The organism is Vibrio furnissii CIP 102972, from assembly GCF_000176175.1.
In the GTDB taxonomy this organism is placed as follows: domain Bacteria; phylum Pseudomonadota; class Gammaproteobacteria; order Enterobacterales; family Vibrionaceae; genus Vibrio; species Vibrio furnissii.
Map to the genome: position 1 here is coordinate 1 of NZ_ACZP01000010.1, position 57,671 is coordinate 57,671.

Annotated in this window: 49 protein-coding genes, 1 tRNA gene and 2 pseudogenes (1 of these 52 running past the window's edge); 22 read left to right on the top strand and 30 right to left on the bottom strand. The window is 46.0% G+C overall.

Features of this window, described 5'->3' with window-relative positions:
• Positions 1 to 19: 19 nt before the first annotated feature.
• The 6 genes from rpsU to VFA_RS01560 all read left to right on the top strand — a co-directional run bounded on the left by rpsU (position 20) and on the right by VFA_RS01560 (position 6,179).
• A complete protein-coding gene (gene rpsU, locus VFA_RS01535) occupies positions 20 to 235 on the top strand; it encodes a 30S ribosomal protein S21 (protein WP_001145625.1) in 216 nt (71 codons plus the stop codon).
• A 28-nt stretch (positions 236 to 263) separates the two neighbouring features.
• A complete protein-coding gene (locus VFA_RS01540; RefSeq protein WP_004724205.1) occupies positions 264 to 707 on the top strand; it encodes a GatB/YqeY domain-containing protein in 444 nt (147 codons plus the stop codon).
• Between the two features lie 118 nt (positions 708 to 825).
• Complete coding sequence (gene dnaG / locus VFA_RS01545; protein WP_004724206.1) at positions 826 to 2,571, top strand: DNA primase; 1,746 nt, start codon at positions 826 to 828, stop codon at positions 2,569 to 2,571.
• 97 nt (positions 2,572 to 2,668) lie between these two features.
• Complete coding sequence (rpoD, locus tag VFA_RS01550) at positions 2,669 to 4,555, top strand: RNA polymerase sigma factor RpoD (RefSeq protein ID WP_004724207.1); 1,887 nt, start codon at positions 2,669 to 2,671, stop codon at positions 4,553 to 4,555.
• A 141-nt stretch (positions 4,556 to 4,696) separates the two neighbouring features.
• Positions 4,697 to 4,772: transfer RNA gene (locus tag VFA_RS01555), tRNA-Ile, on the top strand.
• 165 nt (positions 4,773 to 4,937) lie between these two features.
• Positions 4,938 to 6,179, top strand: a complete 1,242-nt coding sequence (locus tag VFA_RS01560) for an integrase domain-containing protein (RefSeq protein ID WP_004724208.1) — start codon at positions 4,938 to 4,940, stop codon at positions 6,177 to 6,179.
• 278 nt (positions 6,180 to 6,457) lie between these two features.
• Here VFA_RS01560 and VFA_RS01565 read toward each other — a convergent pair whose 3' ends face one another.
• A complete protein-coding gene (locus tag VFA_RS01565; protein WP_004724209.1) occupies positions 6,458 to 7,393 on the bottom strand; it encodes a hypothetical protein in 936 nt (311 codons plus the stop codon).
• A 413-nt stretch (positions 7,394 to 7,806) separates the two neighbouring features.
• Between VFA_RS01565 and VFA_RS01570 the strand changes: the two genes are divergently transcribed.
• Positions 7,807 to 8,445: an inovirus Gp2 family protein gene (locus tag VFA_RS01570; protein ID WP_038150677.1), complete on the top strand. Its 639-nt coding sequence runs from the start codon at positions 7,807 to 7,809 to the stop codon at positions 8,443 to 8,445.
• Between the two features lie 40 nt (positions 8,446 to 8,485).
• Here VFA_RS01570 and VFA_RS01575 read toward each other — a convergent pair whose 3' ends face one another.
• Together VFA_RS01575 and VFA_RS01580 are read right to left on the bottom strand one after the other, a co-directional pair.
• Positions 8,486 to 8,932 (bottom strand): hypothetical protein, encoded by a 447-nt coding sequence (locus VFA_RS01575; protein WP_004724210.1) that lies wholly within the window; start codon positions 8,930 to 8,932, stop codon positions 8,486 to 8,488.
• A 106-nt stretch (positions 8,933 to 9,038) separates the two neighbouring features.
• Positions 9,039 to 10,028 carry a GTPase family protein gene (locus VFA_RS01580; RefSeq protein WP_004724211.1) on the bottom strand — a complete coding sequence of 330 codons (990 nt, stop codon included), beginning with the start codon at positions 10,026 to 10,028 and terminating at the stop codon, positions 9,039 to 9,041.
• Positions 10,029 to 10,105: 77 nt separating this feature from the next.
• Here VFA_RS01580 and VFA_RS01585 point away from each other — a divergent pair, with 77 nt between their 5' ends.
• Complete coding sequence (locus tag VFA_RS01585; RefSeq protein ID WP_004724212.1) at positions 10,106 to 10,327, top strand: helix-turn-helix transcriptional regulator; 222 nt, start codon at positions 10,106 to 10,108, stop codon at positions 10,325 to 10,327.
• Here VFA_RS01585 and VFA_RS01590 read toward each other — a convergent pair.
• Both VFA_RS01590 and VFA_RS01595 read right to left on the bottom strand, forming a co-directional pair.
• Entirely contained in the window at positions 10,324 to 11,292 is a 969-nt protein-coding gene (locus VFA_RS01590) for a helix-turn-helix transcriptional regulator (RefSeq protein WP_038150679.1), read from the bottom strand. The two genes, VFA_RS01585 and VFA_RS01590, sit on opposite strands and share 4 nt — an antisense overlap.
• Positions 11,293 to 11,472: 180 nt before the next feature.
• Complete coding sequence (locus tag VFA_RS01595) at positions 11,473 to 11,664, bottom strand: hypothetical protein (protein ID WP_188047442.1); 192 nt, start codon at positions 11,662 to 11,664, stop codon at positions 11,473 to 11,475.
• Between the two features lie 199 nt (positions 11,665 to 11,863).
• Between VFA_RS01595 and VFA_RS01600 the strand changes: the two genes are divergently transcribed.
• Entirely contained in the window at positions 11,864 to 12,202 is a 339-nt protein-coding gene (locus VFA_RS01600; protein ID WP_004724215.1) for a YkvA family protein, read from the top strand.
• A gap of 7 nt (positions 12,203 to 12,209) precedes the next feature.
• Here the strand turns inward: VFA_RS01600 and VFA_RS01605 are convergent, their stop codons facing one another.
• Genes VFA_RS01605 through radC form a run of 3 tightly spaced genes read right to left on the bottom strand, consistent with a single transcriptional unit; the run spans position 12,210 to position 13,593 of the window.
• Positions 12,210 to 12,641 carry a DUF2787 domain-containing protein gene (locus tag VFA_RS01605; RefSeq protein WP_038150681.1) on the bottom strand — a complete coding sequence of 144 codons (432 nt, stop codon included), beginning with the start codon at positions 12,639 to 12,641 and terminating at the stop codon, positions 12,210 to 12,212.
• A gap of 38 nt (positions 12,642 to 12,679) precedes the next feature.
• A complete protein-coding gene (locus tag VFA_RS01610; protein WP_038150683.1) occupies positions 12,680 to 13,129 on the bottom strand; it encodes a DUF2787 family protein in 450 nt (149 codons plus the stop codon).
• A complete protein-coding gene (radC, locus tag VFA_RS01615) occupies positions 13,126 to 13,593 on the bottom strand; it encodes a RadC family protein (RefSeq protein WP_038150685.1) in 468 nt (155 codons plus the stop codon). The genes VFA_RS01610 and radC overlap by 4 nt, the downstream gene beginning before the upstream one ends.
• 148 nt (positions 13,594 to 13,741) lie before the next feature.
• Here radC and VFA_RS01620 point away from each other — a divergent pair, with 148 nt between their 5' ends.
• Positions 13,742 to 16,294 (top strand): hypothetical protein, encoded by a 2,553-nt coding sequence (locus VFA_RS01620; protein ID WP_004724218.1) that lies wholly within the window; start codon positions 13,742 to 13,744, stop codon positions 16,292 to 16,294.
• A 305-nt stretch (positions 16,295 to 16,599) separates the two neighbouring features.
• Here the strand turns inward: VFA_RS01620 and VFA_RS01625 are convergent, their stop codons facing one another.
• Genes VFA_RS01625 through VFA_RS01640 form a run of 4 tightly spaced genes read right to left on the bottom strand, consistent with a single transcriptional unit; the run spans position 16,600 to position 20,980 of the window.
• A complete protein-coding gene (locus VFA_RS01625) occupies positions 16,600 to 17,604 on the bottom strand; it encodes a hypothetical protein (RefSeq protein WP_004724219.1) in 1,005 nt (334 codons plus the stop codon).
• An 11-nt stretch (positions 17,605 to 17,615) separates the two neighbouring features.
• Positions 17,616 to 18,395: a hypothetical protein gene (locus tag VFA_RS01630; RefSeq protein ID WP_004724220.1), complete on the bottom strand. Its 780-nt coding sequence runs from the start codon at positions 18,393 to 18,395 to the stop codon at positions 17,616 to 17,618.
• A gap of 10 nt (positions 18,396 to 18,405) precedes the next feature.
• Entirely contained in the window at positions 18,406 to 19,941 is a 1,536-nt protein-coding gene (locus tag VFA_RS01635) for a hypothetical protein (RefSeq protein WP_004724221.1), read from the bottom strand.
• On the bottom strand, positions 19,931 to 20,980 hold the full coding sequence (locus tag VFA_RS01640; protein WP_004724222.1) for a helix-turn-helix transcriptional regulator: 1,050 nt from the start codon (positions 20,978 to 20,980) through the stop codon (positions 19,931 to 19,933). Before VFA_RS01640 ends, VFA_RS01635 begins: the two co-directional genes overlap by 11 nt.
• Before the next feature lie 549 nt (positions 20,981 to 21,529).
• On the opposite strand from VFA_RS01640, the gene VFA_RS01645 reads away from it, so the two are divergent.
• The 3 genes from VFA_RS01645 to VFA_RS01655 are packed head-to-tail and all read left to right on the top strand — an operon-like array spanning position 21,530 to position 25,139.
• Complete coding sequence (locus tag VFA_RS01645) at positions 21,530 to 22,657, top strand: hypothetical protein (protein WP_004724223.1); 1,128 nt, start codon at positions 21,530 to 21,532, stop codon at positions 22,655 to 22,657.
• On the top strand, positions 22,654 to 23,118 hold the full coding sequence (locus tag VFA_RS01650; RefSeq protein ID WP_038150688.1) for a three component ABC system middle component: 465 nt from the start codon (positions 22,654 to 22,656) through the stop codon (positions 23,116 to 23,118). The genes VFA_RS01645 and VFA_RS01650 overlap by 4 nt, the downstream gene beginning before the upstream one ends.
• A complete protein-coding gene (locus VFA_RS01655) occupies positions 23,115 to 25,139 on the top strand; it encodes a DUF3732 domain-containing protein (RefSeq protein WP_004724224.1) in 2,025 nt (674 codons plus the stop codon). Before VFA_RS01650 ends, VFA_RS01655 begins: the two co-directional genes overlap by 4 nt.
• 107 nt (positions 25,140 to 25,246) lie before the next feature.
• Here VFA_RS01655 and VFA_RS01660 read toward each other — a convergent pair.
• A pseudogene (locus tag VFA_RS01660) lies at positions 25,247 to 25,771 on the bottom strand (tyrosine-type recombinase/integrase); the annotation flags it as partial.
• Between the two features lie 1,071 nt (positions 25,772 to 26,842).
• Between VFA_RS01660 and VFA_RS01665 the strand changes: the two are divergent.
• Positions 26,843 to 28,849 (top strand): ATP-dependent nuclease, encoded by a 2,007-nt coding sequence (locus VFA_RS01665; protein ID WP_038150692.1) that lies wholly within the window; start codon positions 26,843 to 26,845, stop codon positions 28,847 to 28,849.
• Between the two features lie 86 nt (positions 28,850 to 28,935).
• Here the strand turns inward: VFA_RS01665 and VFA_RS23075 are convergent.
• The 4 genes and pseudogenes from VFA_RS23075 to VFA_RS01685 all read right to left on the bottom strand — a co-directional run.
• Positions 28,936 to 29,322: pseudogene (locus tag VFA_RS23075) on the bottom strand (tyrosine-type recombinase/integrase); the annotation flags it as partial.
• 16 nt (positions 29,323 to 29,338) lie between these two features.
• A complete protein-coding gene (locus VFA_RS23080) occupies positions 29,339 to 29,875 on the bottom strand; it encodes an acyloxyacyl hydrolase (RefSeq protein ID WP_157132494.1) in 537 nt (178 codons plus the stop codon).
• A 109-nt stretch (positions 29,876 to 29,984) separates the two neighbouring features.
• Positions 29,985 to 31,340, bottom strand: a complete 1,356-nt coding sequence (gene mgtE, locus VFA_RS01680; RefSeq protein WP_004724228.1) for a magnesium transporter — start codon at positions 31,338 to 31,340, stop codon at positions 29,985 to 29,987.
• Between the two features lie 17 nt (positions 31,341 to 31,357).
• Entirely contained in the window at positions 31,358 to 31,864 is a 507-nt protein-coding gene (locus tag VFA_RS01685) for a CBS domain-containing protein (RefSeq protein WP_004724229.1), read from the bottom strand.
• Between the two features lie 683 nt (positions 31,865 to 32,547).
• On the opposite strand from VFA_RS01685, the gene VFA_RS01690 reads away from it, so the two are divergent.
• Entirely contained in the window at positions 32,548 to 34,314 is a 1,767-nt protein-coding gene (locus tag VFA_RS01690) for a lysophospholipid acyltransferase family protein (protein ID WP_004724231.1), read from the top strand.
• A 68-nt stretch (positions 34,315 to 34,382) separates the two neighbouring features.
• Here the strand turns inward: VFA_RS01690 and VFA_RS24265 are convergent, their stop codons facing one another.
• Both VFA_RS24265 and VFA_RS01695 read right to left on the bottom strand, forming a co-directional pair.
• Positions 34,383 to 34,544, bottom strand: a complete 162-nt coding sequence (locus VFA_RS24265) for a DUF1427 family protein (RefSeq protein WP_198136101.1) — start codon at positions 34,542 to 34,544, stop codon at positions 34,383 to 34,385.
• A gap of 19 nt (positions 34,545 to 34,563) precedes the next feature.
• The gene (locus VFA_RS01695; protein WP_004724232.1) at positions 34,564 to 35,343 is read right to left on the bottom strand and encodes a DAPG hydrolase family protein; all 780 of its coding nucleotides are present in this window, start codon (positions 35,341 to 35,343) and stop codon (positions 34,564 to 34,566) included.
• 130 nt (positions 35,344 to 35,473) lie between these two features.
• On the opposite strand from VFA_RS01695, the gene VFA_RS01700 reads away from it, so the two are divergent.
• The gene (locus VFA_RS01700; RefSeq protein ID WP_004724233.1) at positions 35,474 to 36,370 is read left to right on the top strand and encodes a LysR family transcriptional regulator; all 897 of its coding nucleotides are present in this window, start codon (positions 35,474 to 35,476) and stop codon (positions 36,368 to 36,370) included.
• Positions 36,371 to 36,527: 157 nt separating this feature from the next.
• Here VFA_RS01700 and glmS read toward each other — a convergent pair whose 3' ends face one another.
• On the bottom strand, positions 36,528 to 38,360 hold the full coding sequence (glmS, locus tag VFA_RS01705; RefSeq protein WP_004724234.1) for a glutamine--fructose-6-phosphate transaminase (isomerizing): 1,833 nt from the start codon (positions 38,358 to 38,360) through the stop codon (positions 36,528 to 36,530).
• Positions 38,361 to 38,462: 102 nt separating this feature from the next.
• On the bottom strand, positions 38,463 to 39,224 hold the full coding sequence (locus VFA_RS01710; RefSeq protein WP_038150695.1) for a DeoR/GlpR family DNA-binding transcription regulator: 762 nt from the start codon (positions 39,222 to 39,224) through the stop codon (positions 38,463 to 38,465).
• 431 nt (positions 39,225 to 39,655) lie between these two features.
• On the opposite strand from VFA_RS01710, the gene pykF reads away from it, so the two are divergent.
• Positions 39,656 to 41,068, top strand: coding sequence for a pyruvate kinase PykF (gene pykF, locus VFA_RS01715; RefSeq protein ID WP_004724236.1), 1,413 nt, complete (start codon positions 39,656 to 39,658; stop codon positions 41,066 to 41,068).
• A 381-nt stretch (positions 41,069 to 41,449) separates the two neighbouring features.
• Here pykF and VFA_RS01725 read toward each other — a convergent pair whose 3' ends face one another.
• The gene (locus tag VFA_RS01725; RefSeq protein WP_004724237.1) at positions 41,450 to 43,270 is read right to left on the bottom strand and encodes a sensor domain-containing diguanylate cyclase; all 1,821 of its coding nucleotides are present in this window, start codon (positions 43,268 to 43,270) and stop codon (positions 41,450 to 41,452) included.
• A gap of 25 nt (positions 43,271 to 43,295) precedes the next feature.
• On the opposite strand from VFA_RS01725, the gene VFA_RS24130 reads away from it, so the two are divergent.
• Complete coding sequence (locus VFA_RS24130; protein WP_004724238.1) at positions 43,296 to 43,427, top strand: hypothetical protein; 132 nt, start codon at positions 43,296 to 43,298, stop codon at positions 43,425 to 43,427.
• Positions 43,428 to 43,477: 50 nt separating this feature from the next.
• Here VFA_RS24130 and VFA_RS01730 read toward each other — a convergent pair whose 3' ends face one another.
• Positions 43,478 to 44,176: an oxidative stress defense protein gene (locus tag VFA_RS01730; RefSeq protein ID WP_004724239.1), complete on the bottom strand. Its 699-nt coding sequence runs from the start codon at positions 44,174 to 44,176 to the stop codon at positions 43,478 to 43,480.
• 177 nt (positions 44,177 to 44,353) lie between these two features.
• Positions 44,354 to 45,250: a LysR family transcriptional regulator ArgP gene (locus VFA_RS01735; protein WP_004724240.1), complete on the bottom strand. Its 897-nt coding sequence runs from the start codon at positions 45,248 to 45,250 to the stop codon at positions 44,354 to 44,356.
• A 113-nt stretch (positions 45,251 to 45,363) separates the two neighbouring features.
• Between VFA_RS01735 and VFA_RS01740 the strand changes: the two genes are divergently transcribed.
• Together VFA_RS01740 and VFA_RS01745 are read left to right on the top strand one after the other, a co-directional pair.
• On the top strand, positions 45,364 to 45,990 hold the full coding sequence (locus VFA_RS01740) for a LysE/ArgO family amino acid transporter (RefSeq protein WP_004724241.1): 627 nt from the start codon (positions 45,364 to 45,366) through the stop codon (positions 45,988 to 45,990).
• Between the two features lie 9 nt (positions 45,991 to 45,999).
• Positions 46,000 to 46,485 carry a YbaK/EbsC family protein gene (locus VFA_RS01745; RefSeq protein WP_004724242.1) on the top strand — a complete coding sequence of 162 codons (486 nt, stop codon included), beginning with the start codon at positions 46,000 to 46,002 and terminating at the stop codon, positions 46,483 to 46,485.
• Between the two features lie 44 nt (positions 46,486 to 46,529).
• Here the strand turns inward: VFA_RS01745 and mscS are convergent, their stop codons facing one another.
• The 5 genes from mscS to VFA_RS01770 all read right to left on the bottom strand — a co-directional run bounded on the left by mscS (position 46,530) and on the right by VFA_RS01770 (position 53,404).
• Positions 46,530 to 47,393 (bottom strand): small-conductance mechanosensitive channel MscS, encoded by an 864-nt coding sequence (mscS, locus tag VFA_RS01750; protein WP_004724243.1) that lies wholly within the window; start codon positions 47,391 to 47,393, stop codon positions 46,530 to 46,532.
• Positions 47,394 to 47,692: 299 nt separating this feature from the next.
• A complete protein-coding gene (fbaA, locus tag VFA_RS01755) occupies positions 47,693 to 48,769 on the bottom strand; it encodes a class II fructose-bisphosphate aldolase (RefSeq protein ID WP_004724244.1) in 1,077 nt (358 codons plus the stop codon).
• Positions 48,770 to 48,922: 153 nt separating this feature from the next.
• Positions 48,923 to 50,086, bottom strand: a complete 1,164-nt coding sequence (locus tag VFA_RS01760) for a phosphoglycerate kinase (RefSeq protein WP_004724245.1) — start codon at positions 50,084 to 50,086, stop codon at positions 48,923 to 48,925.
• A 151-nt stretch (positions 50,087 to 50,237) separates the two neighbouring features.
• Positions 50,238 to 51,263 carry an erythrose-4-phosphate dehydrogenase gene (gene epd, locus VFA_RS01765; RefSeq protein ID WP_004724246.1) on the bottom strand — a complete coding sequence of 342 codons (1,026 nt, stop codon included), beginning with the start codon at positions 51,261 to 51,263 and terminating at the stop codon, positions 50,238 to 50,240.
• A 203-nt stretch (positions 51,264 to 51,466) separates the two neighbouring features.
• A complete protein-coding gene (locus VFA_RS01770) occupies positions 51,467 to 53,404 on the bottom strand; it encodes a TonB-dependent receptor domain-containing protein (RefSeq protein ID WP_004724247.1) in 1,938 nt (645 codons plus the stop codon).
• A 144-nt stretch (positions 53,405 to 53,548) separates the two neighbouring features.
• Between VFA_RS01770 and VFA_RS01775 the strand changes: the two genes are divergently transcribed.
• Positions 53,549 to 54,445 carry a LysR family transcriptional regulator gene (locus VFA_RS01775; protein WP_004724248.1) on the top strand — a complete coding sequence of 299 codons (897 nt, stop codon included), beginning with the start codon at positions 53,549 to 53,551 and terminating at the stop codon, positions 54,443 to 54,445.
• Between the two features lie 133 nt (positions 54,446 to 54,578).
• Here the strand turns inward: VFA_RS01775 and tkt are convergent, their stop codons facing one another.
• Positions 54,579 to 56,573: a transketolase gene (gene tkt / locus VFA_RS01780; RefSeq protein WP_004724249.1), complete on the bottom strand. Its 1,995-nt coding sequence runs from the start codon at positions 56,571 to 56,573 to the stop codon at positions 54,579 to 54,581.
• Between the two features lie 323 nt (positions 56,574 to 56,896).
• Between tkt and metK the strand changes: the two genes are divergently transcribed.
• Positions 56,897 to 57,671, top strand: the 5' portion of a protein-coding gene (gene metK, locus VFA_RS01785) for a methionine adenosyltransferase (RefSeq protein ID WP_004724250.1). 380 nt of this gene lie beyond the right edge of the window; only the first 775 of its 1,155 coding nucleotides appear in the window; the start codon lies at positions 56,897 to 56,899; its stop codon lies off the right edge, out of view.

Consider the following 57,671-nt stretch of genomic DNA (forward strand, 5'->3'; position numbering starts at 1 on the left):
CCCCTGAGGTGAAAGGCATATGCCAGTAGTTAAAGTACGTGAAAACGAACCGTTCGACGTTGCACTACGTCGTTTTAAGCGCTCTTGCGAAAAAGCAGGTATCCTTTCTGAAGTGCGTCGTCGTGAGCACTACGAAAAACCAACTACAGTTCGCAAACGCGCTAAAGCAGCAGCTCAAAAGCGTCACGCTAAGAAGCTTGCTCGCGAAAACGCTCGTCGCGTTCGCCTGTACTAATAACTAATTCCTAACTAAGGAATACGTTATGGCTCTAATTGACACTCTCAAAGAAGAGCAAAAATTAGCGATGAAAGCCAAGGACAAACCGCGCCTTGGCACAATTCGTTTAGCCCTTTCAGCCATTAAGCAACGTGAAGTTGACGAACAGATTACTCTGAGCGATGACGACATTCTTGCTGTGCTGACCAAAATGGTTAAACAACGTCGCGATTCTGTTACGCAGTACGAAGCAGCAAACCGTCAGGATCTTGCTGATGCGGAAAAAGCAGAAATCACGGTTCTTGAGGAATTTATGCCTCAACCACTGAGTGAAGACGAAGTAGCAGCGCTGATTGACAGCGCGATTGCGGAAGCTGAACCAGCGGGCATGCAAGACATGGGTAAAGTGATGGCGCTATTGAAACCGCAAATTCAAGGGCGTGCAGATATGGGTAAAGTTAGCGGTTTAGTTCGCACTAAACTCGCTTAACCCCACACCCAATTGCATCAAGCCGTGCTATCCTCTGGAACGCACGGCTTGTTTGTATCTGTACTCTGCCTGAACGCGAGTACGTTTCTTTGAATTTCAGTTCTTTCTTTTAGGTTTTATGGCAGGACAAATCCCTCGTAGTTTTATTGATGACCTCCTGGCTCGGCTTGATATCGTCGACATCATTGACGCACGTGTAAAACTTAAAAAAAAGGGTAAAAACTACAGCGCCTGTTGCCCGTTCCACAACGAAAAAACCCCCTCTTTCAGCGTCAGCCAAGAGAAACAGTTTTATCACTGTTTTGGGTGTGGAGTGCACGGTAACGCCATCGATTTCATGATGGAATATGAGCGTCTGGAGTTCCCTGAAGCCATTGAAGAGCTTGCGTCATTCCTTGGCCTTGATGTGCCTCGTGAAGAACGCAGCAACGGCGGTTTCAACAAAAATACACCGCGCGCCAACAGCGAAGAAAAACGTAACCTGTACGATTTAATGGGCAGCATCGCCCAGTTCTATCGCCAACAGTTGAAAGTGTCCTCGAACCGCGATGCGATTGAGTACCTCAAAAACCGTGGCTTATCGGGTGAAATCGTTCAGAAGTTCGGCATTGGTTACGTGGCTGACGAATGGGATTTGGTGCGTAAAAACTTTGGTCAGAGCCGCCACAATCAAGACATGTTGGTGTCCGGTGGCATGCTGATCGAAAACGACAACGGCAATCGCTACGATCGTTTTCGTGGCCGAGTGATGTTCCCAATTCGCGATCGTCGTGGCCGCGTGATTGGCTTTGGCGGCCGCGTGCTGGGTGACGGTACACCGAAGTACTTGAACTCGCCTGAAACCCCCATCTTCCACAAAGGTAAAGAGCTGTACGGCCTTTACGAAGTGTTGCAAGCCTACCGTGAACCACCCCAGATTTTGGTGGTCGAAGGCTATATGGATGTGGTGGCGCTGGCGCAATACGGCATTGACTACTCCGTGGCATCACTGGGAACATCAACCACAGGCGATCACCTGCAGTTGCTGTTTCGTCAAACCAACACCGTGGTGTGTTGTTACGATGGTGACCGCGCAGGTCGAGAAGCGGCTTGGCGCGCCTTAGAAAACGCGTTGAGCTACTTAAAAAGTGGCAACATCCTAAAATTCCTGTTTTTGCCCGATGGCGAAGACCCAGACAGCTACGTGCGCAAGTACGGAAAAGAAGCATTTGAACAGCAAATGCACGAGGCAGAGCCGTTATCAAAATACCTCTTCTCCAACCTGCTGTCGCAAGTTAACGTCGGCAATAACGAAGGGAAAGCGGCACTAGAAGCAATGGCATTGCCCCTGATCAACAAGATTCCAGACGAATCCTTACAAGATCAGTTGCTGAAAATCCTCGAACAGAAAACCGGTATTTACAAAAAACCGAGTTTACCGAGCGATGCCAAGAGTCGGCCACAGCCGCACAAAGAAATTAAACGCACACCAATGCGAGAAGTTATCGCTTTGCTTCTGCAGAATCCGAGCTATGCTGATATGGTACCTGACCTTACCAGCGTTAAGGGGTTGGCGATTCCGGGGCTGAGTTTGTTGGTCGAGGTCCTTGAAAATTGCCGACAATATCCCCATATCTCAACAGGCCAATTACTTGAACATTGGCGCAACAGTAAAAATGAGGCACTTCTGTCTCGTCTGGCAAGCTGGGAAATCCCCCTTGTCGAAGACAACCAAGAAGAACTATTTTTAGACTCATTGGACAAAATTCTTGCCCAGTGCGTAGAGAAACAAATTGAAAACTTGCAGGCTAAAGAAAGAAGCGTCGGTTTATCAGCCGAAGAAAAAAGGGAGCTAGTAGCGTTAATGCTAGAATTAAAAGCGTAACCCAGTTTAAATAGTCAGCAACGAATAAATTTGTTAATATACGTGGTTTGCATTTCGCATACTATTCCTTCACCAGATACGAAGTTGGATACCGTCTATGGATCAAAATCCGCAGTCACAGCTTAAACTACTTGTCATTAAAGGCAAGGAACAAGGCTATCTGACCTACGCCGAAGTAAATGACCACCTACCTGCTGAGATCGTCGATTCTGAACAGGTAGAAGATATTATTCAGATGATCAATGACATGGGTATCAAAGTAGTCGAAACTGCTCCTGATGCCGATGATCTCGCGTTAAACGACGACAACGCGATCACTGATGAAGATGCAGCAGAAGCCGCTGCCGCTGCGCTGTCAAGCGTAGAAAGCGAGATTGGTCGAACGACCGATCCAGTCCGCATGTACATGCGTGAAATGGGTACAGTTGAACTACTGACTCGTGAAGGTGAAATCGATATTGCTAAACGCATTGAAGATGGGATTAACCAAGTTCAAAGCGCCGTAGCAGAATACCCGGGCACCATCCCATACATTCTTGAACAGTTTGATAAAGTTCAGGCAGAAGAACTACGCCTGACCGATCTGATCTCTGGCTTTGTTGATCCAAACGAAGAAGAAACTTCTGCGCCAACAGCAACCCACATCGGTTCTGAACTGAGCGGTGCGGATCTGGAAGACGAAGAAGAAGAGAAAGACGTCGACAGCGATGACGACGAAGATGAAGACGAAGATGGTGATGACAACAGCGATGACGATAGCGAAGAAGAAGTCGGTATCGACCCTGAGCTAGCGCTGCAAAAATTCACTGAACTACGTAACAAGTTCCAGAACCTGCAATTGGCGATCAACGAGCACGGCAATGAAAGCTCAAAAGCGCAGCAAGCAACCGATCTGGTACTAGACGTCTTCCGTGAATTCCGTCTGACACCAAAACAGTTCGATCACCTCGTTGATACCCTTCGTACCTCGATGGATCGCGTTCGTACCCAAGAACGTCTGATCATGAAGTCTGTGGTTGAAGTGGCAAAAATGCCGAAGAAATCGTTCATCGCCGTCTTTACAGGCAACGAATCGAGCGAAGCATGGCTGGATCAAGTGCTGGCATCTGACAAACCGTACGTCGACAAAATTCGTCAGTACGAAGATGACATTCGCCGTTCTATCCAAAAACTGCAGATCATCGAACAAGAAACCTCTTTGACCGTCGAACGCATCAAAGACATCAGCCGTCGCATGTCTATCGGTGAAGCGAAAGCCCGCCGTGCGAAGAAAGAGATGGTTGAGGCGAACTTACGTCTGGTTATTTCTATCGCGAAGAAATACACCAACCGTGGCTTACAATTCTTGGATCTGATTCAGGAAGGTAACATCGGCCTGATGAAAGCGGTTGATAAGTTTGAATACCGTCGTGGTTACAAATTCTCGACGTACGCAACATGGTGGATCCGTCAGGCGATCACTCGCTCCATCGCAGACCAAGCGCGTACGATCCGTATTCCGGTTCACATGATCGAAACGATCAACAAACTGAACCGCATCTCTCGTCAGATGCTACAGGAAATGGGTCGTGAACCACTGCCGGAAGAGCTGGCTGAACGCATGCAAATGCCGGAAGACAAAATCCGCAAAGTACTGAAAATTGCCAAAGAGCCAATCTCAATGGAGACACCAATCGGTGACGACGAAGATTCGCATCTGGGTGATTTCATCGAGGACACCACACTGGAACTACCACTGGATTCTGCAACGGCGACAAGCCTAAAAGCAGCCACTCGTGACGTTCTAGCTGGCCTGACACCTCGTGAAGCCAAAGTACTGCGTATGCGTTTCGGTATCGACATGAACACGGACCACACGCTCGAAGAAGTGGGCAAACAGTTCGACGTAACTCGCGAACGTATCCGTCAGATCGAAGCAAAAGCTTTGCGTAAACTGCGTCACCCAAGCCGCTCAGAAACACTGCGCAGCTTCCTCGACGAGTAAGCATTTGTTGCAAAAGAAAAGGTGAGCTATGGCTCACCTTTTTTATTATTGATGGTGCTAAGTGAATAAAAACTAAGCGCTATTACCCTACTTTGCGGCTAGACACTCCACAGCCCATCCCCTATAATCGTTCCCCTATTCGGCCCCTTAGCTCAGTGGTTAGAGCAGTCGACTCATAATCGATTGGTCCCCAGTTCAAGTCTGGGAGGGGCCACCACTTTCTCTTCTACATATGTCTACCAACGTCTACCTACCCCAGTAAAATCAATACTTAGAAAGTAATCTTTGTCTGTAGCTGTCTATGCTCATCTTGTAACATCCACGTTTTAATGTACCATCGAATGTACCAACGGCTAAATATCGACTATTTTGGTGGTACATCATGGCAAAAAGAGTAGTCCCTTTAACTAACACCCAAGTTAAACAAGCTAAAGAATCCGACAAAGAATACACTCTCTCTGATGGTGATGGCCTTCAATTGCGTGTTAAAACGAATGGCACAAAGTTATGGATTCTGAAATACACTCATCCAATAACAAAAAAAAGAAACAACATAAGCTTTGGTAGTTTTCCTGATGTCTCTCTTGCCGAGGCAAGGAAAAGACGTTCTGAAGCAAAAACTCTTTTAGCTCTCAATATCGATCCAAAACAGCATAAAGATGAACAGCTTTTAAAAGAAAGAGCAGAGCTTGAAAATACCTTTGGTAAATTTTCTGATAGATGGTTGGCACTCAAGAGAGAGAGCGTAAAACCAGAAACAGCAGATAAAGCTTATCGTGCTCTTGAGAAACATATCCTACCTAAACTTGGGAATGTCCCCATTCAAGACATCAAACCCAGAACGGTGCTCAGTATTCTTGAGCCAGTAAAAGCACAAGGAACTTTAGAAACAGTTAAAAGACTGTGTCGTATAATCAATGAGGTTATGCGCCTTGCTGTAGCATCCGGTGACATTGAAGTAAACTACCTAGCAGACATCACTAAGCTCTTTCCGGCCCCTAAACACCAGCATATGGTAACTATCGAACCAGAAAGACTACCAGAGTTGATGCAAGCTATAGCTGGTGCAAACATTACACTATCTACTCGTTGCTTACTTGAGTGGCAACTACACACAATGACAAGACCAATTGAAAGCGCTACAGCTCGTTGGCAGGACATCGATTTTCAAAATAAAGTGTGGGTTGTTCCTGAAGAAAGAATGAAGATGAAGCGTCCCCACACAATCCCTCTTACAGAGCAAACTTTGGCACTTTTAGAAATAATGAAGCCAATCAGTGGTCATAGAGAATTCATTTTCCCAAGTAACAAAGATCCGAAAAGCCATGTAAATAGTCAGAGTGCTAATATGGCGCTGAAAAGGATGGGGTTTGAAGGACAGTTGGTTTCTCATGGACTAAGAGCATTAGCAAGTACCACTCTCAACGAACAAGGATTCAATCCTGACGTTATTGAAGCAGCGTTAGCTCATGTTGATAAGAATGAAGTTCGGAAAGCTTATAATCGAGCTGAATATCTTGAGCAACGCAGAAAGCTCATGTGCTGGTGGAGCGATCATATCACCGCTTCTGCTGAGGGGAATGTATCACTCGCAAGGCGAAAAGGGCTTAAATTGGCAGGGTGATACAGCCCTATACTGTGCCTAATACCCACCACATGGAAGCAGGTGTGATGCTAGAGCGCATTAAATAAGGGCCTTATATGTTTTTAACTTTAGCAAAAATCTATCTGGGTACGGCTTCGGGTACGGGGGCATCTAAAATGCTCGATTGCTATGATTGGATTTGATGTCAACGCCACGAGCAAAGCTGGTGGCGTTTTTGTTTCAGCTATCACTAAATCAGAAGTCAGTGCGCAATCATTTATCAGAAACAATCCGTTCTGAGTACTAAAACACCCAGGCTATTTTTTAGTTTGCTTGGTGTACTCCTGCTCTATGAGGTACTCAATAAGTCTGTTTTTCTTCATATCGAGAGCTCTAGACAGGTGGTCAATTTTCTTTTGCAGAGACTCCCCCATCTCAAAACTGTAGGCCTTCACCTTCTTAAGCTTGTTCTTCTCTCTATGCTTATATTGATTCCAAGAAAGGTTCAATTTATGAACGTACTCACTTTTGCTTATATTCATCTCTTCATGAAATATAGAAGCTTTAAAGGGGCTACTGCTGTTCCATAGATAGAGGGATATAGCTAAGGACAAGTTAGCCGAATTGTTTGAAGCAGGTATCTCAAATGGTAGAAAAGCACCATCGCTTTCTAGCTTGTTTTTTGTCCATTCAGCTCTATCTTCATTCTCTTCTTTTGTTAGCTTGAAGAAAGGAGAACGCTTAAAGTCCAGATATTTGTTTTTTATCTCGTTCATGGCCTCTTGTTGCTTTAACGCATCTTGGATACCAGTTTCTTTAAATAAGTAATGCAAGAATATAGTGGTATGCATTTTCCACTTTGAAGTATGAGGCGAAAACTTTGGTACATATCCAACAACCGCATCATTAGCACTTGTTGAAAAAACCACATCAAAATCTGAGATATTCTTCGCTTTAGTATCTTGCTTATTATTACGCCTAACCACTAGAAGAATGCAATACCATATAAAGTAGGAAGATACGTAGTCACGAGTATCAATCCAGTCATACTCACTGAGCGCAATATTTCTAATTACAAAGTTATCTTTCAGTCTTTGAAGGCAACCTTCCGAATCTTTCTTCACAGCATCTTTGGCAATCATGATTCGAGCATCAATATCATCCTGATTGCTATCTATCGTAATCTCAAAACTAACATCAAAAAGAAACCTAGGGTCATGTTCTACGTTAAATGTCTCTATTAAATTCATCATATATATTACTTAGTAATTTTTATGTAATTTTAAAGTATTTCTTATGTTTTTTTATAGTATTCTTTAAATAAAGAATATAAAACCAAAACCAAGCTCACATAGGGGAATTGATGTGAATTTTATGGTTTCCCAGTGGAGGAATGTCGAAGGTGCCCTTGTTATGTGACAACGTAAGCTGAATTCATACCCAAAAGCACGTCATAGCAGTATTCAAACTTTTAGAAAGTCGAAGTTTTTATCAGAGTAACTTTTGCAAGTATTGAAGCCACAAGAAGCCTTGTTGAACAAAGATGCGTGGCCGGGTGAAGGGAGTGAAAATCTGTCGGTAATAATATTATTTATATGAGTCTAATCTAATTAATTACAACAACCTATCTACCTATTGAGAACACTAACCAATAGGAATGATAGAAATGAACAACAACTGTACAGACATACGTTACATCAGCGGTATGCTGCTAAGCTGCAACTCGAATAACGGTCCTCTTGACAATAACTACTTAGCCTCAATAAAACGGACTTTCGATTATGCGCTAAGCCAATACCCTCGAACCCGGCTAATGCGATTTGATTTACATTACCCAGATGGTTATCCGGTTAACGGGGTAACTGGCAAACTGATTACTAAGTTCCAAGAGTCCTTCAAAGCAATCATGTGTGCTTATCTAAAACGCAAGAAGCACAACCGACACTCTAAGCCACGATTTATCTGGTGCAAAGAGGTCGTCACTTCAGTGTATCCTCACTATCACGTAGCCGTATTGCTAAATGGTGATGTTTTTCAAGGAATAGGACCGTACGATGACCTTACGGGTGAATACGTTTCAGGAATGATAGCTAAGGCTTGGGCTAGTGCAATCGGCCTTTCGGTTGAACAAGCAAGTTGTGCGATTTATTACCCCAACAACTGCACGTATGAAATAAATAAGCGACTAGATGAAGAAGCTTTTTACAATCAATACAACCAAGCCTTTTATCGCGTTAGTTACTTTGCAAAAGAAGATAGTAAACATCCTGGAATTGGACAATGCTTCGGTTCCAGTCGCAATTGAGAAGGCAAAAAAGAAAGGCCCGTAGGGGCCTTTCTTTCATTTAATCGACGGTAAATCGGTAGTCTCCCTCACTCGAATAGATATCAATTTCCAATACACGGCAACGAGTAGTAGTCAGGTAATCCGTAGCGGCGCCAAACGCTAAGTCTGCCGCAGGATAAGGATGCCACCGCACGGCATTGGATGACGTATTGACAGGTGGTTTCTTGTAATTGGGGTTGCTCAAGTTCGCGAGCAGTTCATCCGACTGACTGTATTTGTCTTTGTTGGTACTGACTTTCGGTGATTCCGGCCATGCTACTTCACAATTACCTCGGTTCACTTCGATTTTGTAGATAGTGGTGAAATCAAATAGCGAGGTAACAGAAATCTTGTTCTTGATTCCCCACATCGTCTTAATGTCATTCACTTCCACTTTATACCCTTCCGCAAATGCATTCACGGAAACCAATGCAGTAATGGCAGTGATGAAAACAATAGGTTTCATGTTGAGTGTCCTTTGAATCGAATAAATCAAATGATGTTAATTGAGAGCTGCGACAACTTATGCCGTAGGAATGTTGGATTTGAGACCTACAAGCGGGTGAAATGCTTTACCAGCCAAAGATATAACGCAAGCTACCCAAGCCAGCCCCAAGCGCACCACCCACTAGCTTGCCAATGACTTTCCCTGTAGTACCAAAGGCGCTACCGAGATCCTCCCCCATTCTCGCCCCCTGAGTTGTGGTGTCATATATCGATTCCCATAAACTCAGGCTCGTTTTTTTGTTGTAGTCATTGGCATCGTTATCTTTCCAATTCTCATGTCGAGGAGAAAGCGTACGGTTGACCAGTAAGAGTCGTTTATTTTTTGGTAAACGTTCAACAATTAGATAAAGCAATTTAGACAGGTTGTAAGGGCGCTGCTTACCTGAACCATCGCTATAACCCGCCACGTAATAAATTGGTTTTATATACACTCCTGTTGCAGCCAGGATTCGACGCCGTATGGAACGCACCATGTTTTCGAGATACTCTTTTGACTGTTCAGTAGGAGTATTCTCATCATAATTCCAAGCCTCATTTCCCTTTAAAGCATTGTCAGATTGGTTGATGGCGACAACTAGCCGGAGCTGAGCGTCCTTTCCTAATTCAGGGATTAGGATGTCATTAATCAGAGTAAGCGGCGTACCTAAATCACGTGAGCTCCCATCAATGATGACAAGCACCAAATCAATGACAAAACGATTATTGTCATCCTTTTCTCGCAACTTACGCCTGAGAGCACAGGCGTGTCGCTCGTCTTCTTCAGGCCCCTCACCTAACCCAGGGCTATCCCAAAGAACAAGATTGTTAAATCGGTATTCACTGACAACTTGAGTGTGCGGTTCACAACTAACACCTACTTCTGCAACGCTCATGTCAAAGAGAGCGTTAATCGTAGAGCTTTTCCCTGCTCCGGTGGCTCCCGTAATGAGAATGTTGAGCTCGGTGGCTCTAATTTGTTTGAGGTTATCGAGTAACTTGGTGCGAGTACGCTCATTGATTGATGCCTGGCGTATCTCGCTTTCAAGCGTATTGAAGAGATCGTGCTGTTCGGACATAAGCGCTCCTTAGTTAGCGTCCGGAAAAATTACAACTAGCTACCTCCTTATGACGAACAAATCATGAGGACAGAAAAATGCGACTAATTCGACTAAAAGAAGTGTTGGATATGACAGGGTTGAGCCGTGCGTATATGTACAAGCTCATGGCAGAGGATAAGTTCCCTAAATCGGTATCACTGGGTTTTCGCAGCGTGGCTTGGGTAGAAAGCGAAGTACAAGACTGGATATTAGAAAGAGTGGCAGAGCGAGATGAGCGATTGGGTTTGCCGATGCCAGAACAAGAGGCAGTAGCTTAAGCAATTTTAGGTGAGCATTCCTCTTTGGTAATGTTCCAGACCTCATCACCAAACCCGCGTAGCCATCGATCAAGCTGAAGTGAGTCAATCACCGTTGCCGTCACTTGATATCCTCCATCAATTAATTCCACGTGCTGATCGATCGACAGCGGCGTTTCGAGTAAGTGATAACCGCTTTCTCTGCCAATACAAAACGACAGTCGTATTTCCTCCCCTTCACCAAAGTAAAAACGCCCATCTAAGTCATACCGTTCCAAGTCAAAATCACTTGGATAAGCAAAATCAAACGTAGACATGTTTGCTTTATGGATACGATGCAACGCCAAAGAACGTTCGTTGGTGTGACCGCGAAAACGGCACACGAGATAAAGACGGCTTCCTTGTTGCGCTAACCCCAATGGCATCACCTCTTTGCTTTTCTGCTCTAGATTGGCATTGGTATAACAAAGGGACAAATAACGATTGTGGAAGAGAGCGTAACTGACCTTCTCAAAAATCTCATTGTCGATGTGGGGAGGAAGCAACGGTACGCCCTCGCTAACAAAGCGCACTTTCTTTAACCATTGACGTTCTTTCACATTGCTGGTGGTGGGAAATAGGTGTTGCTTGGCGTCATTGAAAACCGTATCGAGAGTTTTCATCAAGTTCACAGGGAGAAGATAACGCAGATAATTTTCCGCCAAGCTCAATAAAACCGCCTCTTGTGGACCGTGTGAGAGCAAATGGCGCGAGCGACGACTATAGCCAAAAGGCTTGTCGCGCATATCCACGTCGACATCATCAAAGAACTGAGCGATATCGGTGAGATTGCGCTGAATGGTTCGCTCTGAACGCACAATGCCCACTTCACTCAGTTGCTGCTGGATCTCCTTGGCTGTGATTTTGCGACTGTTCGGAATGCGCTTATAAATCTCAAGAACCAGCTGGATGTAATGCTGAGAGCGATTAAGCTTAGTATCGTTCATAGATGGCTTTATTTTTAAGCGCACGAACCCTCACCCACACAAGAGTTGAGTAAAGACAATGAGCTAACGAATTGATTAAAGAGAGTTTACGAGGCGCTGCGTTGACTTATGTCGCAGCAGTTTTGCGAGGAAATAAAGAAAGCAGCGGACACGGCAAAGCGCCGTGTCCCCTTACCATCATTAACGGTGACGGTTCACCAAGCTTTGAATGGCATCGTCACTATAGCCACGACTTTTAAGCTCCTGGCGAGCAGCCCCAATGGCCCATGTACCGCCTGAACGATTGGCAATAGTACGCGCTAACTGATCATCACTCTTACGAGCAGCATCCGCTTGCGCTTCTTTCATATCACCGTACGTATCAGAAGCCATCTTCGCTCCCGCTTGTGCACCTGCTTTAGCAAGCTTTCCAACGTTGTCCCAAAATCCCATTTGGTTATCCTTATTATTAAGTGGTCAATTCCCATGCATAGTACGAATTGGTGCGTTAACTTATGTCGTACCGGATAAGGTTTGTCTTAAAAATGAGCGAGCTAGCCAGTATCCTGAAACCTCAACAGAGGGGCCTCTCATGCAAGACACTCAACACCAAGAACATTACAGTGAGCAATCCTTTTGGGATAAGCTCAAACTCTACGCCAAGAAAGCTGGTCGTGAGGTTATTGAAACGGCCTTGATCCTTTACTACTGTGCGAAAGATAGCGATACGCCACGTTGGGCGAAAACCGCAATACTGAGTGCGCTGGGTTACTTTGTCTTACCTATTGATGCCATACCCGATGTATTGATAGGGGTTGGCTATAGTGATGACATTGGTGTGTTGATGGCGGCTTTGGCTTCGGTAGGGGCGCATGTAAAACAAGAACATAAGCAAGAAGCAAAGCAACAAGTGGAAGTCTGGCTAGAGTGATAAAAAGTTAATGAGAAATCTGAATGTCGTCGTAACACTCCCATTCGACGTACTGAAGAAAGTTTTGCTCCCACATTTGATACAGCTCATCGAAACCTGGAGAGCGAATGCTTTGCCATCCTGTGGCGACGGTAAAAGCGACTTGATTGCCAAAATCAAAATCAATGCATCGCTCTAACTCCGGATAATGGTTCCCCATATACGCAAAATCGGTAATGTAGAGAATATCAACCGTTTTACCATTCACAATGTTGAGGCCAATCTCAACCGGATGATATCCCCCTTCTTCCGCACTATAGCTTTTGTCTCGAAAATTGATAGAAAGGGCATGGCTGTTGGACTGTGTTGATTCCATCGAGGCATGACAATGTTGGTTTAATAACGCCAGAAGCTTATTAGAAACAGGCAGCACTGACGGCGTAAAATTCAGTATAGACATGGCTAGATCTCCTAAAAGTGGCCGAGGTTAAAATGTGATCATGAGTGGTGTTCATCGAAGGTTTGAATCATCGATAACTGAATGTCATCAAAGAGGGACTGAGTAAGGTGTCGAGAGAGCGCGTTCAGCCAAGTATCTAACAGCGCTTTCACTTGCGGGTGTGCGAGACTTGCAGCACCGCTATCTGATTGATAACACCAAAGATTGAAGAGATGAAAGTAGAGTTCAGGCTCCATCTCACTCGGTTTATTTTCCGAATAAGAAAAACTCGCTAAACAGACAACCTGCCAATCTTCACTGGTCGATGTCCGACGAAATTGTATTTCAATGGGATGAAGCCCCTTCCCCGTCTGGTAATAGCGTTTTTGTCGACAGTTCAGGACTATACGTTGAGCTTGTGGCGGAATCGAATAGCGTTGGATTACCAAAAGCAATGCTCGATGAAAGCCATCAAGCAATTCCAGTTCACCCGATGTTTTCTGGATCATAGTAGCCCCCTCTCTGCAAAAGAGATGGCGCTATCGCCAACCACAATATGATCGAGCACTCGAATATCCACCAACGCTAAAGCCTCTTTAAGCCTTTGTGTAATTTGCTTATCAGCGTGGGAAGGAGTGGCATCACCAGAAGGATGGTTGTGGGCAAAAATAACCGCAGCAGCATTGGCTTTTAGAGCCGATTTCACAACCTCTCTAGGATAAACACTGGCAGCGTCAATAGTGCCGTAAAAGAGCTCTTCAAAAGCGATAAGCTGGTGTTGATTATTGAGTAACATCACCGCAAACACTTCTCTTTCATGGTGTTTTAATTTGCAAGATAAATAGGTTTTTGTTACGTCGGGATTGCAATATTGATCGCCTCGGAGGGCGCGTGCAGCAAGGATTTCTGCGGCCGCGTCGAGCACCCTGTCCGCCGTAACAGGACCATCAAAATAGTAGTTATTTTCGCGCATAAAAAGCTCCTAAAAATGAAACCGTTGAGGTATGCACGAAGATGATATCTATCTGAAATTGTTTTGATTGCTATGGGTCAAATCATGGTATTTTTATCACTAGTATTCTCAAAGTATTTATTGATGTCGTTAAATAGGTCTGATCTTTATGGGTAAGTTGAGTATTCCAAGTCGTAATGTAAACCAATTTGTGTATGACTTTTCTCGTTATAATTACAGTAATGACAAGGAGGAGACGACTACAATTGAACGCGTAAAAAGGATTACTCAAAATGATCGCTCTGATGATGGAATAAAAGAAATTCAGTTAGAGCTTCTTTGGAATGAACTAACCAAAGAAAAGCGCCAAAAGCCCGCAACACCTACCCAAAGAACTAACAATAACGATAAGCACAAAAATAAAAGTGAGCAGAAAAAGGAACGCAGAGCTCAAAGGAAAAAAGATACTGATGCCAGAAAGCTGCAAAAAAAGGCCAACAACCTAGATAGATCCACTTCACGCACACCGAAAACATTCCAGAGAAAGCCTGAGTCGGCTCAAAAGAGCATGAATAGTTGGTCCAATGCACCATCTTGGAATGAAGTAAAAAAGCGTTCACCGCAGAATCTAGATCCCACGGTTAAAACGAGCCCTACCGACAAGCTTCCTAGTGGTCAGGAAAATCGATTAAAGCAAAGTATTTCTCTATTAAGCGTTACCGACAAACTACTTTCTGAGCTTCAGGCAAAACTTGCCATCTATCAGTTGCAATGCGTTTGGAACTGGTCAGATGGAAGTCGGAAATTGGTTTTACGGCAAACTGGTACCTCTTTGCCTTATGAGACGGTTCAAGGTAAGGATGACAAAGAAAAATTAGAGATACTAAAACGGGCATATAGGCTTTTCACTTTCAAGAGCAACTATACTGGTGAGCAAGAACAAAGGGTCTCTCTGGAGAAACTCGTTAACTTTATGTGGTCTACTCAAATACTGAGATATTCGAGAGACAAGAAGGTATCTCTTCCAAAGAGCATTAAGAAAAAATCTTTTGCATTCACCTCAACGACTTCGCTGCTGCATAAACAACTAAGCTGGAAAAACCTTTCAGCCTTAGAAAAAGCAAATCTGATAATTATGATTCGTTCAAGGATCGGTTTTGCTAAAACAAAAGAACCTCTAGAGGCTGCGTTAGTGCAACCTGACATCTATGAGCAGTTGTTAAAAGAGCGCCCCGAGCTCGCTCCATCGCTTTTATCTTCAGACAATCAAAGTCAATCAGATAAAACGGCAAAGCCAACGAAAGAAACCAGCTCAAGTACAGACAACCAACAAACCTCTAATGTTGGAGATCCCAATAACACATTGAGTACCGACAATGAGTTACCATCGAAAGATCCCTATGGTCCTCATGGACAAACGAAATCGTTAGAGTTACCCAGTGATACAGTCCTCAAAACCAGTGATTCATCAATAGATAACATGTCGGTAAAAGCAAACGCCGAAATCAACGCAACAAAAACAGTTCAGAGCACATTTCGTTGGCCCTCTACAATTGCAAACGAAGCAGATGGTTCACTGCCTGAAAGTCAGTGGCCTCAAATGGGGATGCTCAAAGCAGTGGGATACACAGTAGGTGTATCTGGTTTGGCAGTCTCTTCTCGACTCAAGTTGCTAAAAAACATTTATTGTGAAGAGTTACCATACGTCGACTCAAAGGCATATGTCGCTGAGTGGGGATCCCCAGAAACGGCTACACGACTAAAAAAAATGGCAGAAACACTGGCTGCTCTTGCAAGAAATGCAAAGCGCAAGAGTGCAAACATGGAAGTGGCGATTCGAGATTGGGAGCATGATCTAACTTGGCTTAAAGATGAATACTACTTGAAACACAAATATAGCTGGGTCTGGCCAACTTCAACAAATCAAGATGAGAAACCTCACGTCAAAATTATCAAAAAGGAACCAGTTAAGATCTATCGTTCTTCCCGAGAGTTTTTAACTGAACAGTACACGAATAAAGCGGGTGAGCTTTGCTGTCAGGTTTGCCAGTCGGCCCTACCTTTTAAACTAACTAACGGTGAGTATTTTTGGGAAGAAACATCTATTTCAAAACAACTGGACTCATCACCCTTCTCTGATTTAGTGCTCTGCCCGAACCATAGGGCGATGTATGAGCACGCGAATGAGAGCGAAGCACAGTTGATCGAACAAATAACAGCAGGGAAAGTAAAAGAGCTCTCATTGAAGCTGGCAGGGAAATCAGAAAAGCTTTTCATAACCAGTGATCACTTAAAACAATTACTGCCTGCTGCAGTAAAACTCCAATCAGAGGTTTCTCCATATTCTCAGGTTAGCAAAGGGCTAATGAATGTCAGAAATCTGTACCTATATGAAAGTGATGGGTATTGGCACTTAACGTCTAAGAAACGCGCAATTTTGATATCGCGACCGTCAAAAAATGAAGTAATTGAATGGCTAGAAGGCTTTGATAAATTACGAAAATTCTCTCAACCCTCAAATGTCAAAGAGCAAGAGCCACCTGCAAAAAAGATAAAGATTAAACCTCTAGCTAAGGGGCCTTCAACGATACGCTTTGGTACAACAAAAAAGGTTACGCAAACCAGTTCCTATAAAACGGGCTATAAACTTTGTTCCGTCTGCAATGGAGATGGTGGTGTCAATGGAGGCTGTTGGAAATGCGAAGGATCTGGTTGGATGTAGGATAATAGTCCGCTTGTATGAAAAAGAACAAGAAAACACTTAAAATGAAAATATTACGTCAAGAAGCTGTCGTTTAAACTGCGCTGCTTAGTCTCTCTGATCAAGTCAAATTTTAACATTTTACTCCTTGATAAAAAAAGCAGCAGCCTACAGCTCAACTGAAATTATTACATTACTTACTTTTATCGTCGTAAATATATGGAAAGAGAAGTAATCTAAACATTCGTACTTAAGAGTGATTTAATCATCATTTTAGCTAGTATTAGGGGGATTATCCATGATGCCCCCTATTAAAAATACTACTGTTAAACCAGTTCAGAACTGATCATATAGGTGCTGTTAATATTTGAACAAGCATCGTTTAACAAATTACCTTCCTCATCAAGAATAGCCGTATCTACAAGTACTTTAATTAATTGGGCAAGTTTCACTGTTTTGAAAACTAAAGCTCTCTCACTCTCGCTGAAAACAGAATAATCTGTACCTTTAGATTTGATGATATTTTTTAACGCTGAGCAAGATCTTCGACACTGTGTACGCAAATTAGATAGCGTATCACTGGCTAATTTAGAAACTTCGGATATCCCTTCCAGCTTAGTAATTACAACTCCGCATTCCACCTCAAAGGCATTAGCTTTTTCTAAATTGGATTTGGCATCATTAAGCTTGCTTTCTGCTTTCGCGCTAAGTACCGATCCAAAGATAAGTAGCGCAGGTCCTGCAGCAAGTGTACCCAAGACAACAACTCCACCGGCCATCCCGAATCCACCTGATGCTAACGACCCCCCACCTAGCCAAGCCATCGTAGCATTGGTTGCAGCCGCTCCACTGAGAGACCCAATAGCAGTACCAGTACTAGCAGAGGCTAGCATCATTGTGCCGCTATAAGCGCCAAAAGCTGCCATTCCACCACCTAAAGCACCAGAGCCAATTCCCAAGGCGGCGCCAGATAACATTGAGACTTCATTTCTCATTTCATCCAGTGCATGCTCATCAAAGTCAGAAAGCATCAAGTCTCCTAGCTCTTTATCCGTCGTTAAAGAGACATTCTTCAACTTGCTATATACCTCGACAAAATTACCTAATGTTTTCGTGATTGCATCAAACTTCTTTTGTCCAAGCTCTTCGAGCGAAGAATTACAACAAACTCTTTTCACCTCAACGCTATCTTGGCAGAATGAAACTAAGTCTTCTGCTTTTTCATTCAACTTATTTGCCGAATTGCTATCTGAGGTAGCTTTAACTGCTTTTCCAGCACCATAAAGTCCCGCTAAGCCTGCAACAATAGGTACTATCAATGGTAATGCCATGTGGAAATCTCCTATTCTTTTATCAAATCCAACGCTTCAGACGAAACTCTATTTAACTCGACAACTAGTTCCGTTATCTCGTGTAATGTTTCTTCATCAATCTCGAAGCAAGCCGCGATACTTTTAACTATCATCAGCTCAACTTCAGAAAGTTCGTTGTCTGAATAGGCAATGCCAATTAGCTCAAAAATGATAGATTTCTTTTCGCTAGAAGTAAGGACTAGCCCACTGTTTTTAATAAATTTATTTGAGATACAACTAAAGATGACAGACCTTAGTTCACTGATTTTTAGCGACTCTGATTCTATAGCTTTTTGATCTATAGCTGCTAGGTCGACATCACTTTCTGCCAATGAGAGCATGATTTTTTTCTTTGCATCGGGATCTTGGTATATATGTGTAAAAGCATCGGTCAGATATTTTTCAAAATCACGGATGAAGTACCGTTCTTGCCAATCGGAAAGGCTACTTAACGAATTAGAAAGTAGCCCCATCTCTGCTGCAAACAACTCTAGCATGTACGTTTCTGGTTCACCGATTTGGCACTTCAGGCTTTTCCAGATATCTGCGTTATATCTAGTCGTCATTTGTTCCAATATTTCAGAGTTACTCGGTTTTGAAGAGAACAAACCAGATAGCGAGAATAGACCTGAAGCTACCATTGCATGACCTAAGATTGTTTCACTTTGTTCCGAAGCATAAGCTACAACACCATCAGAGAGAGCCATAACACTAGCGAGCTGCATAAATAGTCGCTTTTGTTCATCTTGCTTTAATAAATTTAAAAACACTTAATTTTCCTTATAATTCAAGAGTATCGTCACCTGACATAAAATCATCGAACTCTGCTTGAGTTTGGAACTGAAGTTCTTTTTCAAGGAGAAGAGCAAACAAATTGATGTCATTACATAGTTGATTTACAGACACATTTGGTTGATTTAACGCTGAAAAGAGCTGCTCTTTTGCATCATTCAATTGAGAAATCTTCTTGCTAAAGATCTCATCTAACCTGTTTTGGTAAACTCCAACCATCTGTTTCGCTGCCAAACACTTGTTTCTAATCAACTCTAATTGTTCCCGTGATTTTTTTGCATCATCCAACGAAGAAAGAAATCCTTGATAAAATAGGTTAGATAAGGTGTAACCTACCATTCCACCTACTAGCCCCCCTAGAATAGGGATTGGTATAGCTAGTTGACCGATAGATGCAAACATGGAGGACGAAAGCATTCCACCCACACTTCCACCTATATTTTGAAGTAATTCAGCTTCCTCAATATCTCCGGACGTATATGACAGTACTGAACTGCCACAAGCTATACATACCGATACAACCAATGCAGGAAGCGCTGTGGCACTAAGTGCCCGTGTATATTCTGAAGATGATTGTTGCAACATGCCCTTCAGAGCTGAACCGGAAAAAGCGCTTACGTAACCAACACCTGCTGATAATGTTGTGTCAATAACGGTATCGATAGCCGCTTCCGATAGCTCTTTATTGCCACTACTTACAGCAATTAAGTTGGTAATCAGCGAAATGGAGCCTCCGATAGCAACACCAAACTTTGCTCCTTCAACACCAGCTTTATGACTAGTACGAACTATATCCTTTGCTGTCATCTTGTTGGGTTCTAAACGATACTGCATCGCTTCGTCTGACGTTAGTTTCGAATCGGAAATCTTCTTCTCTAATTCATTGTAGTTATTAGCTACTTGTTCTTTTTGATCGGCTAGTTGAATATTCCCATTTTCTCTTAACCTATTAGCCTGTTCTCTTAATTTAGTTGCTCGCTCTCTGCAGATATCTTTTGCTCTTTCTACTTGATTCGTTGGTAACTGTAATTCATCTACTTCCAAGTATCTTGAAAGATCATTTTTACCAGACTTGTTGCTACCATCCGCAATTTTATTGAGTAGTGTTCCGAGTTTGTCGTCTCCAACGAACTTCATTTGTGCTGTGGACTCAACTGAGCCGTCTAACAGCTCAACAATATCAACTACAGGATCATTTTTTCCGAAAGAAGGTACATCCTCAGACCTTGAATATCTTGCTTTACTGCCCTCAATAATACTTTGAGCATTCTTTCGGCTAGTTGATGCAATTTCAGCCGAATATCCCGCTTGTTGTTTGAGGTTTTGTTCAACAAATTCGCAGTTAACTTTGGATTGTGAGACCTTTATCAGTGAACGATCAGAAAAAACTCCCGATTCATGATCAACTCCACGAAGTCCTTTAAGAAACTCAGCAGTGGCCGAACCAAACTTAGACACAGTGTCTACGTTACTTAGTCCGATAGCTGTGTTTACTTGATTGCGACGATCCCTTTTATAAGTCATCAGAAATCCCTATATTTTGATTTTCAATGGCGTGATACCTTGAGAGTTGAGATTCAAGACAAGAGACTATTTGATTTTTCAATTCAATCGGGCTTAAAACGGTGATTTCATTGTTCAAACTAAATATCCACCATAGTGTTTCTTTATTATTGGGAACCTTAACCCTCAATCGATATTGCTCAGAGGTACCTTCTATTGTGGTAATTTCTTGGCTATCGTTAATTATATTTTCCTGAAGACTAAAGGCTAGATCGCTAGAAATGTTAGCGACAAGCTCTTGCTGAACTTCATTAGGCTGACTCCAAGACAATGCACCAGATTGAATATAATCATCTAAATTAAAACCATCTGGAATGACCGCAGGAGATTGCAATACAATTGCTTGACGAAATCGACGCAAAGCATAAATAGTTGGGGCGGTGTACCCATGCGCCACAGCAACTAAGTACGAATGCCTTGATTTATTAACAATGCCTAATGGACTTAAAACTAACTCTCTCTCTTCTGATTTTTTTCTACTGTAATATTTAACCGAAACTTGTGTATCCTTCAGTAGAGAGGTAGTTAATGCTTCCCAAATGTCAGCATTAATATATTGAGGGGCATATTGCAGACCATCAGGTACAACCCTAATTTTATCCTGCCATCTGCTGAGTTCGTTTTGTTGCAAAGCACTCAATAGCTTCTTAGACCTATTCGTCTCTCTAGATATTAAGGAAAATGCAGAACTGGGAAGCTGTTGCATCAAAACAGGCTCTGCTAGAGTAAGCGCTAAAGCAGTAACCGTTTCGGTCGACGGTGTAGAGCAAACAAAACCGACATCAAGACTCCATCGATATGGCTTATATGTATCATCAACAACGATAGGAAATAATGATGAGAGCTTATTTAGATCTCGTTGTATCGTTCGTTCTGACGCTTCATAGCCACTTTCTAACAATCTTTCAATTAATGTAGAAGTCGCGATCCTCCCTGGTAGCTTAGGAAGAAGCTGAATTATTTTCAGTTGTCTCAACAAAGGATCTTTAGCTAGTGCCATACGCATACCGCAATTGACTTAAGGATTAATCACACTCTACCACCTAGATGCGACAAATCATGTCGCATCTAGGTGCCAATAGAGATTACTAAAATACGAGCTTGCAGTAAGTTACTGTCTTCACAGTATGCAACAGATGTATTAGGATAGTTTTAGTTGACCGCTGCTGTTACCTATAAACGTTTAATGAAGGCTTAGAGCTCGACACTTAGCTAAAAAACATTGAAGCGCTGGCTTAACCGAGGTTAAGCCAGCTTTGAATTAATTCACCTCTACTTAATTCACTTGAACGCATAATACGATATACATCATTGCTCAGATGACACTTTTCTCATATCCTTCGTAAAGTTTTCATTTTGAATCAACAACAAACACTTCAACCAACAACAAAAAGTGTTAGCTAATCTATCGGAACCAGTTGAAGTGGTTAAACAGATACAGAAAATTGAAGCGGTACATGGGATATTCAAATATAACTCCATAATTTTTATATCTATGAAATACCCACTCTGAACCCGCCCTTCCAAGACCAGCTCTTAAGGAGGAAATATGAGTGACGGTCAAACCAAAAATGCAGCGTTAACAACCGCATTAGCCTTCCACTACCAAGTAATGATTGGCTTGGATAAGTGCTTCTCACTTGATGAGGGACAATCGGTTTGGTTCGAAAAGGACGGTGACGTTAGTCTGATTTCAATAGATGCCTTGACATCTATACAAACCGAAGTGAAAGACTACTCAGCCCCACTCACTGACCACCACGAGAATCTTTGGAAAACAATCAAAAACTGGCTGGCACCAGACTTTGATCATACACAATATGGTGTGTTAATGCTCCATACTACCCAAGCATTTGGCGCATCAACTCGCCTAAAGAACTGGAATGCTGAACCAGTAGAAAAGCGGCTGGAGATTCTAAAAGACATTTTTTCAGAACGCTCCCAAGAACAGCTGAATGCAAAACAACCCTCAGAAATAGTCAAGTTACAAAAAGCAGTAATGACATCTGACAAGACGCTGTTAGAAAACGTGCTCAGTAAAGTCACTTTATATACAGAAGCTGATAATGAGCAAGCTTTAAAGAAGCGGATATTGTCTAAACCGGTAGGTATTCCTAAAAATAACTTGAATAGTTACCTTCATGGGCTTGTCGGTTTTGTATATGCGCAGTCAACGCAGAAATCTTGGAGAATTAAATACGAAGAATTTTCAGCGAAATGCGAAGAGTTAACATCTCTTCTTTGTAAAAAGGAATTCACCTTTCCTGTTTTTTCAGGCTATGAAGCCTCTGACCTAGATGTTGAATCGTACAAAGATAAAGCATTCGTACAAAAAATTTCTGAGATCGAGCATCATGAAATGATACCTGAAGCCGTCGGTAATTGGATTGAATTTCAAAATTCACTACTTGAAGAACTTGATGAATCAGCACTCTATAAAGACAAAACTGTTACTTATCAAAACCAATTGGTTAAAAAATATAAGCTCGCCTACTCAAGTGCACAATTAGAAGCAACGGATGCAATTAGAAGCTCAAAATTGCTTTACAACAGAACCATAGGTGAACACCCGTTAAACATGGGCAATGATATTCCACCAATTGAGTATAAGAATGGTTTATTACATGACGCAATGGATGATGAGAAGCGAAACTTAAAGTGGAAGGTTGAGCCATGAGCAGTATTATCGATGCACTGTACGAATTAAAATACAACCCGTTTGAATATGGGGCCTTCCTCGCTTCGTTTTACACAACTATAGATGAATGTGAAAATAATCTTCTACTCGCCCCTCTGGTAATCCCTCTGTGCAGTCATCCTGTTTTTGGTGAAAAAATTTCACGTGCTGTATTTGGTATTAGAAAGCAAAGCTCTATTTGGTCTATTTTTGATGACAGAACTCAACTCTATGATCTACAAGAACGTATAGACGGATTTCAAGAACTAACTGAGCAATCTATTCACTACTGCTTAATCAATGATTGGCTGTCAATAGATGCACAAAATTTATCCCTCCGCACATGCGATAATTTTGATGTAGCCTTCACCAACAAGAAAAATGCAGAAAAACTAGGGCGGCTATTTAGCGGTCAATCAGTACTCGATATTTACGCGTTTTTGGGAGTAAAACCGCGATGAAAACATTAATTCATGAAATTGGCGTTATTGATAAGCAAGGAAATAAACATCCGGTTAATTTTAAAAAGGGGCTAAATGTCGTTACTGGTAAGTCATCTACAGGTAAAAGTGCCTTAATTGAAATTTTTGACTATTGCTTTGGTAGTGATGAAAATACTATCCCCAAAGGCGTCATTACCACTAGCGCTGCAATTTATTATGTTGTGTTTGCTGTGAACGAACAAAATCTAGTGCTCGCACGAGATCCTGAGATCACAACGAAAGCCTTCTTTCGTCGCATAGAGTCATTCGACTCTAATGATATTAATCACGATTATTTTAATAGTCGCTACTTTCGCCCGTTAGCCGAGTTTAAAAAATATCTAACGAGTTTGTTCTTAGATGTCGATGATGTCGATGAGTCATTAGAAGCCAGGAGCATGCGTGGCAAAAAAGCTGCCACTCCATCTATACGCAGCTTTTCATCGTTTATGCTTCAGCATCAGAACCTTGTTGCCAATAAACATGCTTTGTTTTATCGATTTGATGAAAAAGAAAAACGAGATCAAGCAATTGAACATACAAAAATCTTCTTAGGACTCGTCGACCAAAGGTTTTTTCACTTATCACAAGAAAAAGAACGATTAAACACGGAAGTTAGGCGTTTAGAACGCCAGAAAGAGACAAACAAGCGAACTTCCGAACGCTATGCACAAAACATTGGTCCAGTATTGAGCCTATTGTACGCGTCAATGGGCTTTAAAGAACAACCGCTACCACTGGAAAAAATACTCTTACACCCACAAGATGCCAAAGATCAGCTTGATCGCATCATTGTACCAGAAAGAATTAATCATAATTCAGATGCAGCAACCCTACACTACAACAATCTCAAACAAACTCGTAACAACACAACAGCAGAGCTAAGAAAATTACATCGCCAAGCAGCCTCAATTAAAAAGCATATCCAAGAAGAAGAACGTTTTGTTGAAAACGTGAAGAAGTTTAGCTCACCTAAACACGTTCACATATCCGCTTCTGTCTGTCCATTTTGTCATACGGAACATAACACTCTTCAACAAAGTGCAGAAAAGTTGCAGCAAGCGATAACCAAGGTATCAGGTAACCTTGCACAAGCCCGTCCTATGAAAGCAAAGTTTGAATCGTCATTAGTCGATGTGAAACGTAATATTGAAACTGTAGGTAAGACATTAACCGAATTAAACCAGCAAATAGATAAAATTGAAAAATCAGAAAAGCAGCTTGCTGAACAGAAAAGCCTTTATGAAAATATTCTGATGCAGAAAGCTACGTTATTTTCTCATCTTGATTCCCTCAACATGGCTGATGACTTGAACCTTGAAAAAGAAATTAAAGAGATACGTAAGCAGCTACTAACTATCACTAGTGATCTAAAAAAATACAACGTTCAACGAGGATTAGAAAACGCCTCAGCTAAAGTAAACGAATATATGGCTGATATTGGCCGTCATTTCGAGTTTGAATCGAGCTATAAACCGATCAATCTTCATTTTTCATTCGAAACGTTCGACCTGTATCATTTGACGCCTAAAAAAGAAAGAATCTACTTGAGATCAATGGGAAGTGGTGCAAACTGGCTGTACTGTCATGTAACGCTATTTTTAGCACTGCATAAATATTTTGTTGAACTAGGTAATAAATGTGCTATCCCGTCAATACTGTTTTTTGACCAACCAACTCAAGTCTACTTTCCTAACTTCAGTCGTGACAACTCAGAATCTTTTGAGGAGCAAAAAGAACAGGAAACGAGACAGAGGACCAAAAAAGAAAGACCTGTCGACGAAGATATCAAAGCAGTTGAAAACCTGTTCAGTCAAATATCCATTTATTGCAATGAACTTGAGTTGAAATATGGGTTTAGCCCACAGATCATCTTAACGGATCACGCAGATAATTTAACGCTGTCTAACGGTGTTTCATTTAACTCTTTAGTAAACAGCAACAGATGGCGCTCTAGAGGATTGATTGAGCCAGTGCCAACAACAGCGGAAATTATCTAACGGGCCACTTTACCAATTGGTGTGTACTCACTTCTGTAAACAATTAGCATCTACAAAGTGACGGGAACCTTGTGGTTCCCGTCACTTTATTTTTTTATTCAAAATAGCTAAGCATATTTCGACGCAGACAACGGCACTACATTGGCAACCGTCAGAGATTGCAACTTCTCGCCCCAAGCTTGCAGTACCACTAACTGCTCTTCAAGGTAATCGTGATGGTTGTATACCTGCAACATGCCTGGTAGCTGGTGGCCAACAGTCTTTTCAATCGCCACAATATCTAACCCCATTTCACTGCAACGACTGATAAAGGTGCGGCGCAGATCGTGTGGTGAGAAACACTCAAAATCATCCGGTAAATTACGTTTGATTAGCGCGCGTACTGCTGCGGGTTCTTGAACCTTATCAACCAAAAGCTGAGGCCAAACAAGCTTCCATTTGCTTGGTACGCTCTCATGTTGATCTTTAAGAGGTCGCTGCAGGTAATCGCTTAATGATACTTTCCGACTTTCCTGGCTCTTGGTGCGGTATACCTCTGAACTGGCAGGTAGCAACCATATCTTCTCTTGCAAATCTACTTCACTCCAGCGCATTTCAAGCACGGCACTAATACGTTGCCTAAACCCAATCATTAGGTAACGCCCCCTCTTACACCGAGTTTTGCCTAAAAAACATAAAGCCTCTTATCAAAGAGTAAGACGAGATGGTATTGGCTGTTGGACTCACACGCCTAACCCAAACATAGCGAATGACCGTTTGATGATATTGGAGAGGTCTGTGCTTAAACACAACTCATTGGGTCTCATGACTTTAAGGAATGAAAGAAATGATGGAACACTTCAGAGCAATCGCCATCGAAATTGCTTTGGAAGTGTAAATCTAGGTGCGCGACAGTAAGTCTGGAGTATTGTAATGTGATCTAGCCGAGATTTTTCTTAAATCACTCTGATTTTGAAAGAACAACTCTATTGGTTTTATCCTGATGTACCACCAAATGTACCAATAGATAATATTCAAACCATTTAATTAATTACTTAACAATAAGTTACAGGATAAAGTTGAGTCTGGGAGGGCCACCAAATTCTAGAAGGCTCGTAGAGAAATCTACGGGCCTTTGTCTTTTCTGACCCGGTCGATATTCAGTCCCTTTTCTCTAAACAATGGCTACTTCCGGTAAGCTCTAGTTCATTCAGTCAGTAGAAACACGCATGTCTTCACCACAGCGATGTATTTCCTAATTCAGAGTGATATCTACCATCAACCCCCCTTTCTCATCTGTACAGCGCGAATCTGGCATGAATCTGAGTTAAGAGTTGAGTCAGTCGAATGGGATGGAATGACCATCGACGACGACGGCAAACCGGACGGAAAACCTAAATAGGAAATTTATATTAGGGTTCGTGTCCAGCTCGGTATCTAGCCAAAATCAAAGCTAAAGACCGGACCGACGACGCCGTCGCGATAATTACAGAAACGACATCATGCAGGAAGTTAGGCAAGATAAGCCTTAGAGAGAGATTTCCGAGCCAGTCTGGTGTGACCGACTCTGCGATCTAGGATTTTGATTGGGGTTGGTGTACGGGGAAGTGAGTGGATTGTTGAAAAGTGACTGTTCTCTTTATCTAAATGGTAATTTGAGCGATAAATAAACTGTACTTTGTGATAACATCTTACCAAATTAGATGAAGTGCAATTTGATCAGCATGGTTACAATAGAAAAAATCGAGATAAAAAACTTTCGTTCTTTTGGTAATAGGAAGGGAGACACAACAAACTTAGATAAGTTAAGCTCGTTAAACATTCTTTCTGGCTCAAACGATTCTGGAAAATCCAATATTATTAGAGCATTAAATCTTTTCTTTAATGGTCATACAGATATAGATAATTTTTTTGATTTCCAGAGGGATTTCTTCAAGAAAGAAATGTCCGATGACGAAAATGATATAAATGAGAAAGTTGTTACGGTAAAAATTTTTTTCAGAAATGAGAAAAACCAAAATAAAAATAAACAACATCCTACAAAAGTATTCTTACCAGAAAGGTTCTTTGTCAGTAAACGGTGGACGAAAGCATCTTCTTATAGCCTATCAGACTTGCGATCAAATATAGAAACATCGTTCAGGCATGAAAAAGGAGATATATTCGAGCACTTCAAGGATGGTACCACTAATGCTATAAAGTCTACGACCAAAGCTAGTTTACAAAAGCAACTTACAGAATTTCTCGCACAAATACAGTTTCATTATGTACCAGCAATTAAAGATAAACAGTATTTTTCTAAGCTTTATGGTGAACTCCAGCATACTCTTTGGAAAACAAAAACATCTAAAATAGACCGAAAAAAGAATGATTTCCAAAAAGAAATACAAAGTGAAACTGCTAAAATAATGCAGGATTTTCAATCCACTCTTGGAAATATGCACTCAAATTACCAGCCAGTATTCCAGCTACCTTCTGATTTAGTCGATTTATTTAAAACATTACAAGTTCAAACTGGAAATGTTGAGTTATCACAGCGAGGAGATGGTGTACAAGCGAAGCTAATACCAGAAATTTTGCACTATATAGCTCTAAAAGAGCGTAGTTACACAAGCCGAACTGTTAGAAGTGATGTTCAGTCGAAGAAATACTTTATATGGGGATTTGAAGAGCCTGAAAACTCATATGAATATAAAAATGCGCAAATACTAGCTGATAGGTTTAAAGATATTTTTTCTCAAAGTGCTCAGATATTTATCACTACTCACTCTTTTAATTTTTTAGCAATGAAAGGGGATAATATTTCAAAGTATAGAGTTTGGCACAATCCTGAATTGTCTTCATCAAAAATAAATAGAATCGAGCCTTCAAGAGAAAATAATTCAGAAAAAGAGACGTTAGAACTTTCAGACATCTATAAACTAAATGATGACTTGGGTGTTTTTACATTAAATGAGAAACTTCTTCAAATATACAAGGACATTGAAAAAGTAAAGAGCATTCTAGAAGAAAAAGCATCAAGAATTAAACAGCATAAATCATACCTACTTGTTGAAGATCAACTTGATCAAATATATAAAGTCGCATGGCTTATACTTAACGACATCCCTATTAATATTGACACCTTAGATGAAGACTTTGAAACGAACTGTTCTTTCGAAATACATGGTCTAGGTGGAGCAGGGGCTCTAGGTGGGTTTCTTAGAAGTAAAAACACAGCGATTCATAAAGATGCTAGAGTTGTTGGATTATTTGATTTTGACAAAGAAGGTTCAGAAAACTTCCATAATCTTAAAAAGGACAGTTTTTGGCCTAAAGAAGTCTTAGGTTCCAAAGAATCAGGCATTTATAGGAAACGTAGCGACCATCCATACTTTTATGCGATGCTTTTACCTATACCAAACAGATTAAATCAACTAGCAGATTTACAGCATGCAAATTTTTCTAGTTACATCGAGATAGAAAATTTACTACCAAATGAATTCTTGCTTCAAGGAAATTTTGTCGATGAAAAAATAATTGTAGGAGTCAAATACCAAAAAATAAAGGATACTGTTAAGTCAAAACTATGGAAAAAAGCAGCAATCTTAAGTAAGGAAGATTTTAAAGACTTCGAACCTCTATTTAATACCTTTAATCAATTAGTTAGTAGTGATGAAGTTAATAAAGAACTCAACTTAATAACGGAAGAAAATGTCAGAAATCATGAAGATAATAAAGTTTCTCTCTAAATAAGTAGTCAGTTAACTGCTGGTGTATAATGAATAACTTGAATACTGATGTACAAAAAATCAGCGAATATGAAACCCACTGTTTTCTATTTATTGATGATTACTAACGTCCCGACTAGCTCAGCCACATTAGCGCTTACCTCCCTCAGCCTACTCGAAGCCAAATGAGCATACCTCGAGCTGGTCTGTGGCGACTGATGTCCCAACAAATGCTGAACATCATAGAGCGTCGCATTACCTGAGTTGATCAGAATCGATGCGACGCTGTGCCTCAAATCATGAATACGGAAGTTGTCTGTCATCCCGGCAGCTTTCTTGATTCGAGCAAATGCCTCCTTTGGATAAGCGAGAGGTCTATCGGGTGCATCTCCGGCAAAGATATAGGGGTTCTTCGGTTGTTGAAATCTTCATTGAGCTTGGATGACATATTTCTCTAGATAGTTGAGTCGCAGCGTTTTCGATTTTCCCGATTTAAATCGCCCACTTTCCTCACCAAAAATAACGGAAGTTGAGCAGCAGCGAATTCATGCCTGCGTTTTTCGAGTAAATACCACCGTTAGAATAGTGAAGATAGGTGAGCATCAGTGCGCCGACATCATAGCGCAGGCCGAGGGTTAGCCGATCTTCGAACTGGATGTTGCCTCCCATATCGCGATCGCTGAACACAGACTTGCTGATGTAACTCAGCCCAATGCCAGCTTCTAGCAGCGGCTTGCCACCAGCAAACTGCGATGAAAACTGGTAAGAAAACACGGGCGAAAGCGCGACCATGCGCAGGTCCTCATCCTCATCGAGCGACCACTGATTCAACGATAAGTCCAAGTAGGCAGAGAGGTGCCCCGCCTCACTCTCCCACCATTGTGCATCGAGATGGCGTTGAATCCCGATCCGCACCAGCAACTCATCATCAAAAGACGTTCCAACGCCCAGAGTTGCACTGTCGAACCCAAATTGGCAGTCAGCGGCAGCCGAAAAGCAAAGCGAGACACCCACAATCAATGGCTTCCAAAAGCAGACATTCATCATGTATATCTTCATTGTTATTGATAAATACAATTTTAGTTCGCAATGTCGATTTTGGCATGCCTGCCGACAATCACTTGAAAAAATACCCGCATCACTGCGGGCATCATGGTTAAACCACCGGCGGAAAATCCAACACCATGGTGGCGACACTGAAATAAACAATGACGCCAATGGAGTCGGCAATGGTGGTGATCAGCGGTGCACTGGCCGATGCCGGATCAAGGTTCATTTTATTGAGCACAAACGGCAACAACATCCCAACCACCGACCCGATGATCACCACGATTTGCATTGTCAGCGCTACGACTAATGCAATGTCGCCCCCGCTACGCCACCAACCCAGCAAGGAGACCGCAGCCGCCATGGTTGCACCAAGCAGCGCCGAGATCGCCAGTTCCTTACCGACCATCTTGGCCCAATCTTTGGCGACCACTTCACCCGTCGCCAGTGCACGCACCATCAACGTGGCCGACTGCGATCCCGCGTTACCACCACTGTCGATCAACAATGGCAGAAAGAACACCAGCGCCACGTAGGTTTGAATCGTATCTTCGAAATAGGCAATCCCCGCGCCGGAAAAGAGGTTCCCAAACACCAGCAGCACCAACCAAAACACCCGTTTGCGATACATCAAGCCGATGCTGGCATCTTTAAGGCTGCCGGTAAAATTCACCGCCGCCGTTTTATGAAAGCTGCGATCCGCCTGCGCTTCTGCCACATCCATCGCGTCGTCATACGTCACGATCCCCACCAACCGATTGCGGTTGTCCAATACCGGCAACGCCAACAGATCGTATTTACTGATCGCCTGCGCCGCGAGCGCTTCTTCATCATGCGCGCGCACAAAGATCATCACCTTGGTCATGATCGTCGCCACTTTGATGCTCGGTTCGGCTAGTACCAACTCTCGCAAAGAGATGATGCCGAGCAGCCCTTGCTCCTCATCTAGCACGTACGCTTGATAGATGGTTTCACTCTCATGTGCGCACAGTTTGAGGTGAGCCAACGCCTCTTCGACAGTCAGATCACGTGTTAAGGTGGCAAAATCTGTGGTCATCACAGCGCCAATTGTGCCTTGCGGATAGGCCGACAGAATCTCGATGTTTTCGCGATCCGCCGCGTTCATCAAGCGCAGCACCTGCTGCTGAATGTCTTGTGGCAACAACGCCAACAGATCAACCCGCTCATCAGGGGCCATTTGATGCGCCATGGCCGCCAATTCTGCCATCGTCATACGTTGTGCGATATCCACCTGCATGGTCAGCGGCAGATAGCTGAACAATTCGGCTCGGGAATCTGGCGTCAGTAACTGTAAAATGTCTTTCAGTTCGGCCTGCGAAACGTGTTGCGTGTCTAACAGATGGACCAATGTTTCTGCACAGTCGGCCTTGGGATTGCGCGCAATGAATTGATTCAATTGCATTTTGTCGGCATGGCGCAGCAGCGCCATCATTTCATGAATCATGCTGAGTTCTCCTAGCCTTAGCGCCAAAAATGAGTCAAACGAAACCAGTGAGAACGGACTTTGCCTGCCAGTTCATAGGGCGAGAGTTGCAAACGCTGGCGAATGATGCCGATAGCCGCGCGGCTTTCCAGCACACCAATAACGCGGCGCTCGTCATCCAGCACCGGCAGCATGGACCATGGGCTTTGGCGCAAACGCAACGCAGCCTGATAGGCGGGCGCAAAGGGGGAAACCCAGTGCTGCGCGCCTTGGGCCAGCGCAACAATAGGCAATGTCGGCTCCGCTACCGCCAACGCCGACAGCGGAACCAGCCCCAAATAAGTGCCCTCGTCCGAGGTGACGATCACGGCATCGATCAATTGACCGACAATGTGCAAACTGCGCAGCATGTGAATGACATGATGCACTTTCAGATCGTCCCCGACGCAAAAGCAGTCTTGGGTGAGATGATCGCGAACCCGGTTAAAACCGGACATACGCAGCACCACGCGGTGCTGACGCTCAAAGATGGGTGTAACAGTCATAGCTCTCTCCTGAGATTTGCTCAGGACAAAGAAACCTTAACGCACCGCAGCGCCCACGCGAGATGACGTGCGAGTTTGCTGCGTGATCCCAACAGTTCTTCTCGGCATGCAAGCCGTCGCGCCCGATAACACGCGCGCAAACAACGTTGCCAAACCCGAGATGGTTTGGTCAGGACACTGGAATGTTCGAAAACGGATGAGAGAATCTGCATCTGCCAGCGGTGATGATCACCAGGCACATGCATAAGCAGAAGGCTGGTGAACTAGAAACCGCGTGGCATTTTCGTTAAACCGAAAAGACCATACTGTGATATTCGACTACTCGATGAGTCCATAGGTTTCTGTTGTTCCTCGAAAAATTAAACGATGGTCAGCGCAAAACGCGCTGTGCTCAATAAGCGAGCGGGATGCTAAATCTGGCGTAAAATCTTGTCAACGATTGCACAACATGCGTGAACATTTTTAACCCTGCGCTGACAAACCGTCGCAAACGCTGACACACCTCATCCAGCATTCATTCAGCCGCGAAATATTAGCCTAAAGCAAACGCCTCAAGCCTGCTGCCGCTTTTACCCATCGTCACCAAATTGCAATCGAAACGCCATCAAAGCCTCATCCAATCGCAGCGGTTCTGACACACTCGCGTTCTAGCATGACGATAAAACACGGATCGTGAGGACGTTATGCTTTCCACCAGCCCTTTTAAATTGCCGCGCAAAACCCCGTTTGGCCTGGGTGAACACATCGCCGAATGGGCGACCGGTTTACACCAACTGAATAAATTTTACGCTCAGCGCCCAGCCGGGTGCGATACGGCGCAGTTTCTGCGTTTCACGCTCGAAGTGTTGGGCATTGATTACCAAGTGGTCAAAGGCGCACTCGGCCAAGTGCCGCAAACAGGCGCGACCGTGGTGGTGGCAAACCATCCTCTGGGTTGCGTGGAAGGGGTGATTTTGGCTGAACTGCTGCTGACTCGCCGCACCGACATCAAGATCCTCGCCAATCACTACCTTAAAACCGTCCCCGAGCTCGATGAACTGTTTATCGGCGTCGATGTATTTGAAACCCGTCAAGCGCACAAAGCCAATTTGCTGGCGCTGCGTCAGGCGCATAAACATCTGGAACAAGGCGGTTTATTGCTGATGTTCCCCGCAGGCGAAGTGTCGCAATTGGTCGACAGCAAACAGCGCCGTTTAGAAGACAAAGAGTGGAGCCAGTCGGTCAGCCGCTTGATCAAAAAACATAAGGCCAAATCGGTGCCGGTGTATATTGATGGTCAGAATTCCAAACGCTTTTACATGGCCGGGAAAATCCACCCGCTGCTGCGCACGCTGATGCTGGGGCGCGAACTGCTGAATAAAAAACAGCACTGTATCGACATCGCGATCGGCGAAACCATTCACTACAAAGAAGTAAACGATCTGTGCGATCAGCAACTGGTCAACTACCTGCGCCTAAACACCTATTTGCTGCACAACCCTGCCACCATTACGCGTAACAAAACCGCGCAAGACAGCTCGCTGGTACCGATTGAGGCGCGCCTGCCGCTAGACGATCTGCGCCAAGACATCGCGCGTCTGTCATTTTCGGATCACCTGCTGCGTCACAACGAATTGGATGTCTACTGCACGCGTGCCGAGAACATTCCCGCTATCTTGCATGAAATTGGCCGCGTGCGAGAACGCAACTTTCGCCAAGTCGGCGAAGGCACCGGCTTATCGCTGGATATTGATGAGTTCGACCGCGACTATCTGCACCTGTTTATCTGGGATCGTGACCAAGAGCTGCTGGTCGGCGCGTATCGCTTAGGGTTGGTTGATGAACTGCTGGCAAGTCGCGGCCTTGATGGCCTCTACTCCAGCACTCTGTTTCAATACGACCCGCGCTTTTTGCATAACATGGGCAAAGCGATTGAGATGGGTCGCTCGGTGATTGATGAGGCGTACCAAAAAAGCATGGCGCCCCTGCTGCTGCTGTGGAAAGGCATCGCCACTTATGTACAACGTCATCCGGACTACACGCACCTGTTTGGCCCGGTGAGTATCAGCAGCGACTACAGCGATCAAGCGCGTCGCCTGCTGGCCGACACCATGACGCTGCATTATTACGACCAAGCACAGGCCGAACTGGTGGAGGCAACCAATCCGCTCCCAGTCGGCCAAAACCTGTGGAATGCCAGCCTGCTGACGTCGCTCGCCGACCTGCAACTGCTGTCGCGCGTGATTGCGCGCATTGATGAGGGCAAAGGCATTCCGGTGCTGCTGCGCCAATACCTTGGCCTCAATGGCAAACTGGTCAGCTTCAACATCGACCCCGATTTTAACGACGCGCTCGATGGGTTAATTGTGGTCGATTTACGTCACGTGCCACAGCGTACGCTCGCCCGATATATGGGCAGTGACGAAGCGCAGCACTACCTTGATCATCACGCCCAGTCACCGGACGTTTAACGACATAAATCCCCCTGCCTTGTATCGGCGGGGGGATTTATAATTTTACGGACAGTAAAATATGATGATTAAAAATAAGTACTTTTGATATAAATAAATACCTGTTCTCCTATCACCATCCCTAGGAGACCAATTAATGCGATCACGGGAGGAGCGGGTGATTTTACGTGAATCACACCATAGATTACGCCAACCAATAATCCAGCCAGCAATGACATAAAATACATCATCGTTCACCCCATATCACAATTAATTAAATTTATCTTTTTCTTCTAAATAAACCAGCGGTAATATTTTTGCCAGATTGCTGTATTCTTTCACATTATGAAATGTTAATCCTTTGGCGGCATCGAGCGGAATAACGACATCCTGCGGTATTTTTCTGACCACTTTTTTATTTTCGATATTATAGCCAAACCAAAATCGAGAACGTAATTCGATGCCAGTTCCTTTATTGCGAAAGGTATGACACATCATGGTGTCATTGAGGTTCGCACAGATGATCGACACACCATGCTGTTCCATCAAAGCCACATCAAAGCCCATCTCTTCGGGCGATTGGAAATGAATCGCCAGCTCTTCCGCGCCCAAACCGATGTCTTCATTCACACGATGCGTCACGCCCCAAATGCGTTCTTTGATGGGAATGTCTGGATTGGTCAATTGCTCGACTTTATCGGTCACCAAACCAAAGTGGTCATCAGGATCCCAAATTTTATAACGCAGCGGATTCAACCCATGCCACACAAACCACCATTGAAACATCTCTTTACTCACATTTGGCATGAGCGTGATGTTCGACGCATACGCGGTGCCATCTGGCATTGAGCAATAGCCGACTTCAGATGCGAGATAGCCCGGTTTGCACAGCTCATTTCTCGCTTCAATCGGTAATGCATTGCGGCTATCCATCGGCCCTTTCTTTATTTCATCAAGCAGATCTTGTGGCTGCTCAGCCATCGTCATGAAAAAATATTTAGAATAGGATTCTTGCATTTCTTCTGGTGAAAGTTCTTTTAATTGACTCATACTGACTCCTAATAAAATACATCAGTGCATCTGATGGAAGTAAGATTAATCAGCCGAAGACTCAATGTACAATAACCATTCACAATGGTATTATTGGAAAAACTTATGCACCCCGGGAAATAAAATTGTTATGAACATTAAACAGCTTGAGTATTTTCTTTCCGTCGCTCAATTAAAGAGTTTCACCAAAACTGCTGAACAATTTTTTATTTCCCAAACCGCAATCAGTCAGCAAATTAAAGCACTTGAACATGAATTAGGGGTCACGTTACTTCATCGAAATAATAGAATCGTCGAACTGACTGCAGCGGGAGAGGTGTTTTATTCCGATGCAAAGAACATCATCAATAATATTCATGCCAGCAAAGAACGCGTGGCAAATGCTGCCATGGGGATTCAAGGCTCACTCAATGTCGGATTTTTGCCGATGCATGGGGATACCCTGTTGGCGGACATTCTCGGTGATTTTTATAAAAAGAACCCGTTAATCGAAATCAACATTGCCGACGACAACATCACCCAGCTCTACAAGGCGTTATTTGATGGGCAGTTGGATGTCATCTTCACCATCGACTATGAGTTAGAAAACTATCCCAGCATTGATTATCTCAATCTGCCGCCAATCCCGCTGTATGCAGTGGTCAATAAAACGCATCGCCTCTCTAATCTCAAAAGCTTACCGATCGACTTGTTGTCAGAGGAAGCGTTCATTGTGATCAGCTACAGCAATAATCTACCTTATGGCGTCGATCGGCTGATCAAGATCTGTGATTCCGGCCAGTTTGTGCCCAAAATCAAGCACAAAGTGCCCTCGTTTGAAGCCGCGTTGGTCATGGTCGAAGCCGGGTTGGGCGTCGCCGTATTGCCCAACTACAACCGCCATCATCACACCAACGTGGTTTATATCCCCATCGAGCAGTGCCAAGAGCATGTGAAGCCCATCGTGGCGTGGAATACCGAGTCACTCAATCCGACCTTGAACCTCTTTTTACGCCAGCTCAAATCAACGATCTCGATGTTGGCATAGACCGCCATGTCCTCGCCGTTTGGCGCGTGCAAAACAAAAAGCCGTTTGGAGCGAACACAACAAAAAAAAAGCAGCGCCGGAGAAACCAGCACTGCTTTTTCGTTCACATCATGAGCCTCAACAACAGACCCATGGGAGTGATGATTGACGATGAGCGTTATTCAACCGTCACCGCTTTGGCCAAGTTGCGCGGTTGGTCAACGTCCGTGCCTTTGATCAGAGCCACATGGTATGACAACAACTGCATCGGAATGGTGTAGTAGATTGGCGCAGTGATGTCGCTGACGTGCGGCATGGTGACGATCTTCATTGTGGCATCGGCTTCAAAGCCAGCCGCTTGATCGGCAAACACATACAGCAGGCCGCCACGAGCGCGCACTTCTTCAATGTTGGATTTGAGTTTTTCCAACAATTCATTGCTTGGCGCCACCACCACCACTGGCATGTCGGCATCAATGAGCGCCAACGGGCCGTGTTTCAGTTCACCCGCCGCATACGCTTCTGCGTGAATGTACGAGATCTCTTTTAGTTTGAGCGACGCTTCCAGCGCAATCGGGAAATATTCGCCACGACCAAGGAACAGCGTGTGTTGCTTGTCGGCAAAGTCTTCGGCAATGGTTTCGATCTCTTTCTCACATGCCAGCGCCGCTTCAATTTGTTGTGGCAACGCATGCAGCGCTTCGACGATCTCTTTTTCCTGCGCTTTGTCGATCACGTGTTTCTGTTTGCCCAGCGCCGTCACCAACATCAGCAATGCGGCCAGTTGCGTGGTGAACGCTTTGGTCGATGCCACGCCGATTTCAGTGCCCGCGCGCGTCATGAATGCGAAGTCGGATTCACGCACCAGTGAAGAGCCGGCCACGTTACAGATGGTCATCGCGGCCATGTAACCTTTTTCTTTCGCCAGACGCAATGCCGCCAATGTATCGGCCGTTTCGCCAGATTGCGACAGGGTGATTAGCAAGCTGTTTGGACGCGTCACAAATTTGCGGTAACGGAATTCCGATGCAATTTCGACATCGCAGCTCACGCCGGCCAGTGCTTCAAACCAATAGCGCGCCGTCATCCCCGCGTTGTAAGACGTGCCGCACGCGACGATTTGGACGTGTTCCACGTTATTCAGAATGTCTGCAGCGTGCACGCCAATGCTTTCAGTCACCACAGAATCTTTGGTCAGGCGACCTTCCATGGTGTTGATCAGCGCTTTCGGCTGCTCAAAAATCTCTTTTTGCATGAAGTGGCGGAACTGACCTTTATCACCCGCATCGTGTTCGGCATTCGATTCGACGATGTCACGCGTCACGGCTTCACCGAACGTGTTGAATACGTTCACTTCGCGACGCGTCACTTCGGCCACGTCCCCTTCTTCCAGGTACATAAAACGACGCGTTACGCTCAGCAGGGCCAGTTGATCTGACGCCAGGAAGTTTTCCCCCACACCAAAACCAATCACGATCGGGCTCCCCGAGCGCGCCACCACGAGACGAGACGGATCTTTGCGATCCACCACCACGGTGCCATACGCGCCTTCGAGCTGTTTCACGGTTTTTTGCACCGCTTCGAGCAGTGAACTTGCCGTGCGACGTTCCCATTCCACCAAGTGCGCGATCACTTCGGTGTCGGTTTGTGAGGTAAACACGTAACCGCGCTCACGCAACTGTTCGCGCAGCACTTCGTAGTTCTCAATGATGCCGTTGTGAACCACGGCAATGTCGCCCGACATGTGTGGGTGAGCGTTGACTTCAGAAGGCTCACCGTGTGTCGCCCAGCGCGTGTGCGCAATCCCCGTGCCGCCCGCCACGTGCTGCGCATCGACAGCATCCGCCAGCTCTTGCACTTTGCCCAAACGGCGAACGCGCGTGAGCTGACATTCACTGTCAACCACCGCCAGACCCGCTGAGTCGTAACCGCGGTATTCCAGACGGCGTAGGCCTTCGACCAAGATTTCAGCGACATCACGTTGTGCTACTGCACCAACAATTCCACACATGGTATTAACTCCGTAACTATTTTTTGTTTCAGCTTCTCTGTGGCATTCCAAGCCGGGGCAGCAAGCAAAAGGCCCGTCAGAGAAGGAGGGTATTCGTTGTGCTCAGGCGCGAATCACACGCACCTGATGAGATTCAATTTGTGCCACGTCAGCGTCGGGCAATTCTTTATCGGTCACCAGCACATCAATCGTGTCCCAGGACAATTCGAGATTGGGGATTCTGCGCCCCACTTTGTCGGATTCCACCATGACGATCACTTCACGCGAGACTTCCGCCATCACCTTGCTCAGGCCAACCAACTCATTGAACGTGGTCGTGCCGCGCTCCAAATCAATGCCATCGGCACCAATAAACAGTTGGTCAAAATCGTACGAACGCAGCACCGATTCCGCGACTTTGCCTTGAAAGGATTCAGAATTCGTATCCCACGTCCCGCCAGTCATCAGCAGCGTCGGTTCACTTTCTAACTCGTTGAGTGCGTTGGCAACATGCAAGGCGTTGGTCATCACCACCAAGCCACGCTTGTCGTTCAGTTGCTCAATCAACGCGCCGGTGGTGCTGCCGCTGTCGATCACAATGCGATTGTGGTCGCGAATTAATTTCGCCGCGGCTTTGGCAAGCGCTAACTTTCGAACCGAAACTTTTGGACTCATTTCATCGGCGACTACCTCTTTGGGAAGCGCAATGGCGCCGCCATAACGTCTGAGCAGCAGACCGTTACTTTCTAACGAGGCGAGATCCTTTCTAATGGTCACTTCGGAGGTTTCAAACTGGCTGGAGAGCGCTTCAACGCTGACTTCACCTTGCTCATTCACGAGGTTGGCAATGGCGTGACGTCTGAGCTGTGTATTTCGTTTCGACATGGTTTATTTTTTATCAAGTTTCGAATCGAAACGAAGTATAATCAAAACGAAACATTTATGTCCATTTATTTTGATCCAAAAAATTAATATTTCGCGCTAAAACCTTGTCCTAAGACAAATCTTAAACAGTGATATTGACGCCGTTCAGTGGTAGAATTCGCACCCTAAAAGAAAAAAAATTACAGAATACGGCGTGATATTTTTGTAACTTTGGCCGTTTACCCTGACTAAGTCGCGGATTTCTGAAATTTTAACCCCAACAAATGGTCATAAAATGACTAAACTTGTTGAAAGACTTTCAGCTTTGGAGTGAGCGAAACTCGTGAACTACACTTGGCAATTGAAGACGACATGTTGCCACCACCGAGATCACTTTGGGGCGATGCACCAAACTTCTATTTCTTAATTTCTATTACCGGAGAGACCCTTCCATGAAAAAGACCAAAATCGTTTGTACGATTGGCCCTAAAACTGAATCTGTAGAGAAGCTAACTGAACTAGTTAACGCAGGCATGAACGTGATGCGCCTGAACTTCTCTCACGGTGACTACGTAGAGCACGGTACTCGTATTGCGAACTTCCGTCAGGTCATGGAAAACACAGGTAAGCAACTGGCTATCCTGCTGGACACCAAAGGTCCAGAAATCCGTACAATCAAACTGGAAAACGGCGATGACGTTGATCTAGTTGCTGGTCAAGAATTCACATTCACCACTGACACTTCAGTTGTTGGCAACAAAAACATCGTTGCTGTGACTTACGCTGGTTTCGCACAAGACCTGAACGTAGGCAACACCATTCTGGTTGACGATGGTCTGATCGAAATGGAAGTGACTGCGAAAACTGATTCAGAAGTAAAATGTAAAGTGCTGAACAACGGCGCACTGGGCGAAAACAAAGGTGTGAACCTACCAGGCGTATCTGTGAACCTGCCAGCACTGTCTGAAAAAGACAAAAACGACCTGAAATTTGGTTGTGAGCAAGGCGTTGACTTCGTTGCGGCTTCTTTCATCCGTAAAGGTTCTGACGTGAAAGAGATTCGTGAAGTTTTGGCTGCAAACGGCGGCGAAAACATTCAAATCATCTCTAAAATTGAAAACCAAGAAGGCGTAGACAACTTCGACGAAATCCTAGAATTGTCTGACGGCATCATGGTTGCACGTGGCGACCTGGGTGTAGAAATCCCAGCAGAAGAAGTTATCTTCGCGCAAAAAATGATGATCGAAAAATGTAACCGCGCACGTAAAGTGGTTATCACTGCAACGCAAATGCTAGATTCAATGATCAAAAACCCACGTCCAACTCGCGCAGAAGCGGGCGACGTTGCGAACGCGATCATGGACGGTACTGATGCAGTCATGCTGTCTGGTGAAACTGCGAAAGGTAAATACCCTGTTGAAGCCGTAACCATCATGGCTCAAATCGCAAACCGTACAGATTCAGCGCTGAAAGCGGAACTGGGTTCTCGTCTGGACAGCCCACGCCTACGCATCACTGAAGCCGTATGTAAAGGTGCAGTCGACACTGCTGAGAAACTAGCAGCGCCACTGATCGTCGTTGCAACTGAAGCGGGTAAATCTGCACGTTCAGTACGTAAGTACTTCCCAACAGCAAACATCATCGCGGTTACCACCAACAAGAAAACTGCTGCACAGTTGGTTCTGAGCAAAGGTGTTTCTCCAGTGGTTGTGGATTCTATCGACAGCACTGATGATTTCTACCGTCTGGGTAAAGAAATCGCACTAGAATCTGGCCTGGGTAAAAAAGGCGACATCGTGGTGATGGTTTCTGGTGCACTTGTGGCATCTGGCACAACCAACACAACGTCTGTACACGTACTGTAATTCAGTCGGTTCAGCACATAAAAAAAATCGGGGCATGGCCCCGATTTTTTATTTCTGTCTCTTACCAACCAAAAAACTCTTTGTGGTGGGTGTTAAGCAATAACACCATCGGCAGGAAATAAAGCGCACTGAGCTTAAATCCTAATACCAACAAAAAGCCAATCGTGAGCCTCACGAGAAAATGATTAACCATACTCTGCCTCGTCTTGCCCAGAGTGTGCGATTTCCGTTCCCTTTCCCCGCCCCACTGCGGAAAAAGTGACTGCTCCATTCAAATTTGGGCGACTATCGATGAAAAGATCGACAGTTTACTTATTAATCAGTTTAGCTCAAGCGGGAATAAAAATTAGACTTTAGTCGCATTGTCAGAAAAGTGTGACACTAGGCGATATCATCACTGCTATGGCAGACCGATACGCGGTTTCGGCCCAATGTTTTCGACTCATACAACGCAATGTCCGCACATTTATACGAGCGATTGCTGTCGAACGTCAGGTCGGTTACGCCCGCGCTGATGGTCACGGTTAGACTTTGGTCGATAGCCACGGCAGCACGCAAACGATCCACCACGCGGTGCGCTTCGTCAATGGCAGTGTGAGGCATGATCACCGCAAACTCTTCGCCACCAATACGCGCAATAAAATCGGTGCTGCGTAGCTGGTGCGTGAGGATCTGCGCGACCTGAATGATCACACGATCGCCCTGATCGTGTCCCTGTTCATCATTGATGCGTTTAAAGAAATCAATATCGATCAACACCAAGCAGGCGTCATGATTGTGGGCATAGCGTTCGACCAGTTGCGTCTGCGTTTGCAGCTCTTGTTCGAACTTGCGCCGGTTCCAAAGGTGTGTCAGGGAATCTTTTTCACTCAGCTCGCGCAGTTGGTTTTCCAACGCTTTGCGCTCGCTGATATCAATAATCGAGGTGATGTAGTAACTCACGCGACCCGCTTCGAAAATGGCCTGAATGCGCACAATGGTCGTGAGCATTTGCTGATCCTCGGTGACCAACTCCACTTCCCCTTCCCAGCTATGCTGTTCCGACACTTTTTCAAGTACGTCGAGCACCTGATCCATGCCGTGGTGACTCAGCAACACTTTGAGCGCGTTCCGTCCCAGCACCCAATGACTGCTCAGCCCGGTCATCGTTTCAAACTCTTCGTTGACCATGATCACTTGGTGCGACTTATCAGAGATCATCACCGCCGACATGCCACTGAGCGCCGCACGCGCGAGTTTGCTTTCAATCGTCCGTCGATGGTAATGCAGCGCCATGGAAATGGTCGGCAGTGCAAAAATCAGCACGATCAAAAAGACAAACACGCCCTCTTTCACCAGATCGTTCAGATCGCGCGCGACGCGATGCGTGAGTTGGGCTTGGGTCAGTTTGATCACCAAATGCAGTTGCTGCTTGTCAGCAAACGCCATGGTGGTGAACACCAACAGATGGTCGGCTTCTTGGCGGTAGCCACGTGCCTGCTGCTGCATCTGTGCCCACGTGAACGGGTATTCACGCGCAAAGTGATGCGGTGAATAGGCGCTGTCTTGGTTGTGCATGAACGGCGTTTCCGGCGTCAGGTAAACACCTGTATTCGAAATCAGTTTTGGCCGCAGGGTGGCATCCAGCGCGTAGCTGAGACGATTCGACAGATTGAGAATGTCCACATCAATCATCACATACCCGACCCGCTGGCCAGCCATATTGATGGGCGTCACCACACAGACAGAAGGAATCGTCTCCATCGTCTCGCCCCGCTTCACACGGCGTGTGCCACTCCAAGCGCCCACTTGGTCATCCCCCAATGATTGCGCGTAGCGCAGCAATGTGCTCTGTTGGTAGTGCTCCTCAGTCTCAACCGCTTTGGCCTGATGCGCAGCCGCCGAGTAATCGACGCGAATCAACACCTGCCCCTGCACATCCATGAAGCGAATATGGTCGTACCATTTCTGGCTTTTGGCGACCGACATAAACACGCCCGCCAAACGAGATTGATGCTGTGGGGTTGGCGCCTGAGCGAAGTCGTACGTGCTTTGGCTATGACCTAACAGGTCAACGACCGAAAATAGCTGTTCTTGAATCCGGGAGAATTCGCGCTCACTGTAGGTGAGCTGATTGAGCGCTTCGCGCGCGGTTTGGATGATGTTGCTCTGCTTGAGCTGCTGATAGCGTTGCACGTAATACGCGGTAATCGCGGTGGTCATCAGCGTACAGGCGATGAGAAGAAATATGACGACTCTCGAAAACCTCATGACCCTGCACTATCATCCCTGCGAAAAAGAAGGTGGGTACTATATCACCATTTCAGGCGCACTGAATAAAAAAGCGACCGCAGACTCGGTTTTGATTGTGTCGAAATAAAACAGCCAGAATCGAGCATGATCCTGGCTGTTTACCGCATGATGGGGTGTTTATTCTGCCAGTTTATAAATCACATCCACGCGATCGCGAATCACCAACGTGGCATCCTGATAAGTATCGCTCGCGCTGACTTTTTCATTCATGCTCATCGCACGCATCATCACGGGCTGCGGATTCATGGTGTTGTAATCAATTCGCCACACGCCGCCCAAGTTGCGTTTGAACCCTTTGGCAATCGAGCGCGCTTTCAGTTTCGCGTCTTCAATCGCCGCCATGCGGGCTTGCTGTTGGTATTTCGCTTCATCACGCACTTTCAGCTGCACGTTATCAACTTGATTGATGCCGTTGGCCAGCGCCACATCCAAATACTGGTTCAGGTTGGCCACATCATCCACTTCCACCGTTACACTGCGTGACGCGCGGTAGCCGACCAGTTCCGGTTGGCCGGATTTCGGGTAATGGTATTGCGGTGCCAAATAGAGGTTGGAGCTGGATATGTGCTGCGCATTGACGCCCGTCGCTTTCAGCTGCGCGGTAAATGCCGTCACCACTTTATCGACCGCAGCCTTAGCTTGCTCGGCATTCATGGTGGTTTCCGTCACTTTCACAGAGAACTGCGCCATGTCTGGTTTTGCGACGACTTCACCGTACCCAGTGGTCACCAAATGCGGAAAGTTAGGGTCTTGCGCCTGAACGCTGGCTGCGCCAAATAAGCACGCCACAATCGCAAGCTGAGGGATCAATTTCATGCCGTTTACCTTATCGGTTTACGCTAGGTGACCTAGCCAAAATCCGGTCGTCTGCATGACGATCCGGTCAAAATCATTGGCTCTATCATAGGTGAAATAATGCGCGTTCGAAGCGTATGGCGGTGAAAATCACACAACTTTGACTTTGCTCGCAAGCGCTCCCCACAGGGGTGTCATCTATTGCGGTAACGCTTGTCGGGCATAACTGACAATCGACTCCGAGATGGTTTTCAGTAGGCCGCTTTCCAGTTGCCAATGGTGCCAATAGAGCTTTTGATCGACGAAATACTCCGGCAACATATCCACCAACAGCCCTTGCTGTAACTCCTCTCGAATCTGCACTTTGGGGATCAACGCAAACCCAAAGCCATGCAGCGCCGCTTTGACACACGCTTCCGAACTGCCGACCGAATGTTTGATCTCACTTTGCATGTCGTGCCCCAAACAGGCATGGACAAAACGTTCATTGATAAAATCCTGTTGATCAAACGCCACCGAAGGCGCCACATCCAGCGCCGCGCCAGTCACGCCATGTGCAAAATAACGCTGATAAAATTGCGGCGAGCACACCGCCAAGTACGGCATGTTGCCCAGCAGCACCGCCTGGCACCCCGGAATAGTTTTCGCAGATTGACTAATCGCCCCCACCACTTCGCCGTTTTTGAGTTTCTCAATCGTGCGGTGCTCATCATCCACCAGCAGATTGATTTCCACTTTGCCGGGCGTGATCAAGGGGGCCAACGCGGGCAACAGCCACGTGGCGAGGCTGTCGGCGTTGGTGGCAATCGACACCGATACCGCCTTGTCTGCGCCATCATTATTTAATTGCGGCAGAATGTCTTGCTCCAGCACGCACACTTGGCGATACAGGCCCAAGAGCTTTTGCCCTGCCGGAGTGACTTTGGGCGGAGACTGACGCACCAACACCGGTTGTGCCAACCATTTCTCCAATTGTTTAATTCGCTGAGACACAGCGGACTGAGAGATGCACAGCGTTTCCGCCGCTTTTTCAAAGCTGCCTTGGGCGATAATTTCGTCCAACGCTTCTATCCAACGGTAATCTAATCCACGCATGCTTTCACCATAAGTAATCCTAATGACTTATTAATATTATTAGTTTTATTTATTTTTAACTATCCCTTATTTTTGCTCTCAGGTAACTATTTAATCACTTTTGGAATATAACTATGAACTTGTGGATCTTGCTTCAGGGCTTTGGATTCGGTGCCACCATGATCATTCCGATTGGCGCGCAAAATGCGTATGTACTCAATCAAGGCATCAAACGGAATCATCACCTGACCACCGCGACCATTTGCAGTTTCCTCGACATCTTTTTTATTTCGCTGGGTATTTTTGGTGGAGGAGCCATTCTGTCGCAAAGCGAATGGCTGCTGACGTTCGTCACCCTTGGCGGCATTGCGTTTCTGACCTTTTATGGCCTGCAATCGTGGAAAAGTGCTTTTGCCAAACCGAGCGACGAAAACACCACCACCACAACCGCACGCGGTCGCCGAGCGGTGATTCTCGGCACGCTGGCCGTCACGGTGTTAAACCCGCATTTGTATTTGGATACGGTGGTGATTTTAGGTTCGATTGGTGGCCAGTTTGAGGGTAACGATCGCCTGTCATTTGCCATCGGCACCATCATGGCATCGTTTGTGTGGTTTTATTCGTTGTCGATTGGCGCGGCAAAATTAGCGCCAACCCTCTCCAAACCCAAAGTGAAACAAGCGATTGATATCGGTGTGGCGCTGATGATGTTTGGGATTGCCCTCGCCCTGACCAACAACCTGTATCAGTTATGGCACTAAGGAGTCACGATGTCGGCATTAGAAACTTTGTATCAAGCCAATGTGGCGTTGCTTCATCAAGCTGGAGTGCCATTTCAACAATGGCAACATGAACCGATTTTGGACTTCGCCACCGATGAAAAGGTGGCTCAAGAGCTGGGCTGGACCGGCACGCACACCAAAAGCCTGTTTCTGAAACTCAAAGGTGGTGGCTACGCCCTGCTGTTTACCGAGAAAGATGCACGTTTGGATGCCAAAGCCATCAAAGCGTTAATCGGCAAGCGGCCGTCGATTTGCAGTGATGAGGAGATGACCGAAGTGACCCGCTGTCTCCCCGGCGCAGTTGGCCCGTTTGTGTTGCCCCAAGCCATTCCAGTGATTGTTGATCCAGCGCTGCTGCACAAACAAGAGCTGCTGTTTACCCCCGGCCATCCTCATCTCACGCTCGGCTTTTCGGGCGCTGATCTGGATAAATTGCTCGCCAACATCGCGAATCCAATCATCATGCTGGCATAAAAAAACGGAGGCTTTCGCCTCCGTTATCGTGATTCGCTGCAAGCTTAGTCGAGCTTGTTGAGATGCACATCCATTTGTGGGAATGGAATCTCGATACCGTTTTCATCCAGCGCTTCTTTCATCGCTTGAGTCAGATCCCAGTAAACAGCCCAGTAATCGGCACTGTTCACCCAAGGACGCACGATCAGGTTCACGGATGAGTCAGCCAAAGCATGTACCGATACGTTCACGGCTGGCTCTTTCAGCACGCGAGGATCGCGTTCAACAACTTCACGCAGCACTTGTTTGGTCTTTTTCAGATCCGCCTTGTAAGAGACGCCAATCAGGAAGTCCACACGACGCGTGTCGTAGCGAGAGTAGTTGGTAATCGCACCACCAATCACAGCCGAGTTTGGCAGAACGATCATCTTGTTGTCTGGTGTTTTCAAAATAGTTTGGAAGATTTGAATCGAATCCACCGAACCCGCCACACCGGCCACTTCAACGTAGTCACCCGATTTAAATGGACGGAACGCAACAATCAGGACACCCGCCGCAAAGTTCGACAGTGAGCCTTGCAGTGCCAAACCAACTGCTAAACCCGCGGCACCAATCACGGCAACCACAGACGCAGTTTGAACACCGATACGACCCAACGCCGCGATCAGAACAATCACAAATAGCAGGTAACGCACCAAACCATGAACGAATTCGACGACTGCCGGATCCATGTCTTTTTTCTTCAGGACTTTCGAAACACTGCCCGCGACTGCTTTCACCACGAGATTACCGATAAACAGAATCAGTAGTGCGGAGATAATATTGACACCGTATTGAATCAATAGATCCGAGTTATCTGATAGCCAAGTGTTTACGTGGCTCAGACCGTCAACAATCGGCATTTCCACGCCGCTCGATTCACTAGCCATAGTATGTATCCTCTAGAATAATCTTTCTTCGATGTTTTTTTGTAACCCACTGACAATCAAACACATTTATAGATAACGTCCCTGACATCAGAATTTTGGCAATTTATCGTAATCTTGGTAATTTGCAAAGTCAGGTTTTAGCAAAGACCGACAAAACAAAAGGTTATCTCGATTTTGGACAAGCCTGTATCAGATTAAGCAATAATCACCTTCTCTGCCAGTGGTTCGCTAAAATTTAATCCAGCCACAAAACAAAAAGCCCGCTCAATGAGCGGGCTTTCTTAATCGTGAGAGACGACTTACAGTACGTCTACCGCGTTCAGGTCAGCAAAGGCTTTCTCAAGACGAGCAACCATAGACGCTTGACCAGCACGTAGCCATACGCGTGGATCGTAGTATTTCTTGTTCGGTGCGTCTGTACCCGTTGGGTTACCGATTTGACCTTGTAGGTAATCGTGGTTATCTGCTTCGTATCGACGGATACCATCCCAAGTTGCCCACTGTGTATCAGTGTCGATGTTCATTTTGATCACACCGTAAGAGATAGATTCTTTGATTTCAGCTTCAGTTGAACCTGAACCACCGTGGAATACGAAGTTCAGAGAGTTCGCTGGTAGGCCGAATTTCTCAGATACGTATTTTTGAGAATCACGCAGGATAGTTGGAGTCAGCACAACGTTACCTGGTTTGTATACACCGTGTACGTTACCGAAAGATGCTGCGATAGTGAAACGAGGGCTGATCGCGTTCAGTTTCTCGTATGCGTATGCAACGTCTTCTGGTGAAGTGTACAGCTCAGATGTATCCATATCAGAGTTGTCTACGCCGTCTTCTTCACCACCAGTACAACCCAGTTCGATTTCCAGAGTCATGTTCATTTTAGCCATGCGCTCTAGGTATTTAGAAGAGATTGCGATGTTGTCTTCTAGAGACTCTTCTGACAGGTCGATCATGTGAGAAGAGAACAGAGGTTTACCAGTTTCTGCGAAGTGTTTTTCACCAGCGTCTAGTAGGCCGTCGATCCAAGGCAGTAGTTTTTTCGCTGCGTGGTCAGTGTGCAGAATCACTGGCACACCGTAAGTTTCAGCAACTGCGTGTACGTATTTTGCACCCGCTACAGCACCAAGGATTTGTGCACCTTGACCTTCAAGTTTAACGCCTTTACCTGCGAAGAAAGCAGCGCCACCGTTAGAGAACTGAACGATAACTGGAGCTTTAACTTTCGCAGCTGCTTCAAGTACAGCGTTAACAGAATCTGTGTTTACACAGTTCACTGCAGGAAGTGCGAAGTTGTTTTCTTTAGCTACTTGAAATACTTTTTGTACGTCATCGCCAGAGATAACACCAGGTTTTACGAAGTCGAAGATCTTAGACATGGATGTAATCCTATTTTCTGTCGTTTTAAAAATAAAAACGGTAAGTTTTAATTCTTGCAAACGTTTGCTCACAACTGGCGACATTCTAGCAGAATAAAATCGGCCATGCAGCAAACAAGAAAGCGGGAGATATCCCCCGCCTTCGATGATTTATTACGCTTTAGCGCGTGCTTCTAGCATTTCAACCGCTGGAAGTACTTTACCTTCAACAAACTCAAGGAACGCACCGCCACCAGTAGAGATGTAAGACACGTCCGCTTTGATGCCGAACTTGTCGATCGCTGCCAATGTGTCACCACCACCAGCAACAGAGAAGCCTTCAGATGCTGCGATAGCTTCAGAGATACCTTTGGTACCTGCTTCGAAGTTCTTGAATTCGAAGACACCTACTGGGCCGTTCCACAGAATGGTTTTCGCGCCTTTCAGGATTTCAGCCAGTGCTGCAGTTGAGTTTGGACCCAAGTCGAAGATCATGTCGTCGTCTTGAACTTCAGACACATCTTTGATCACTGCTTCTGCGTTTTCGTCGAATGCTTTTGCACACGCAACGTCAGTTGCAACTGGAATCGCACACTCTTCCATCAGTTTTTTCGCTGTGTCAACAAGGTCTGCTTCGTACAGAGACTTGCCCACGTTGTGGCCAGCAGCCGCGATAAAGGTGTTTGCAATACCACCGCCAACAACCAGTTGGTCAGCGATTTTAGACAGTGACTCAAGCACAGTCAGTTTGGTTGACACTTTAGAACCGCCAACGATAGCAACCATTGGACGCGCTGGGTTGTCCATCGCTTTGCCCAGTGCTTCAAGTTCGTTTGCCAGTAGAGGACCTGCACAAGCGATTGGCGCGTGCATGCCGACACCGTGAGTCGATGCTTGCGCGCGGTGCGCAGTACCGAATGCATCCATAACGAATACGTCACACAGTGCAGCGTATTTTTTAGATAGCTCTTCTTCGTTTTTCTTTTCGCCTTTGTTGAAGCGAACGTTTTCAAGAACAACCAGTTCACCAGCGTTCAGTTCCAGACCGTTTAGGTAGTCTTTCGCCAGTTTCACTTCGCAATCAAGCGCGTCGTTCAAGTAGTTCACGACAGGCTGTAGAGAGAACTCTTCTGCGTATTCACCTTCAGTTGGGCGGCCTAGGTGTGAAGTCACCATAACTTTCGCGCCCGCTTCCAGACAGTACTTGATTGTAGGCAGTGATGCGATGATACGAGCATCAGAAGTCACTTTGCCGTCTTTTACTGGCACGTTAAGGTCTGCACGGATAAATACGCGTTTACCAGCCAGGTCCAGGTCAGTCATCTTGATTACAGACATGGTTTGTCCTCTCAAATATTCAAAGAAAATAAAAGTTTTCGTCAACTCGGCACTCCGGCCGAGCCTGTCAATTCTTAAACTGCTTAAGATATGGGGACTGGAATATTTATTTCAATGCAAAAAATAAATATTTTCCCCAAGCGGGTGGCGACTACTTTGCTGCCTGCATTGCCAACGCGGTATCAAGCATACGGTTCGCAAATCCCCACTCGTTATCGCACCAGACGAGCATTTTTACCAACTGCCCGTTACTCACTCGAGTCTGGCTTCCATCCACAATCGCGCTGTGCGGATCGTGATTAAAATCGATGGAAACGAGCGGCGCTTCAGTATAGTCAACAATGCCACTCAATGTACACTGAGATGCATTCACTATGGTTTGATTTACGTCATTAACTTTCACATTTGTATTGATCGTAACACTTAAATCCATCGCAGTGACGTTTACTGTTGGAACACGCACGGAAATGGCTTCAAATTTGTTTGAAAATTTCGGAAAGATTCTTTCAATCCCTTTATGCAACTTAGTGTCTACAGGGATGATCGATTGGCTGGCTGCACGTGTGCGACGTAAATCAGTGTGGTAGGCGTCGATCACTTGTTGGTCATTCATCGACGAATGAATGGTGGTGATGGTGCCTGAGTCGATGCCAAATGCCTCATCGAGCACTTTGATGATCGGCACGATGCAGTTGGTGGTGCACGACCCATTCGACACGATATGCTGATCGGCCGTGAGCGTGTCATGGTTCACGCCATAAATAATGGTGTTATCCAAATCAGCCGCCCCCGGATGCGAAAACAGCACTTTGCGCGCGCCGGCGTCCAGATGCTGCAGGCCATCGGCTTGAGAGCCAAATACGCCAGTGCAATCGAGCACGATGTCGACGTCCAGGTCACGCCATGGCAGCAGTGGGATCTCCGACAGATGCAGAATACGAATACGGTCTAAATCTCCATGCTCATGATGCACGTAAATGTGCTCCTGATCATGACTGATTTTCTTGCCAAATCGGCCGTGGGTGCTGTCGTATTGCAACAGGTGCGCCATCGCCTCTGGCTTGGCCAGCTCATTCACGGCCACCACTTTGATGTGCTGATTTTTGCCACTCTCGTAAACGGCCCGAAGAACATTCCGGCCAATGCGTCCGAATCCGTTGATCGCCACTTTTAACATGGGTTCATTTTTCCTTATGGTTTATCCTGACGATGGTAACGAGAAACGCCCCCTGATTCACGTAAAATTCCTAACTATTTCTCTCCTATCTCTCCTCGGTTACACCCCACGACAAGCAACGTGAGGCCAATAAAAAAGCCCTCACCAAACGGTCAGGGCTTCGAGTCAGCCGATAAGGCCAGCAACAGTGTTGTCGGTGCAGATTAGAACGCCACGTCCAGACCGACCCAGTAACGACGGCCATCTTCCACGTAGCCGTAGTCTTCGTACGTCACGTCTTCATCAAACAGGTTGTAGATCGCCGCTTTGACGCTGGTGTTGCTGGTCAGCGCGTAGGTGATCCCCGCATCCACGAAGGTGTAAGACGGTGCCGTCAGCGTATCACGCGTGCTCGCAGGCTCTGATTCTTTGCCATGGTAAGTCACTTTCGCCCAGCTGCTCATCAGCTCGGTGGTTTGCCAGTTTAACTGGGTCGTGAACAGGTGTTTTGGCAACTGTTCCAGTGGCATGCCCGCGTAATCGCCGGTCTTTTGTTTGGAATAGGTGTAGGTGTAGCTGCTCTTCCAATCCCAATCATCGCCCAGAGGCAGATCCAACGACGCTTCCACGCCGCGCGTTACCGCTTTGTCAACGTTGGTGTAGTAACGCGGCGCACTGCCCCATTGGTTATTACCTTCACTACAGATGCTGTCAGGACATGTCACCGCCGAGATCTTGTTTTTGAAATCGTTGTTGAACAGACCAAGCGATGCTTGCAGGCCTTGCTGACCGTTGTAGATCAGGTTGATTTCTTCACTCACGGATGTTTCTGGATCCAGATTCGAGTTCCCGTGAATATTACCGCCACGGCTGACAGAAACCCAGTCATCACTGGCTTGACGCAGATCCGGCGCTTTAAAACCAGTGGAAACGCCGCCTTTCAGGGTCCATGCGTCGTTGATACTCCATACGGAATAGACCCGCGGACTAAAGTGCGACCCGTAATCTTGGTTATAATCGTAACGACCGCCAAAGGTCAGCGCGACCGTCTCCAGCACGCGCCATTCATCTTCCATAAACAGCGCAAATTGCGAGTTATCCAACTCAGTCACGCTGCCGCCGGTGTTGCCCGTCAAATCTTCCAGTTCCGATTTTTCACCTTGAATACCGATGCTCAACGTGTTGTTGGCAAACGGGGTGACCAACACCGATTTCGCCAGCGTATTGGTCAGCGTCATTTCGCGCGATTCGTTGTCGCTTTGCTCATACTGAATGTAGCTATCAGAGCGTCCAATGCTGCCCCAGTTCCCTTTGTGGCTCAGTGCAAATGACGTGCGGTTGTATTCACCCAAGCTTTCATCATCACCGGTGGTCACTGATTTGCCCGGTGTGCCTTCGCGTTTTTGCTGGGTAATGTCTGCACTGAACGCAATCTCTTGATTGTCACTCAATTGATAAATCAGCTTTGAACCGATACTGCGCAGGGTTTTGTCTTCAAAGCCGTATTCGATGTTGTCTTCATCACGATGTTGATTCTGGCCATACACTTGCAGAGAAAGAGAGTCGGTCAGTGGACCTGACGCAAAGAAGTTCACATTCTGCTCGTCGCCAGACGCGCGATCTTCCTGAATCACCGTGCTTAATTGCACTTTGCCCGACCAGTGTTGACCCGCTTTCTTGGTGATGACGTTGATCACGCCGCCCATCGCTTCTGAACCGTACAGTGTCGACATAGGGCCGCGAATAATTTCAATCCGTTCAATCGCTTCCAGAGGTGGCAACCAAGCCGATTCAATGCCAGCACCATCGCTGTTTGGGCGAGTTTGGCGAGACGACAGGCGCTTACCGTCGACCAGAATCAAGGTGTATTTGGATCCCATACCGCGAATGCTGATGTCTTTGGTGTCGCCACCGCCCGTCACCACCACACCGGGAACGGTGCTCAACGCATCCGTCACATCGCGATAGTAGCGCGACGACAACTCTTCTTGCGTCAGCACCGTGACACTCGCCGTCGCATTCGTCACGACCTGCTCATACCCCGCCGCCGTGACGACGATTGTTTCGTCCGCTTTCACACGTTCTTCTGCATTCACCTGGGCAGAAACCATCAAGCCAAAAGCCACGGCCAACGCAACTTTAGATGGATTCACTCTGGACATGAACCACTCCTTTAAATGATAATAATTATTAATTTCAGGAAGGCATTATTCATAAATTGTTGACGTAGAAAAGGTTCACAAATGGAATAGTTGGGACCGTTTTTGGAACAAGGCGTCGAATTTTTATCCAAAGGTAAGTCATCCATGCAGGATCTCAGTGCGGTGCGTGCGTTTTATGCACTCTGCCAACATAAAAGCCTGACTGCGGCAGCAAAATCGCTGGAGCAACCCAAATCCACCCTCAGTCGCCGCTTGGCGCAACTCGAAGAGGATCTCGGTCAGGCGCTGGTCGCCCGACAAGGGAATCGCCTCACGCTCACCAAAGCGGGTGAGGTGTTTGCCGCCTATTCCGAACAACTGATCGAACTGGCCAATCGCAGCCAAGAAGCGCTCCACGAGCTCAATACTCAGGTCAACGGCGAGATGACGTTGGTGGTGCATCCCAACCTGACTCGAGGCTGGTTAAGCCGCGTGTTAGACAGCTTCATGCAAGCCCATCCGCAATTGAAAGTGCGCCTGCACAGCCAGTTTCAACACGGGGATGGATCGCTCGATCCGGATCTAATTATCTGGATTGGCGATATTGCGCCAGCGGGTTATCGCCGAGAACAGCTTGGTTTGTGGCGCTATGCGGCCTACGCGTCGCCCCAATATTTGAGTGACCATTCGCATCCGACGCATCCCAGTGAGCTAAGCGATCACCCTTGGATCGACTTGATTGCTTTTCGTCAGGACGCCTTAACGCTGCATCATGCCGAGCATGGGCATTACGTGCTGCCCGCGTTAGAAAGCCGCTTACAAAGTGACAATCTGGTGATGCAAATCGATGCCATCGCCAAGGGCCGCGGGATAGGCTTGCTACCCACCTGGGTGGCGAAAGGGTTTGAAAGAAGCCATCCCGGCAGCCTAGCGCCGTGTCTGGAAGAGTGGTCTTCCGACCCCACCAGCATTCACTGCTTCTATCCGATTGGCCGCCATCCATTGCGATTACGGCTGTTTATTGATGCGCTGCGCGCCGCCCGCCCAGACGAGTGGCAATAACCACGCGCGGCTCATGTCACCGAATAACCACTGTCACCGTGCGAAGACCGCCCTTCATCGCCAAATCAAAGGGTCACAAGATAAAAAAGCCCCGCTCAATGAGCGGGGCTTTTGGTGTGCGAAATGCTTGAGCTTATGCCAGCAGTTCTTTGGCGGTGTTCACGACGTTTTCAGTGGTGAAGCCGAACAGTTTGAACAGCTCGCCAGCTGGTGCAGATTCGCCGAAGGTGGTCATACCGATGATGCGGCCACCAAAGCCAACGTACTTGTACCAGAAGTCGGCAATGCCAGCTTCGATCGCGATACGAGCAGTCACATCTGCAGGCAGTACCGATTCACGGTACGCAGCGTCTTGTTTGTCGAATGCATCGGTCGATGGCATCGACACCACGCGCACTTGCTTGCCTTCGGCAGTCAGTTGCGCAGCAGCTTCCACCGCCAGCTCGACTTCAGAGCCAGTGGCAATCAGGATCAGCTCAGGTTTGCCAGCGCAATCTTTCAGGATGTAGCCACCTTTGGTGATGTTCGCCAGTTGCTCAGCATCACGAGGTTGCTGCGCAAGGTTTTGACGCGAGAAGATCAGCGCAGTTGGCGCGTCTTTACGTTCAATCGCCAGTTTCCACGCCACGGCTGATTCAACTTGGTCACATGGACGCCATGTGTTCATGTTTGGCGTCAGGCGCAGAGAAGCGATTTGTTCAACCGGTTGGTGCGTTGGGCCATCTTCACCCAGACCAATCGAGTCGTGCGTGTAGACTTGGATGTTCTGAATCTTCATCAGCGCAGCCATACGCATCGCGTTACGCGCGTATTCCATGAACATCAGGAAGGTGGCGCCGTAAGGCACGAAACCGCCGTGCAGTGCAATACCGTTCATGATGGCGGTCATACCAAATTCACGCACGCCGTAGTGGATGTAGTTGCCTGAGAAGTCGCTTGCTTCCAGCGATTTCGAGCCAGACCACATGGTCAGGTTAGAAGGTGCAAGGTCGGCAGAGCCACCCATGAATTCTGGCAGCAGTTTACCAAATGCTTCCAGTGCGTTTTGCGATGCTTTGCGTGATGCAATGTTTGCTGGGTTCGCTTGCAGTTCAGCAATGATCGCGCTGCTGGCTTCTTCCCAGTTAGCTGGCAGTTCACCGGCTACGCGGCGTTGGTATTCTGCAGCTTCTGCTGGGTAAGCAGCTGCGTAAGCAGCAAATTTCTCATCCCATGCTGATTCTTTGGCTGCGCCAGCTTCTTTGGCATCCCACTCTGCGTAGATGTCGGCAGGGATTTCAAAGGGTGCGTATTCCCAACCCAGGAATTCACGCGCGGCTTTGATTTCGTCAGCGCCCAGAGGAGCACCGTGACAATCGTGTGAGCCCGCTTTGTTTGGTGAGCCGAAACCGATGATGGTTTTGGTACAGATCAGCGTTGGACGCGGGTCTGCTTTTGCTGCTTCAATCGCTGCGTTGATGGCGTCTGAATCGTGACCGTCAACTGCAGGAATCACATGCCAGCCGTAGGCTTCAAAGCGTTTTGGTGTGTCGTCTGAGAACCAGCCTTCTACGTGACCGTCGATCGAGATGCCGTTGTCATCCCAGAATGCGATCAGTTTGCCAAGGCCCAGTGTGCCAGCCAGAGAACATGCTTCGTGTGAGATACCTTCCATCAGACAGCCGTCACCCATGAACACATAAGTGAAGTGATCAACGATGTCGTGGCCCGGTTTGTTGAATTGTGCTGCCAGTGCTTTTTCAGCAATCGCCATACCCACAGCATTGGTGATGCCTTGGCCCAGTGGACCTGTGGTGGTTTCAATGCCCGGTGCGTAACCGTATTCTGGGTGGCCTGGGGTTTTTGAGTGCAGTTGACGGAAGTTTTTCAGATCGTCAATCGACAGATCGTAACCGCTCAGGTGCAGCAATGAGTAAATCAGCATCGAGCCGTGGCCGTTCGACAGCACGAAACGGTCGCGGTCTGACCATTTTGGGTTTTGTGGGTTGTGGTTCAAGTGACTGCGCCAAAGTACTTCAGCGATGTCAGCCATACCCATTGGGGCACCCGGGTGGCCAGAGTTAGCTTTTTGTACACCGTCCATGCTCAGTGCACGGATTGCGTTAGCCAGTTGTTTGCGAGAAGACATGTCAGCTCCTAAAGCGATAAGCGAAGTAAAGGTATCCGAAAATTGAATGGCCAATATTGTCGCAAAGCCCTTTCGGCACTGCAAACCTTTTGCTGGCGATTTGTCCCATTTTTGCAATGTTTTGCAACAGATTGGGGGATAACGGCTGAAATAAACCATTCACCAGGCAAACGTTTGGCTATGAGATAGAATAAAAAAGAGCTTGTAATTTGAGCATTCAAAACTAGAATAGACGTCTAGATGTAGAAACGCCTACATATTGAACAATTTTGCAGAGTAGCGGCCTCCCCCGCTACTCTTTTGATTATAGAATTGGAGCTATCATGGCTAAGCACTTGTTTACTTCTGAATCGGTATCAGAAGGTCATCCAGATAAAATCGCAGACCAAATCTCTGATGCGGTTCTAGATGCCATTTTGGAACAAGATCCAAAAGCACGTGTTGCTTGTGAAACTTACGTTAAAACCGGCATGGTAATGGTCGGTGGTGAGATCACAACATCAGCGTGGGTGGATATCGAAGAGCTGACTCGTGAAACGGTACGCGAAATTGGTTACATCCATTCAGATATGGGTTTTGACGCCAACTCATGTGCCATCTTGAACACCATTGGTAAACAGTCTCCAGACATCAACCAAGGTGTTGATAAAACCGATCCGAAAGAGCAAGGTGCCGGTGACCAAGGCATCATGTTCGGCTACGCCTGTAACGAAACCGAAGTGCTGATGCCAGCACCGATCACTTACTCTCACCGTTTGGTTGAGCGTCAAGCGAAAGTCCGTAAAGACGGCACGCTGCCTTGGTTGCGTCCGGATGCAAAATCACAAGTCACCTTCCAATACAACGATGGCAAAATCGTGGGTATTGATGCGGTGGTTCTGTCGACTCAGCACAGCGATTCCATCTCGACTGCAGATCTGCGTGAAGCGGTCATGGAAGAGATCATCAAACCGGTTCTGCCAGCAGAATGGTTGAGCAAAGACACCAAATACTTCATCAACCCAACCGGTCGTTTCGTGATCGGCGGTCCAATGGGTGACTGTGGTCTGACAGGTCGTAAGATCATCGTGGATACCTACGGCGGCGCAGCACGTCACG

Coding starts and splice junctions, on each gene's coding strand:
- rpsU (WP_001145625.1), top strand. CDS start 20: ATGCCAGTAGTTAAAGTACGTGAAAACGAACCGTTCGACGTTGCACTA.
- VFA_RS01540 (WP_004724205.1), top strand. CDS start 264: ATGGCTCTAATTGACACTCTCAAAGAAGAGCAAAAATTAGCGATGAAA.
- dnaG (WP_004724206.1), top strand. CDS start 826: ATGGCAGGACAAATCCCTCGTAGTTTTATTGATGACCTCCTGGCTCGG.
- rpoD (WP_004724207.1), top strand. CDS start 2,669: ATGGATCAAAATCCGCAGTCACAGCTTAAACTACTTGTCATTAAAGGC.
- VFA_RS01560 (WP_004724208.1), top strand. CDS start 4,938: ATGGCAAAAAGAGTAGTCCCTTTAACTAACACCCAAGTTAAACAAGCT.
- VFA_RS01565 (WP_004724209.1), bottom strand. CDS start 7,393: ATGATGAATTTAATAGAGACATTTAACGTAGAACATGACCCTAGGTTT.
- VFA_RS01570 (WP_038150677.1), top strand. CDS start 7,807: ATGAACAACAACTGTACAGACATACGTTACATCAGCGGTATGCTGCTA.
- VFA_RS01575 (WP_004724210.1), bottom strand. CDS start 8,932: ATGAAACCTATTGTTTTCATCACTGCCATTACTGCATTGGTTTCCGTG.
- VFA_RS01580 (WP_004724211.1), bottom strand. CDS start 10,028: ATGTCCGAACAGCACGATCTCTTCAATACGCTTGAAAGCGAGATACGC.
- VFA_RS01585 (WP_004724212.1), top strand. CDS start 10,106: ATGCGACTAATTCGACTAAAAGAAGTGTTGGATATGACAGGGTTGAGC.
- VFA_RS01590 (WP_038150679.1), bottom strand. CDS start 11,292: ATGAACGATACTAAGCTTAATCGCTCTCAGCATTACATCCAGCTGGTT.
- VFA_RS01595 (WP_188047442.1), bottom strand. CDS start 11,664: ATGGCTTCTGATACGTACGGTGATATGAAAGAAGCGCAAGCGGATGCT.
- VFA_RS01600 (WP_004724215.1), top strand. CDS start 11,864: ATGCAAGACACTCAACACCAAGAACATTACAGTGAGCAATCCTTTTGG.
- VFA_RS01605 (WP_038150681.1), bottom strand. CDS start 12,641: ATGTCTATACTGAATTTTACGCCGTCAGTGCTGCCTGTTTCTAATAAG.
- VFA_RS01610 (WP_038150683.1), bottom strand. CDS start 13,129: ATGATCCAGAAAACATCGGGTGAACTGGAATTGCTTGATGGCTTTCAT.
- radC (WP_038150685.1), bottom strand. CDS start 13,593: ATGCGCGAAAATAACTACTATTTTGATGGTCCTGTTACGGCGGACAGG.
- VFA_RS01620 (WP_004724218.1), top strand. CDS start 13,742: ATGGGTAAGTTGAGTATTCCAAGTCGTAATGTAAACCAATTTGTGTAT.
- VFA_RS01625 (WP_004724219.1), bottom strand. CDS start 17,604: ATGGCATTACCATTGATAGTACCTATTGTTGCAGGCTTAGCGGGACTT.
- VFA_RS01635 (WP_004724221.1), bottom strand. CDS start 19,941: ATGACTTATAAAAGGGATCGTCGCAATCAAGTAAACACAGCTATCGGA.
- VFA_RS01640 (WP_004724222.1), bottom strand. CDS start 20,980: ATGGCACTAGCTAAAGATCCTTTGTTGAGACAACTGAAAATAATTCAG.
- VFA_RS01645 (WP_004724223.1), top strand. CDS start 21,530: ATGAGTGACGGTCAAACCAAAAATGCAGCGTTAACAACCGCATTAGCC.
- VFA_RS01650 (WP_038150688.1), top strand. CDS start 22,654: ATGAGCAGTATTATCGATGCACTGTACGAATTAAAATACAACCCGTTT.
- VFA_RS01655 (WP_004724224.1), top strand. CDS start 23,115: ATGAAAACATTAATTCATGAAATTGGCGTTATTGATAAGCAAGGAAAT.
- VFA_RS01665 (WP_038150692.1), top strand. CDS start 26,843: ATGGTTACAATAGAAAAAATCGAGATAAAAAACTTTCGTTCTTTTGGT.
- VFA_RS23080 (WP_157132494.1), bottom strand. CDS start 29,875: ATGATGAATGTCTGCTTTTGGAAGCCATTGATTGTGGGTGTCTCGCTT.
- mgtE (WP_004724228.1), bottom strand. CDS start 31,340: ATGATTCATGAAATGATGGCGCTGCTGCGCCATGCCGACAAAATGCAA.
- VFA_RS01685 (WP_004724229.1), bottom strand. CDS start 31,864: ATGACTGTTACACCCATCTTTGAGCGTCAGCACCGCGTGGTGCTGCGT.
- VFA_RS01690 (WP_004724231.1), top strand. CDS start 32,548: ATGCTTTCCACCAGCCCTTTTAAATTGCCGCGCAAAACCCCGTTTGGC.
- VFA_RS24265 (WP_198136101.1), bottom strand. CDS start 34,544: ATGATGTATTTTATGTCATTGCTGGCTGGATTATTGGTTGGCGTAATC.
- VFA_RS01695 (WP_004724232.1), bottom strand. CDS start 35,343: ATGAGTCAATTAAAAGAACTTTCACCAGAAGAAATGCAAGAATCCTAT.
- VFA_RS01700 (WP_004724233.1), top strand. CDS start 35,474: ATGAACATTAAACAGCTTGAGTATTTTCTTTCCGTCGCTCAATTAAAG.
- glmS (WP_004724234.1), bottom strand. CDS start 38,360: ATGTGTGGAATTGTTGGTGCAGTAGCACAACGTGATGTCGCTGAAATC.
- VFA_RS01710 (WP_038150695.1), bottom strand. CDS start 39,224: ATGTCGAAACGAAATACACAGCTCAGACGTCACGCCATTGCCAACCTC.
- pykF (WP_004724236.1), top strand. CDS start 39,656: ATGAAAAAGACCAAAATCGTTTGTACGATTGGCCCTAAAACTGAATCT.
- VFA_RS01725 (WP_004724237.1), bottom strand. CDS start 43,270: ATGACCACCGCGATTACCGCGTATTACGTGCAACGCTATCAGCAGCTC.
- VFA_RS24130 (WP_004724238.1), top strand. CDS start 43,296: ATGACGACTCTCGAAAACCTCATGACCCTGCACTATCATCCCTGCGAA.
- VFA_RS01730 (WP_004724239.1), bottom strand. CDS start 44,176: ATGAAATTGATCCCTCAGCTTGCGATTGTGGCGTGCTTATTTGGCGCA.
- VFA_RS01735 (WP_004724240.1), bottom strand. CDS start 45,250: ATGCGTGGATTAGATTACCGTTGGATAGAAGCGTTGGACGAAATTATC.
- VFA_RS01740 (WP_004724241.1), top strand. CDS start 45,364: ATGAACTTGTGGATCTTGCTTCAGGGCTTTGGATTCGGTGCCACCATG.
- VFA_RS01745 (WP_004724242.1), top strand. CDS start 46,000: ATGTCGGCATTAGAAACTTTGTATCAAGCCAATGTGGCGTTGCTTCAT.
- mscS (WP_004724243.1), bottom strand. CDS start 47,393: ATGGCTAGTGAATCGAGCGGCGTGGAAATGCCGATTGTTGACGGTCTG.
- fbaA (WP_004724244.1), bottom strand. CDS start 48,769: ATGTCTAAGATCTTCGACTTCGTAAAACCTGGTGTTATCTCTGGCGAT.
- VFA_RS01760 (WP_004724245.1), bottom strand. CDS start 50,086: ATGTCTGTAATCAAGATGACTGACCTGGACCTGGCTGGTAAACGCGTA.
- epd (WP_004724246.1), bottom strand. CDS start 51,263: ATGTTAAAAGTGGCGATCAACGGATTCGGACGCATTGGCCGGAATGTT.
- VFA_RS01770 (WP_004724247.1), bottom strand. CDS start 53,404: ATGTCCAGAGTGAATCCATCTAAAGTTGCGTTGGCCGTGGCTTTTGGC.
- VFA_RS01775 (WP_004724248.1), top strand. CDS start 53,549: ATGCAGGATCTCAGTGCGGTGCGTGCGTTTTATGCACTCTGCCAACAT.
- tkt (WP_004724249.1), bottom strand. CDS start 56,573: ATGTCTTCTCGCAAACAACTGGCTAACGCAATCCGTGCACTGAGCATG.